The sequence below is a fragment of the Streptomyces griseus subsp. griseus genome (assembly GCF_000720255.1).
GTDB classification, from domain to species: domain Bacteria; phylum Actinomycetota; class Actinomycetes; order Streptomycetales; family Streptomycetaceae; genus Streptomyces; species Streptomyces griseus_I.
Map to the genome: position 1 here is coordinate 1 of NZ_JOJE01000047.1, position 57,671 is coordinate 57,671.

Sequence of the window (57,671 nt, forward strand, 5' to 3'; positions counted from 1 at the left end):
GACCGCGGCAAGGGCGTTTATCAGATGCGGGTACGCGGAGATCGGCGTCCCGGTGATGGGGAAGTTCTCCGTGGCGCGCAGGGTGTGGACACCCCAGTAGGCGTCGACGGGCACATCCCGGTCGCCGAGCAGATCGTGCTCACTGCGGGTGACGGCAGTCATGGGCCTGGGGCTCTCTCTCGGGAGGCATGGTGGGTGGCCTTCCGCGCCGCTGCGTGGAAGGCCCCCGCGGTGTCACCGGTGTCGGTACCTGCTCAGAGCAGGCGATCCTTCGCCTTGTAGTAGGCGCCGCCGAAGGGCAGGAACCAGGCGGTGCCGTTGTAGAAGGGGATGGGCACCTTCGGGAAGCCGAAGCCGCGCATCGGGTTGGCCTCGGGCTTGCCGTCCATCATCTCGGCGACCGCGCGGCCCATGTAGGTGGCCATCTGGACGCCGTGTCCGCAGTAGCCCATGGAGTAGTACAGGCCGTCGACCTCGCCCGCGTGCGGGATGCGGTCCCATGAGAAGCCGACCATGCCGCCCCACACGTAGTCGATGCGCACCCCCGCGAGCTGCGGGAAGATCTCGGTCATCTCCCGCTTGAGGATGTCACCGCTCTTGATGTCCGAGGCAGGGTTGGAGGGGGCGAAGCGGGCCCGGCCGCCGAAGGCGAGGCGGTTGTCCGGGGTGAGGCGGACATAGTGGCCGACGTTCTTGTGGGCGACCAGCAGGCGGCCGTTCGGGATGAGCTCCTTGGCGCGCGCCTCGCCCAGCGGCTCGGTGACGATGATGAAGCTGCCGACGTTGATCAGCCGCTTCCGGAACCAGGGCAGCGACTTGTCGGTGTAGGCGTCGGTGGCCGCCATGACCTGCTTGGCGCGGATGGTGCCGTGCAGGGTCTCCACCAGGAAGCCGCCGCCGGGGAGACGGGTGAGGCCGGTCGCGGCGTTGCGCTCGTGGATGTCGGCACCGGCACGCTCGGCGGCGTCCGCCAGACCGCCGACGAACTTGCCCACGTGCAGGCCCGCGCTGAGCGGATCGAGCAGGGCGCCGTGGTAGTAGTCCGAGTCGAGCTCGGCCCGCAGTTCGCTCCTGCTCAGGACGATCGTCTCGTGACCGAAGTTCTCGGCCAGGTCGCGCTGCTTGGCGCGCAGGCCCTCGAAATGCTGGGGTTTGCAGACCAGTCCGAGGCGCCCGGAGCGGTTGAAGTCGCAGTCGATCTGTTCCTTCTGCGTGAGGTCCTCGACGACGTCGACGGCATCGCGGAAGGCGTTGTACAGCTCGAGTGCGCGCTCCTGGCCGTAGCGCTTGCGCGCCTCGGCGGGGCTGATGGTGATGCCCTGGGTGCACATGCTGCCGTTGCGCCCGGAGGCGCCCGAGCCGACCTTGTCCTTCTCGACGAGGACGGTACGGGCGCCCTTGCGGGCGGTGTGGTAGGCGGTGGACAGCCCGGTGAGGCCGCCGCCGATCACCACCACGTCCGCCTCGTCGGGCAGGTCTTTGCCGGAACGGTCGGGCAGGGCGGGAGCTGTGTCCAGCCAGTAGGGGATCTGCTTCATGGCGTGCGTCCTCTGTCTTTCTCAGTCCTGTGTCGCCGGTGCGCCGTTGGTCAGCAGCCGAGGAGCTTCGGCAGGCCCGACAGGTCGGGCAGCTCGTCGTACGGCTGGTAGTCGGCGCTGCCCTTGCGGCCGTAGCGGTTGATCCACACCCGGCGCTTCAGGCCCAGGTCGCGGGTCGGGATGTGGTCGTACTCCCAGCCCTGAGCGACATGGATGACCTGCGACGACTCGACGCCCATGGTCCGGAAGGCGTGCTTGAACGTCTGGCGGTCCGGCTTGTAGGCGCCGGCCTGCTGGGCGGTGATGACGTAGTCGAACTCGACGCCGATGTTCTCGACGTTCCGCGCGATCAGGTTGTCGTCGGTGTTGGAGATGATGGCGATCTCGTACCTGGTCTTCAGCGCGCGCAGGGCCTCCGGCACCTCCGGGAAGGGTCCGAAGGTGGGGACGGCGTCCACGAGGGCCTCGCCGTCGGACTCGCGGTACTCCAGACCGTGCAGGCGCATGGCGTTGCGCAGGCTGGAGTGCAGGATCTCGTGGTAGGGACGGTAGTCCTCCAGGACGGCCTGGAAGCGCATGACGCGGAAGTCGTCGAGGAACTCGTCGACATCCAGGTTGTCCAGACCCAGTCGGTCCTCGATGACCTTCAGGGTCGTGGGGCCGAGCTCGAAGTTGATCAGAGTCGCATAGGCGTCGAAGGTGACGATCTCTCGCATGGTGTTCAGCCTCAGTCTCGCGGGTTTTCAGAGGGTTGGGGGCTTCAGACGACGCGTTCGCCAGGGGCGACGATCGCGTCGAGCACGGCCAGGTCGGCCGGGCTCGGTATCCAGTCGGCCGCTGCCGCGTTGGCGGTGACCTGCCCGGGAGTCATGGCGCCGCAGATGACGGATCCGACGGCGGGCAGGGCGGCCAGTGCGCCGACCGCGACCTGGAGGAGGGTCAGGCCGCGTTCGGCGCCGTATGCGGTGAGCGCCTCGACCCTGTCGAGGGCCGCGTCGGTGAGCCAGCCGTGGCGCCAGGACAGGCGGCTGCCTGGTGGGGGCTCCTCGCCGCGGCGGTACTTCCCGCTGAGCAGGCCGTTGGCCAGCGGGTAGTACGGCAGCAGGCCGAGGCCGTGGTGCAGGCAGGTCGGGATCAGGTCTTGCTCCGCACTGCGGTCGAGCAGGTGGTAGCGCGCCTGGGTGGACACGAAGGCGTCCGTGACCTGCTCGGCCGGTAGGTTGGAGCAGCCGATGTACCGGATCTTGCCCTCGTCGACCAGCTCCTGGAGCGCGGCGACCGTCTCCTCCAACGGCGTGACGCCGTCCGGTTCGTGGTACTGGTACAGGTCGATACGGTCGGTGCCGAGTCGGCTGAGCGATGCCTCGACCGCGTACCGGATGTAGGCGCGGGATCCGCGCGGACCGTACAGGTCGGCGACCCGGCCCATCTCCATGCCGAACTTGGTGGCCAGCACCACGTCGTCGCGGCGGCCCTTGAGCGCGGCGCCGAGGAGCCGTTCACCGTCGCCTCGGAGGCCGCCCCGTTCCCCGGACCCGCCGTACATGTCCGCGGTGTCGAACAGGGTGATCCCCGCGTCGAGGGCGGCGTGGACGACGGCCTTCGTGCCGTCCTCGTCGAGGCGGGCGCCGAAGTTGTTGCCGCCCACGCCGACCACCGAGACGGTCGGGCCGCGCTCTCCGAGCGTGCGGTATCTCATGACCGGTTCCCGAATCCGATGCAGACGTTCTTGGTCTGCAGGTAACTGGCCAGGCCTTCGAGGCCCTTCTCCCTGCCCCAGCCGCTGTGCTTGTAGCCGCCGAACGGCAGCTCGACGCCGGTACCGACGCCGGTGGCGTTGACGTAGACCTGGCCGGCCCGGATGCCCTCGGCCATGCGCATCGCCTTGTCGATGTCGCGGGTCCACACGTACGAGGCGAGGCCGTACGGGCTGTCGTTGGCGATCTCCAGGGCCTCGGCCGCGTCGTCGAACTCGATGACCGTGACGACGGGGCCGAAGATCTCCTCGCGGGCGCACCGGGCTTGGTTGTCCAGTCCGGTGAGGACGGTTGGCCGGACGTAGTAGCCGTCGGCCAGTTCGGGGTCGGCGGGGGCGTCTCCGCCGGCCCGTGCCACGGCGCCTTCCTCCCGGGCCAGTTCCAGGTAGCCGAGGACCCGGTCACGCTGCCGGGCGGCGACCAGCGGACCGACGTCCGGGTCGCTGAGGCCCGGGCCGACGCGCAGCGACGCGGCGTGCGCGACGAGCTTGTCGAGGAACTCCTCGGCGCCGCGCTGGAGCAGCAGCCGGGTGCCGGCCGAGCAGGTCTGGCCGGCGTTGCCGAAGGCCGAGGCCGCGACGGCGGTCAGCGCCAGGTCGAAGTCGGCGTCGGCGAAGACGACGACCGGCGACTTGCCGCCCAGTTCCGTGACGGAGGGCACCACGTTGGCGGCTGCGGCCTGGGCGACCTTGATGCCGGTCGGCACGGAGCCGGTGAAGGTGACCTGGTTGATGTCCGGGTGGCCGGCGAGGGCCGCGCCGGTCTCGCCGTCACCAGGGACGACGTTCAGGACGCCCGGTGGAAGGCCGCATTCCAGGGCGATCCTGCCGATCTCCAGCGGGGTGAGCGGCGCCTCGGGCGATGGCTTGAGCACCACCGTGCAACCCGCGGCCAGCGCCGGGGCGGAGCCCCTCGCGGTGTTCTGGAGCGGGTAGTTGAACGGGATGATCTGACCTGAGACACCGATCGGCTCACGCACCGTGTAGTCGATCAGGCCGGGCCCGAGGGGGATCGTCGAACCGCCGAGCTTGTCGGCGACGCCCGCGTAGAACTCGAAATAGCGGGCCGCCGCCTCGACATCGGCCTTCGCCTGGCGGAGCGGCTTGCCGACGTCCTGGCTCTCCAGGCGGGCCAGCCTTTCGCCCTGGTAGCGGATGGCCTCCGCGATCCGATACAGGATGCGCCCCCGGTCGGCGGCACGCATCCCGGCCCACTCGGGAGCGGTGAAGGCCGCGCGCGCGGCAGCCACCGCCTGGTCCACGTCCGCCTCGCCGGCCAGCGCCACCTGGGCGACGGCCGTGCCGTTCGACGGGTCGAGGACGGTGAAGGAGCGGCCGTCGGCGGCCGGGACCTGCTTGCCGTCGATCAGCAGCTCGGTCAGCTGCAGTTCACCGCTCATGGCCGGATCTCCCCCAGTACCTCGCCGAAGATGACGACCTCGTCGCCCGGGCGGACCGTGCGGATCCGGCGGACCCAGAGCACGATGCCGTCCTGCGGCGCGCTGACCTCTTCCAGCGTGTTGCCGTAGTGGTCGGTGATGGTGGCGATCAGGTCGCCTTCCTTGCATGTCTCCCCCGGCTCGGCGCGGGCGACGAAGAAGCCGCCGGAGGCGGAGCGGGCGAAGGTGCCGGAGACGGTCGTGTAGGTGTCCCGCAGCTCTGCCTCGCCGTCGGTCATGCCGAGGCTGCGCAGGATGTTGCGGATCGAGTTCATGTGGTGCTCGACGTTGGTCTCGCGGTACGTGGCACCGCCGCACTCGATGGTGATGGCGGGCTTGCCGGCTTCGAGGACGGGGTGGCGGACCGTGCCGCCCCACTTGCCGCCCTTCCAGACCAGCTCGTGCCCGGCGGCGAGGGCCAGGTCCGTCGCCAGGTTCTCGTAGCCGCCCTGGAGGATGACGAGGGGGGCGATCTCGCCGTAGGCGCCGCCGGTGTGCAGGTCGACCACGGCGTCGACGGCCGGCACGACCTGCTCGACGAAGGTGGCGGCCAGGCGCTGCGAGTACGAGCCCTCGGCGTCACCCGGGAAGATCCGGTTGAGGTTGAGGTGGTCGATGCCGCTCGCCCGGGCCGCCGCCTCGAATGCCGGGGTGTTCAGGCAGGGGATGCCCACGACCGTGCCGCGCAGGGTGGCCGGGTCGAGCTCGGCGAGGACGCGCCGGATGGCCTCCTGGCCGTCGTACTCGTCGCCGTGCACGCCCGCGTCCACGCACAGGACCGGGCCGTCCTGGGCGCCGTTGACGACGATCAGCGGAATGCCGAGTTCCATGCCGTAGGTGCTGGTGCCGACCGGGATCAGGCCCTGGGCGCGCTCGCCGGGGGCGACGGTCAGCGGACCGATGGAGTACATGTGGTTCCTTCCCAAACGTGGATCAGATGCGGGACGACGCCTCGGCGAGGGTGCCGGCGATGATCGCGGCGATACGATCGAGGAGGGCGCGGTCGCTGATCAGCGGGGGCGCGATCTGCACCAGTGGCGCGGAGCGGTTGTAGACGCGGGCGAGCAGGCCGGCCTCGCGCAGTCGGCGCGGGATCAGGTCGCCGATCAACTCGGTTCGGGCCTTGGCGCTGAAAGCGCCGTCGTCGAGGTCGCCGACGAGTTCGCAGGAGTAGAAGAACCCGGTGCCGCGGACGTCGCCGACGATCGGCAGGTCCTTGAGCGCCGCCATGCGTGCGGCCAGGTCGCCCTGGAGACCACGGACGTTGTCCAGGATCCGGTCCCGCTCCATGATCTCCAGGTTGCGCAGGGCGATGGCCGCGCTCAGCGGGTGCCCGGCGAACGTGTAGCCGTGGTTGAGGACCGCGCCGGGCCGGTTGATGACCTCCGTGACCTTGGCGCCGACCAGGGTCGCGCCCAGGGGGGCGTATCCCGCGGTGATGCCCTTGGCGACGGTGACCATGTCCGGGCGGGCCCCGTAGAGGTCCCCGCCGAACCACTCCCCGACCCGGCCGAAGGCCGTGATCACCTCGTCGGCGACCAGCAGGAAGCCGTACCGGTCGGCCAGTGCCCGCAACCCCTGCCAATAACCCTTGGGCGGGGTGATGCAGCCGCCCCGGTTCTGTACCGGCTCGGCGATGAGCATGGCGACGGTTTCCGGACCCTCGGCCAGGATCGCGGCCTCCAGCTCCGCGAGCAACCACCCCGTGTACACCTCGTCGTCCGCGAACTCCGGCGCCAGGCCGAAGCGGTTGGTGTTCGACACGAACCGGGTGTCGATCACCGGCGGGCCGTAGGGCTGCGTCAGACCGGGGTCGTCGGTGAACGACAGGGTGCCGATGGTCAGCCCGTGGTAGGCGCTGAGCCGGGCGAACGCCTTCACCCGCCCCGGCTCCCCGCGCAGGGCGTGGTACTGGCGGGCGATCTTCCAGGCGGTCTCGACCGCTTCGGCGCCACCGCTCGAGAAGAAGGTGTGCTCGATGTCGACGGGGGCGATCCGGGACAGGCGCTCGGCGAGTTCGATCGCCGTGGGGTGCGCGGAGCCGGTCCACAGCGGGCTGTAGCACAGCTCGCGCAGTTGCCGTTCGGCGGCCTCGGCGAACTCGGGGCCGTAGGAGTAGCCGAGCTGGCAGCAGTACAGCCCCGACAGGCCGTCGATGTAGCGCCTGCCGTCCGTGTCGTCGACGTACGGGCCCTCCCCTCGCTGGACGACGAGGAGGTCTTGGCCCTCGTCGCCGAGCGATCCGTTGGCGGTCATGTGCAGCAGCAAGTGCCGCTGAGCGGTGGCCGCGGTCAGCTGAGCGGCGGCGGTGGTCATACGGCTTCACCGCCGGGGGTGGCGACTCCTACCGTGTTCTCGACGGAGAGCAGGGGGTCTTGTCGTCCGGTGCCGAGCCAGCGCACGAGGGCGACGAGGCCGAGGGCGAGGATGGCGAAGGCGATGAGGATGGCGCTGACGGCGGTGACGCTGGGGTCGATCTCGAAGGTGAGGGAGTTGTAGACCTGCACGGGCAGGGTGACGGTGTCGACGGAGGAGAGGAACTGGGAGATGTAGAACTCGTCGAAGCTGGTGATGAAGGAGAAGACGGCTGCGGCGATCATGCCGGGTGCGGCGAGGGGGAAGGTGATGCGGCGGGCGATGGTGAGGCGGCCGGCGCCCATGCTGGCGGCGGCGTCTTCGAGGCGTTCGTCGATGCCGCGCAGGGTGGCGATCAGGATGAGGACCGCGATGGGTGAGGCGAGCACGGTGTGGCCGAGGGCGATGGCGAGGGGGCTGCCCAGCATCGCGGCGGGCTCGAAGAGCAGGAACAGCCCGAGGGCGGTGACGATCTGGGGGATGACCAGCGGTCCGAGGACCAGGGCGTAGACCGCCGAGCGCAGCGGGAGTTCACTGCGGGTCAGGGCGGTCGCCGCGGTGACGCCGATGATGAGGGAGAACACGGTGCTCAGGGCGGCGACCAGGGCGCTCAGGGAGAGCGCGGCGGGCCATTTGCTGCCGTCGGCGAAGAGGGCCTTGTACCAGTTCAGCGTCCACGTCTGGGGCGGGAACTGTGCGAAGGCGTTGTTGCTGAAGGAGGTGACGACGATGACGACGATCGGCAGCGCCAAAAACAGCAGGATCACGGTGGCGATGGCGGTCAGCACGATCCGCCCGGTCAGGGTTTTGCGCAGCTCGATCATGACGCGCTCCTCTTCTTGCGGCTGGCGCCGAGGGAGCTTGCGAGCTTGACCAGGAGCAGTCCGGCCAGGGTGAGCAGCAGCAGGATGACGCCCTGTGCGGCGGCCCCGTTCCACTGGTTGTCCTTGGTGACCTGCTGGTTGATGAGGGTGGCGATCATCGTCTGCTTGGGTCCGCCCATCAGGGCCGGGGTGATGTAGTAGCCCAGCGAGAGGATGAAGCTGAGCAGTCCGGCACTGGCCAGGCCGGGCGCGACCAGCGGCAGGTAGATGCGACGAAATATGGTCACCCGGCCTGCGCCCATGCTGGATGCGGCCGCGAGCAGGCGGCGGTCCACGCCGCGCATCACTCCGTACAGCAGCAGCACCGTGTAGGGGAGCATCATCGAGGTGGTGCCGATGACCACACCGATCTCGTTGTAGAGCAGCTGGAACGGCGCCCCGGGAACCCGCAGGTCGACCATGGCCTGGTTCACCAGGCCCTTGTCGCCGAGCAGGATGATCCAGCCGTAGGTGCGTACCAGGGCGCTGATGAAGTGCGGGACGACCACGACCAGCATGGCAAGGCCGGCCAGCATGGGCTTGAGCCGGGTGATCGCCTGGGCCAGGAGGAAACCGAAGACCAGGCTGAGCACGGCTGTTTCGGCGGAGATCCGCAGTGTGGTGAACAGGACGGAGAGGTTGACGCCGGTCAGGGCGTCGGCGTACCAGTGCAGGGTGAACGATCCGTCGGCGTTCTTCAGGCTGAGCAGCAGCGTGGAGAAGATCGGGTAGACGAACAGCACCAGCAGGTAGACCACGACGGGCAGCGCGTACAGGATCCCGACACGGGTCCTGCGCGAGGCCAGGAGCTTGCGCGGCCGGGCAGGACCAGCGGTGAGGGTGGCGGCCATGGCTCACCCTCCCTGTTCGGTGGTGGGGAAGAGGTTGACGTCGTCCGGGTCGACGCTGATCCCGACCCGCTCACCGGCGACCGGGCCGCGGCCGGCCGGGACCTCCAGGCGCAGCAGCGGCGCGTCGCCGCCGTCGATGCGCACACCCGCGCGGACCAGAGTGCCCACGTAGGTGGCGGTCTCGACCGTGCCGGTACAGAAGCCGTCATCCGGTGCGCAGGCGCGCAGCCGGCCCGGCTGCACCGCGACCTTCACAGAGGTACCGGAGCCCAGCTGGTGGCGGCGCGCCTTGACCAGACCGCCGGACTGGTCGAGACGGACCAGGGTGTGCTCGCCGTCATGCTTCTCGACGCGGCCGGGCAGGAAGTTGGCCGCGCCCAGGAAGTCCGCCACGAACGCGGTCTTGGGCCGCTCGAACAGCTCCCTCGGGGTGTCGAACTGCTCGATCAGGCCGTTGCGCATCACCGCGATACGGTCCGACATGACCAGCGCTTCTTCCTGATCATGCGTCACATAGATGACGGTCAGGCCCAGTTCCTGCTGGATGGCCTTGATCTCGACCTGGAGCTGGTCGCGCAGCTTCTTGTCCAGCGCGCCCAGCGGCTCGTCCATCAAGATGACCGGCGGACGGTAGACCAGCGCCCGGCACAGCGCGACACGCTGCTGCTGACCGCCCGACAGCTCACGCGGCTTACGGCCGCCGAACCCCGACAGGCCCGCGATCTCCAGCGTCTCCCCCACCCGGCGGCGGATCTCGTCCTTGCCCACCCCGCGCAGCGTGAGCGGGAAAGCGACGTTCTCACTCACCGTCATGTGCGGGAAGAGCAAGTACTGCTGGAAGACGAAGCCCAGACCCCGCTTCTGCGGGGCGAGCCGTGTCACGTCACGGCCTCCGACGGTGATGGTGCCGGAGTCGGGTTCGCAGAACCCGGCGATCATCATCAACGTCGTGGTCTTGCCCGACCCCGAGGCGCCCAGGAAGGTGACGAACTCCCCGGCCGCGATCTCCATGGACGCCTCGTCGACAGCGACGACGTCCCCGTACGTCTTGCGCAATGCCACTACCGACAGCGCTTTGCCACTCGCGGTGGCCGGCGTGTTGCCGGCCACCGTGAGGGACGGTGTTGCAACACCGAATTCAGCCACGAGCCCACTCCAGCCAGCGCTTGGTGACGGCGTCCTCGTTCTTCATCCACCAGTCGATGTCCGCGTCAAAACCCTTGTCGTAGTACTGCGGCGCACCGGCGAGGGCGTTGCGCTCGTCCTCGGTGAGCTTGGCGTAGGCCCCCGGGGAGGACGGGTTCGACGGGAAGGCCTTGGCCAGGTTGGCCTGGCTCTCCGCCCGCAGCGAGAAGTCCATGAGCTGGTAGGCGGCGTCTATGTTGGCCGCGCCCTTGGCGATGGCGTAGCCCTGGAACTGACGCCGCATACCGTTGAGCTGCCGCTCCACCGGGACGCCCTGCTTCTGCAGGTCGGCGATACGGCCGTCCCACACGGTGGACATCGTCACTTCCTGGCGGCTGAGCAGCACACCGGGCAGCGGGCCGCTGTCCCAGAACTTCTTGATGTCCGAGCGCAGCCGGGTCATCACCTTGAAGGCACGGTCCACATCCAGCGGGTACAGCTTGTCCATCGGCACGCCGTCGGCCAGCAGCGCGAACTCCAGCTCGGGCAGGTCACCGTCCGGGTGGACCATCGCACGGCCGCCCTTGAACGCCTTGGTGTCCCAGAAGTCCGCCCACGACTCCGGCTTACGGCCCCCGAACGCATCCGTGCGGTAGGCCATACACGCGCCGTAGAAGCTGCTGCCGATGGCATGGTCGGTGACCTGGGCCTCGGGGATCTTCGCGCTCTTCACGCTCTTGACCCGGTCGGGGTCCAGCGTCTCCAGGGCCCCCTGCTGGACGTACTTGTTGTGCGACATCATCGAGTTGTTGATGAGGTCGCACTGCGGCCGGCCCTGCTTGATCTGCGCCAGCAGCGGAGCGTCGTCCAGGTTCAGCACCTTGACGGTGATGCCGGTCTCCTGCGTGAACGGCGTGTAGATCGCCTTCTGCAGGGCCGCACCGTAGGAACCGCCACTGTCACGGACGACCACCGTCTTGCCGCCGCCCTTGCCACCGCTGCCGGCGACGGACCGGCTGGTACCGGTACCGCAGGCGGAGAGGGTGGTCGCGGCGGCGACACCCGCGGTGACCCCGCCTATTCCTCGCAGGAACAGTCTGCGGTCTATTCGGGCATCTTTCATCGTGTGCCTCCTGGGTGGTGCTGGCCGTGAGAAGTGGAGCGGCTGGGGATGTGGAAAGGGGGGCGGGTGGAAATGGGGGTCTAGGGGCGGGGATCCGCCTCGTCGGAGCCGGCACCCAAACCGGGGGCCCGGAAGGTGTCGGCCCGCGCGGCCGTGTCGGGGTCCCACGGGACGGCGAGGGCGGCGAGTTCGGCACCGGTGGCGACGGTGAGACCGTGCATGCCGTAGAAGATCCGTCCGTCGGCCGGGGCGTGGACGGTGTGCTCTGTGCCGTCGGTCGGGTCGACGATGCGGCCGAGGATGTCGCCCTCGGCGACTTCGCCGATGACGTCGGCGCCGAAGGAGAACTCCGGGTACCACAGGCCGGTGGCCTCGGCGGTGACGCCGGCGGACCAGACCCACTCGCGGATCGTTGCCGGAGCGGAACCGTCCTGGTCGAGGACGCCCAGATGGCGAAGTGCCTTCAGCAGGCCGTCGACACGGCGGAGGGCGGTGGCCTCGTCCCGCCGGCCGAGCTGGCCCACCTCGACGAGGACCGCCGAGACGCCCCGGCGGGCGGCGGCCGCGTGGCTGTTGCCGCCCTCGGGCGTCAGCCCGAGGATGACGTCCTCGATGCCGAAGGAGCCTGCCAGTTCGGCCGTCGCCTTGTCCAGGTCCGGGTCACCGGTGAGGCGGTAGCCGACGAAGTCCCGCAGGACCTGGTCGATGCCGCCGCAGTGCAGGTCGATGTAGACGTCGGCGCCGTCGACCAGGTTCGCGAAGAGCCAGGCGGCCAGCCGCTCGGTGGGGCCGCCGGCCGGGTCGCCGGGGAAGACACGGTTGAGGTTCACGCCGTCGACCGGGGAGACGTTGAGCCTGCCCTGGTACACGGCGGGAGGGTTGGCGACCGGACAGACGATCACCTGCCCGCTCACCTCACAGGGCTCCAGCAGGTCTGCCAGACGCACGGCGGCTTCGATGGGCGTGAACTCGCCGCCGTGCACACCGGCGGTGATGACGACCCGGGGACCCGGGCGGGTTCCGTTGACCAGGGTCACCGGGATGTCCGTGGTGAGGGTGCCGAGAGGGGCCTGGACGGTGCCGCGCGCCTTGGTGCCGGGCCGGGCCTCCAGGGAACCGACGGAGAGGGTGCTGTCCTGCATGGTCATGCCTCCGTACGGCCGACGGTGGAGAGGAAGTCGATGGGCTGGGGCGAGGCGCCGTCCAGCGCGAGGTCCGCGGCTATGTCACCGAAGGCGGGTGAGAGCTTGAAGCCGTGACCGGAGAAGCCGGCGAGCAGGATCACGTTCTCGGCACCGGGCAGCGGGCCGACCAGTGGGCGGCTGCTCTCGGTGTAGCCCTCCATGTAGACGGACAGGCGCGTCGGGTCCGGGTGCAGGTCGGGCAGGTATCGCCGGATCAGCTCGGAGAAGATCTTCAGTTCGTCCGGCCGCACGGTGCGGTCCAGTTGGTTGGGGTCGTCGGCGAGCCGGTGCAGCGCGCGGGACAGTCCGAGCTTGACCGAGATGCCGTCCGGGGAGGGCAGGCCGTAGCAGTGGGTGGGTGCCGTGCGGATGAACGCCGGGCGCTCCTCGCCGAACCACGCGTCGGGGGCGGTGGGCACGTACCAGGCGCTGACGAGGCGGCGGACTTCGACCTCCCACGGCAGGTCGGGCAGCAGGTCGTTGACCCAGGGGCCGGGCGTGACGACGGCGGTGTCGAAGCGCTCGCTGCCGGAGTCGGTGCGGATCTCCACGCCGCCCGCGACGGGGACGATCTCCCGGACCGTGCTGTAGCGGTGGATCACGGCGCCCAGTTGCTCGGCGCGGCGGGCGGCGGTCTGGATCGTCAGCTCCGGGCGGATGAAGCCGGCACGGCGGTCGAGCACGGCCGCGTCGCCGTCCTCGATGCGGTACTGAGGGAAGCGCTTGGCGAGCGTCTCGGCGTCCAGCACCTCGTGGTCGAGATCGTGCAGGGCGATGGACTCGAGGACGGTGGCCATCTGCTGGTGCTCGGTCGGCCCCATGAGCAGGCATCCGGTCAGTCGGCGCAGCTCGCGGCCGGTCTCCTGCTGGAGCTGCTCCCAGAGGGCATCGGCGTGCTTGAGAAGCGGGACGTACCGGGAGTCCTCGAAGTGCGCGCTGCGGAAGATCCGGGACTCGCCGCCGGCGGCGCTGCGGTCGTGGCCGGGTGCGTAGCGGTCGTATCCGACGACCTCGGCGCCACGGGCCGCCAGCCGCCAGACGGCCTGGCTGCCCATCGTTCCGACGCCGACCACCGCGACGCGCTTCCTGGCAGCTGACACAGGACTTTCCTTTCGTATCGCCGAGGCGCATGCTGAGCCTTCGACGTGAGGCTGTTCGATTCGAGATGGTTTGGGCGGGAGCCAGGTCCTCCTCGTGGACCTGCGGCCGACAACCGCCGCATCTCGCAGTCCGGCTCACTTCCGGGAGATCTCCCCGAGGGCCGTACCACTATGTGGAATGCTGTGCTAGAATCTGGCACAGAGAATGACAGTGGCTTCAGAGGGGAGTCAAGAGGGTGTCCAGCAGAAATTTCGAGGATTAACAGGGGGAAACCGGATGGAAATGAAGAGCGTCACCAGGTCGCTGCGCGTCCTGGAGGCGGTCGCCCAGCATCAGCCCGTGACCGTAGGGGAGTTGACGAAGATCTTCGGGCTGCCGAAGTCCACCCTGCAGCGCACCTTGGTCACGCTGGCGGAGGCCGGCTGGCTGCGCGCCAGCCGCAAGGACACCACCCGCTGGGAGATCGGCGCCCGCGTGCTGGCCGTACGACCGGCCGCCCTGCAGGGCTCCAGCCTGTTCGCCGCCGCACGCGAACCCATGATCCGGCTCCGCGACACGGTGAACGAGACCATCCACCTCTCGGTACCGGACGCCCTGCAGTGCATGGTCGTGGTGGACCGCGTCGACTGCGATCAGGCGGTACGCACCTTCCACACGATCGGCGACACCTCACCCCTGCACGCCACCGCCGTCGGGCGCGCCATCCTCGCCCACCTTCCGAGGCGGGACGTCGAAGACCTCATCGCGGCAGGACTGGAGCGGTTCAGCGACACGACCCCCGTCGAGCCCGACGAGCTGCGCGCCGAGCTGGACCGGATCCGAACCGACGGCTACGCGGTCAACCGCAACCAGTACCGGCCGGGCGTCTGCGCCGTCGCTGCCGCCGTGCTCGACGAGGACGGCACCCCGCTGGCCGCCGTGGCCGTCTCCATGCCCGAGGCACGGTACGACGGCGCACGGACGCCCAAGTGGGGCCGCCTCGTCGCCGACACGGCCGCGGAGATCTCGCAGCGCCGCCTGGGCGCCTGAAGGGCAGACGACGGCCCGCAAGCCGTCGACCGAGGGCCGGCTCGCACGCGTCAGCTCGCGAGCCGGCCCTCAGCCTTGCGCCACGGCAGCCACCGCCCTGTCGCCCGGCGAAGGCCGGTCCTGTGGTCGGCCGAATTCCAGTAACATGCCGCATTGTGGAATGCTATGCTGGAATCCGGCACGGATCATGACCGTGACTTCATGCTGAAGTCACGAGCGAGAACCAGGAATCCACAGGTCCGAGGGGGCATCGAATGGAAATGAAGAGCGTCACCAGGTCGCTGCGGGTTCTGGAGGCGGTCGCCCGCCATCAACCCGTGACTGTCGGGGAGTTGACGAGGATTTTCGGGCTGCCGAAGTCCACCCTGCAGCGCACCCTGGTCACACTCAACGAGGCGGGCTGGCTACGGGCGAACCGCAAGGACACCACTCGCTGGGAGATCGGCGCCCGCGTCCTGGCCGTACGGCCCGCCGCCCTCCAGGGCTCCAGCCTGTTCGCCGCCGCACGTGAACCGATGCTCCGGCTCCGCGACGCGCTGAACGAGACCATCCACCTGTCCGTGCCGGACGCCCTGCACGGCATGGTCGTCGTCGACCGCGTCGACTGCGACCACGCCGTACGCACCTTCCACGCCATCGGCGACACCTCGCCCCTGCACGCCACCGCCGCCGGGAACGCCGTCCTCGCCCATCTGGGGAAGTCCGAGATAGACGAGGTCACCGCGGGGACGCTGGAGGGTTACGGCGAAGAGACCATCACCGACCCGGAGCAACTGCGGGCGGAGCTCCACCGCGTGAAAGAGCGTGGCTACGCCGTCAACCACAACCAGTACCTGCAGGGTGTCTGCGCGATCGCGGCACCCGTGCTCGACGGTGAGGGCACACCGCTGGCCGCCGTGGCCGTCTCCCTGCCCGACTCCCGCTTCGAGCCCGGCCGACTGCCCGAGCTGGGTCGGCTGGTCGCCGAGACGGCGGCGGAGATCACCGCCAGGCACCCGGCCTGACGACGGTCCCGGTTCCTGTCCTCCCCCGGCTGACGGCCGGGTCGCGCGTAGGCATCACTTCACGATCACGTAGATCTTGCGCACGGTTTCGATGGTCTTCCAGACACCGACGAAGCCCGGCTTCATGACAAAGCTGTCGCCTGCCTTGTAGACCGCCGGCTCGCCACCGTCCGGCGTGAGTTCGACGATGCCGGCGAGGATGTGGCAGAACTCGAAGGTCTCGCCCTTGATCGAGCGCGTCTCGCCGGGCGTCGCTTCCCAGACTCCCGTATGGATCATCTCCCCGCGGGCGATGTCCTGGGGCCAGGTCCTGAACGCGGGGTCGCCGGAAACGAGACGTTCCGGGGGCGGGCCGGACTCGTGCGGCGCGAAGGAGGGATTGGTGTCGACGGTCTTCAGAAACGACATGCTTTCCTTTCTTTGTTCAGGGCCTGACCACGTTCAGGGCCTGACCACGTTCAGGGCCTGACCACGTTCAGGGGCTGACCACGTTCAGGGCCTGACCACCTTCATCGCACGGGCACCGCGAGGTACTGGTACTCCAGGAACTCGTCGATCCCGACCCGGCCGCCCTCGCGGCCCAGCCCCGACTGCTTGACGCCGCCGAAGGGGGCGGCCGGGTTGGACACGAGACCCGTGTTCAGCCCCACCATGCCCACCTCCAGCCGCTCGCTCACCCGCAGGGCACGGTCGAGGCCTTCGGTGAAGACGTAGCCGACCAGGCCCCAGGGGGTGTCGTTGGCCCGGCGGATCACCTCGTCCTCGTCGTCGAAGGTGAGGATCGCGGCGACGGGGCCGAAGATCTCCGTGTCCATCAGGCGGCTGCCGGGATCGACGTCGGCCAGCACGGTCGGCGGGTAGAAGCAGCCGGGGCCTTCGGGTGCATGGCCCCCGACGAGCACCTGCGCCCCGCGTTCCACCGCGTCGGCGACCAGCTCCTCCACCTTGGCGCGCCCCCTCTTGTCGATCAGCGGGCCGACGTCGACCCCGTCCCGGGTGCCCGGACCGACGACCAGCGCGCCCATCCGCTCGGCCAGCCGCCGCCCGAACTCCGCCGCCACCGACCGGTGCACGAAGAAGCGGTTGGCCGCCGTGCACGCCTCGCCCATGTTGCGCATCTTGGCGACCATCGCGCCGTCCACGGCCTTGTCCAGGTCGGCGTCCTCGAAGACGACGAACGGCGCGTTGCCGCCCAGTTCCATCGACGTCCGGACCACCGCCTGAGCGCTCTGGGCGAGGAGCAGCTGCCCGACGGCCGTGGAGCCGGTGAAGGAGAGCTTGCGAATCCGCCCGCCGCGCAGGAGCGGTTCGCACACCTCCCCCGCACGGGAGGTGGTGACGACGTTCAGCACGCCGTCCGGCAGCCCGGCCTCCTTCAGGATCGCGGCGAGAGCCAGGCTGGACAGAGGGGTCTGCGGGGCGGGCTTGAGCACCATCGTGCAGCCGGCGGCGACCGCCGGGCCGATCTTGCGGGTGCCCATCGCCAGCGGGAAGTTCCACGGGGTGATCAGCAGGCAGGGGCCGACCGGGCGACGGGAGAGCAGCATGCGGTTGCGGCCGTCCGGCAATGTGGCGAGGCCACCGTCGATACGCACGGCCTCCTCGGAGAACCAGCGGAAGAACTCCGCCGCGTACGCCACCTCTCCCCTGGCCTCGGCGAGCGGCTTGCCCATCTCGGAGGTCATCAGGTGGGCGAGTTCGTCGGTGCGCTCGATGATGATCTCGTAGGCGCGGCGCAGGATCTCGCTGCGCGCCCGGGGCGCCGTACGGGCCCACTCCTCCTGCGCCCGCACGGCCGCTTCCTCGGCGAGCTTGGCGTCCTTGGGGCCGGCGTCGGCGACATGGCAGAGGATCTCGCCGGTGGCGGGGTCGTCGACGGGCATGGTGGCGCCGTCCGCGGCGTCCACCCAGGCGCCACCGATGAACAACTGCGTGGGCGTGTCGGTCATGAGTTCTCTCCTGGTTGTCCGGGTCGGTCGGCGGCGGGGTCGAGCAGTTCCGCGAGGTGCAGGGCGCGGATGCCCCGGTCCCCGGCGAGGTGGTCGATCTGGGTGGCGCAGCTGAAGCCGTCGGCGACGACGACGGCCGGTGTACGCGGGTCCATGTCGTCGAGGCGTGGCCTCAGGGCGAGGTCGGCGACGGCCATCGAGGTGTCGTAGTGCTGTTCCTCGAAGCCGAAGTTGCCGGCGAGCCCGCAGCAGCCCTCGGCCTCGTCGACCTTGCGTACGCCGAGGCGGCCGAGCAGGTCGCGGGGATGACGGCCCTTGAAGGTGGCGTACTCGTGGCAGTGCGTCTGGAGAACGACGTTGTCCGGCATCGCCGGTGGCTCCCAGCCGGGTGTGGCGAGGTCGGTCAGGGCTCCGGTGAGGGTGTGGACGCGGGACGCGACGCGCCGGGCGGCGTCGGTGCCGAGGAGTTCGGGCACGTCACGCTTGAGCGCTGCGGCGCAGCTGGGCTCGGCCACGACGATGGGCCGTTCGTCGCCGTTGTCCAGGCGGGCGACGGTGCGGGCCATGATGCGGCGCGCGAGCGACAGTTGGCCGGTGCTCACCCAGGTCAGGCCACAGCACAGGTCGTCCTGTGCCGTGCAGGGAATGCCGGCGTCGGCGAGTACGCGGCTCGCGGCCCCGGCCACCTCGGGGCGGAAGGCGCGGGTGAAGCTGTCGACGAAGAGCAGGGCCTTCGCCGGCTCGCCGGTCCTCGCCGTGCGCAGGGCCTTGCGCAGCGCGCGGCGGGAGGCGAAGGCGGGGATCCGGCGTTTCGTGGTCACGCCGCCGAGGCGCGCGAGCAGCTTCCCGAGGGGTCCACGCAGCAGCGCGTTGACCGGGCGGGCCGCGTATCCGACGAGCTTGGACGTCAGGGGCAGCCAGCCCAGGGAGTAGTGGGAGCGAGGCCGGAGCCTGCCCTTGTAGTGCTGGTGCAGGAACTCCGCCTTGTAGGTGGCCATGTCGACGCCGACCGGACAGTCGCTGGAGCAGGCCTTGCAGGACAGGCACAGGTCGAGGGCGTCACGTACCTCCGTGGAGCGCCAGCCGTCCTGGACGGTTCCGCCCCGCACCATCTCCTGGAGCAGGCGGGCCCGGCCCCGCGTCGAGGCGTTCTCCTCGCCCGTGGCCCGGTAGCTGGGACACATCACGCCGCCGGCGTCGCTGCGGCAGCGGCCGACACCGACACAGCGGCGTACCGCTCCCGCGAATCCGTCCTTGTCGTGGGGAAAGGTGAACGTCGTATCCACGAGCGGGAGTTCACGCAGAGCGAGGTCGGCGTCGAGCGGCGCCGGGGCGACGATCACGCCGGGGTTGAGCAGCCCCTCCGGGTCGAAGATCTCCTTGAAGGCGGCGAACGCCCGGATCATCCGGTGGCTGTACATGACCTCCAGCAGCTCGCCCCGGGCCCGCCCGTCGCCGTGCTCGCCCGACAGGCTTCCGCCGTGCTCCACGACCAGGGCGGCTGCTTCCGACAGGAACCGGCGGGTGGCGGCCCGCCCCGCGTCCGTGGCGAGGTCGAAGTCGATGCGCACATGGACGCATCCCGCGCCGAAGTGCCCGTACAGCACGCCGGTCAGGCCGTGCGCGGCCAGCAGCTTGCGGAAGTCACGCAGGTAGGCGGCCAGGTCCTCGGGCGCGACGGCCGCGTCCTCCCAGCCGGGCCAGGACTCCGAGCCGTCGACGAGCCGGGCTGCGAGCCCTGCCCCGTCCTCGCGGACCCGCCACAGCGAGCGCCGCTCGGCCGGGCTGTGCACGACCCGCCCACCGGTCATCCGGCCCTGTGCCCTGAGCACGTCCAGCAGTTCGTCGGCGCGGGCGTCGACGGCCGCCTGGTCGTCGCCGTCGAGCTCGACGTACAGCCAGGCACGCCCCTCGGGGAGGCCGGTGACGGAGTCCGGACCGCGCCGGGCGCGCATGGTGGCGACGATCGCCTCGTCCATGCCCTCCACGGCGGTGGGGTTCCAGCGCAGGATCTCGGGGACGTCCTCGGCGGCGTCGACCACGTCGTCGTAGCCGAGGGTGAGCAGGGTGGAAGCCTGTGCGGTCGCCACCAGGCGGACCGTCGCCGCGGTGACGACCGCACAGGAGCCCTCGGTGCCCACCAGTGCGCGGGCCATGTCGAAGCCGTGCTCGGGCAGCAGGTGGTGCAGCTGGTAGCCGGAGACCTGGCGCGGGACCCGGCCCAGCTCGGTGCGGATCGACGCCAGGTTGCCGTCGATCAGGCGGCGCACGTCCGCTTCCAGACCGGCGACACGATGGACGGCGTCGGTGTCGACCGGGCCGGCGGCCCGCAGTCCGGTGCGGTCGGCGACGGCCCGCACGCCGTCGGCCGTCACGATCTCCAGCGCCTCGATGTGACCGCTGGTACGCCCGTGCCGCACGGATCGGTTGCCGCACGCGTCGTTGCCGATCATGCCGCCGATGGTGCAGCGGCTGTGCGAGGACGGGTCGGGCCCGAACGTGAGCCCGTGCAGGGCGGCCGCGGACCGCAGCGCGTCCAGGATCACCCCGGCCTCGACGCGCGCGGTGCCGGCCACCGGGTCGATGTCCAGGATCCGGTTCATGTACCGGGAGAAGTCCAGCACGACGCCGGGTCCGACGGCGTTGCCCGCCATGCTGGTGCCACCGCCGCGCGCGGTGACCGGGATGCCTGTCTCACGGCAGGCCCGCAGCACCGCGACGACGTCGTCGGCGCAGCGGGGAAACACCACGGCCCGCGGCGGGACCCGGTAGTTGGAGGCGTCGTAGGCGTAGGGACCGGTGGAGCCGGGGCCGGTCTCCACCCACAGGCCGGGAGCGGTCTCGGCGAGCCGCGCGACCAGCGGCTCCAGGGCCGTGGTGGTGTCCGTCATGGCCGTGCCGCGCCCGATGTGCCGGCCTCGACCGCGCTCGCCCACGCCTGGAGGCCCTCGTCCACCGCCGTCTCGTCGATGACGAGCGCCGGAATCATCCGGACGACCTGGTTCCAGGCGCCGCACAGCAACAGGAGCAGGCCCTCGTCGACGGCGGCGCGCTGGACGCGGGCGGCGGTCTCGGGGTCGGGGCTGCCGTCCTCGGTGACGAACTCGGTGGCCAGCATCAGGCCGAGGCCCCGCACGTCCCCGATGCCGGGCGTCCGGTCGGCCACCGCCTCCAGCCCGTGGCGCAGCCGCTCGCCCATCGCCTCGGCGTTCTCGACGAGCTTCTCGTCGCGTACGACGTCGAGGGTGGCGCAGGCCGCGGCGCAGGCGACGGCGTTCGCGCCGTACGTACCGCCCTGCGAGCCGGGCCACGCCTTGGTCATCAGCTCCTCGGAGGCGGCGATGCCCGACAGCGGGAAGCCGCTGGCCAGGCCCTTGGCGGTGACGAGGATGTCGGGCGTGACGCCGAAGTGGTCGTGACCCCAGAAGCGGCCGGTGCGGCCGACGCCGGTCTGCACCTCGTCGAGGATGAGGAGGAAGCCGTGGCGGTCCGCGCGCTCGCGCAGGCCTTCCATGAAGGCGCGGGTGGCGGGCACGTACCCGCCCTCGCCGAGCACCGGCTCGACGATGATCGCCGCCGTGTCGGCGGGCGAGGAGATCGTCTGGAGCGTGTAGTCGAGCTCCTTCAGGGCGAAGCGGGTGGCGGTCTCCTCGTCCCAGCCGTACCGGTGGGCGGACGGGAAGGGCGTGACGACCACGCCGCTCATCAGCGGGGAGAACCCGGAGCGGAAACGAGTGCCGGAGGTCGTCATGGAGGCGGCGGCGACGGTACGGCCGTGGAAGCCGCCGTGGCAGACGATGACGTTGGGGCGGCCGGTGGCCTGGCGGGCCAGCCGCAGCGCGGCCTCCACCGCCTCGCTTCCGGAGTTGGTGAAGAACAGGCTGTCCAGGCCGGCCGGCAGCACCTCGCCGAGCTTGTCGACCAGACGGCGCAGCGGCTCGTGCATGACCGTCGTGTACTGGCCGTGGATCAGCGAGCCCACCTGCTCCTGGGCCGCCGCCACGACCTTGGGGTGGCAGTGCCCGGTGCTGGTGACGCCGATGCCGGCTGTGAAGTCGAGGTAGCGGCGGCCGTCCTGGTCGAAGAGGTGGACGCCCTCGCCCCGGGTCGCCACCACAGGCGTGGCCTGGCGAAGGTGCGGCGACAGTGCGGTCATGTTCGTCTCCCGGCCTCGGTGTTCGGTCTGCTGCGGTCCACCGAGCATCCCCGCGGGCGAGGGGTGCGCCAACGCGCGATCTGTCCGGCCGGGACGCGACATCCGGACGTTGTGTCAGCCTCCTCGGGGGCACGCCGGGTACCGATCACGCACGGACCGCTCTTGCGCAGGTCAGAGACGCTTGTCAGAGTGGCCGGGCACTCCCCGGGCTCCATGCCGAGTTCGGGCAGGAACCCTTGGAGAGACCGTGAACGACAACCACCCGGCCGGCCAGGGGTCCACCCGTCCGCTCACGGTGGCCGATGTCCTCGCGCTTCCCGTCCTGGCCGCCGGACGACCCCAGGTCGTCACCGGCGTGCCGCACCTGGACCGTCCGGTCCGGTGGGTCCACATCACCGAGCTGACCGACCCCGCATCGTTCCTCAAGGGCGGAGAACTCGTCCTCACCACCGGAATGCCCCTGCCGCAGGACGCGGCCGGCGTGCGCCGGTACGTCGACGAACTCGCCGACATCGGGGCGGCGGCCCTGGTCATCGAACTCGTACGCCGCTACCACCGCCCGCCGGACCCGCTCGTCGACGCCTGCCGCCGTCGCGGCCTGCCCCTCGTCACCCTGGCCAAGGACGTCAACTTCCTGGAGGTCACACAGGTCGTGCACGCGCTCCTGCTGGGCAACCAGACGGACGCCATGCGCCGCACCCAGCGCATCCACGAGGCGTTCACCGCTCTCACCCTGCGCGGAGCCGGGCCGGAGGACGTGGTGCGCGCGGCGGCGGAGATGAGCGGCCGTACGGTCGTCCTGGAGAACCTGGTACATCAGGCCCTCATCTGCGAGCCGTCCGGGCTCACCGTCGAGGAGGCACTCGCCGACTGGGAACAGCGCTCCAGGGCGGCCGTGCCCGGCGACAACGCAGCGAGACGCGGCCCGGAGGGCTGGCTCACCGCACCCGTCGAGTACCAGGGCGAGCGCTGGGGTCGCGTGGCCATGCTCCCGGCGCGCACCGAAGGACCGGCGTTCGGGCCGGAGGACATCACCCTGCTGGAGAGGACCGCGATGGCACTGACCGTCGCGCGCCTCATCCACCCCACCCCATGGGAACGCACAGCGCACCGGAACGCCCTGCTCGACCTCGTGGAACAGCGCCACCGCTCGGCGGAGGACGCCCGCGCCCGCTGCTCCGCACTGGGCCTGCCGACCGATCGAAGCTACTTCATCGCCGCCCTGGTGGACCTGCGCGCAGGGAAGGGGGGAGCCGAGATCGAGTCCCGTCTGTTGCAGGAGTTGAGAACGGCGGGCGTGCCGGCCCTCGTCGGCGAACTGGCCTCCGATCGCATCGGCATCCTGCTGGCTCTGCGTACCGCCCAGCCATGGCGTCCCGTCGTCGAGCGCCTGTCCGGCACGGTACTGAGCCCGGCGCCGGGCGCGGTCGTGAGTGTCGGCTCCGAGGCAACGGACCTCACGGACACCGCCCGCTCCTTCCGCGAGGCCGCCCGCGTCGCCGAGGCCACCCCGCCCGGCCAGCCCCTCCCCCCGGACCGCTCCTTCCACGAGCTGTCCGACATCGGCCTGCGCCGCCTGCTGTACGCCCTGCGTGAGGACACCCGTGTCCAGGAGTACACCGAACGGCAGCTCCGGCGCCTCATCGACCACGACATCCAGCACGGCACCGACCTGCTGACGACCCTGCGCCACTACCTCGACGCGGCCGGCAACAAGACGACCGCCGCCCGCCGGGGCGGCCTCTCCCGCGAGACCATGTACCAACGCCTGCGCACCATCGAGCGTCTCCTCGACCGTGACCTCGAATCGGGCGGCCAGCGCACCGAGCTCCACGTGGCACTTGCGGCACTCGATGTGTTGCGAGCCGACTGACGCGGAATCCCGGTGCGGCTCGTCCCGGTGCTGTCCGGCGCCGCGAGGGCGCACCAACGGCGCCAGACAGCGGATGAAAGCTGCGCCGCGATAGTTATGTCATGTACATGACATCTCTTGGATCATTCGAAATTTCGATTCGCTTTCGGATCGCTGATCTCACGGATGCTAGAGGGATTCCCGAGGCTGTCAACACGCTCGTCGAATCATCCGCCCGATTGACCGGATATCAACCATCCACGATCGCGCCCTCGGCGTCGAAATATTTCGCTAACCCAAGCGAATCCTTCGAGACATATTGACGGGAGCTCTCCGACTCCTATCATCCAGGATGCCCACCCATCGATGAGCGTTCGAATTCTCGAACCCAGAGAGGCCGACCATGCATATGTCATGTCCTCAACAACACATGGGCCGCCGTCGGGCGTACACCGACCGGGTGGGTGTCGACGTCATCCGCTTCGGCTGCACCTTCAACAGGAACACGACCGGCACCGGCACCGAGGCCGCGAGCACGTCCGCCTCCGGCGGTGCGATCCGGCTGCACGCGAACGCGGCCATCCGCCCCGGCGCCGCACGCCCCCCGCCTTCTCCTACAGCACCGACGGCACCACCTTGACCCGCCTCGGACCCGCTTTCTCCCTGGGCGACGACTGACGGTTCTTCAGGGGCTACCGATCGCCCACGTCCTGCGGAGGTCCACCGACCGCACCACGCAACCCCCCACCAACCGTACGAGGAGAACCATGAACCCGCTGAAGCGGCTCGACCGTCGTCGAGCCTCGGTGTTGTCCCTGGTGGCCGCGACCGTCCTGGTGACACCCGGGACCGCGATCGGCGCGCCCGACGCCGTGAAGGCCTCCACCCTGGGCGCCCAGGCGGCCCAGTCCGGACGGTACTTCGGAACCGCCGTGGCCGCGGGCAGGCTCGGCGACGGCACGTACACCGGCATCCTGAACCGCGAGTTCAACTCGGTCACACCCGAGAACGAGATGAAGTGGGACACGACCGAGCCGTCCCGCGGCTCGTTCAACTTCGGCCCCGCGGACCAGATCGCCAACCGCGCACAGGCCCGCGGTCAGCGCCTGCGCGGCCACACCCTGGTCTGGCACTCCCAACTGCCCAACTGGGTCCGCTCCATCAGGGACGCGAACACACTGCGCGGCGTGATGAACAACCACATCACCACCTTGATGAACCGCTACAAGGGCCGGATCCACTCCTGGGACGTGGTCAACGAGGCCTTCGCGGACGGCGGCAGCGGCCAGCACCGTTCCTCGGTGTTCCAGAACCTGCTGGGCGACGGCTTCATCGAGCAGGCCTTCCGCACCGCACGGTCGGCCGACCCGTCGGCCAAGCTCTGCTACAACGACTACAGCATCGAGAACTGGAGCGACGCCAAGACCCAGGGCGTGTACCGCATGGTCCGCGACTTCAAGGCGCGCGGCGTGCCCATCGACTGCGTCGGCCTCCAGTCCCACTTCGGCGCCGGCGGCCCGCCCGCCAGTTTCCAGACCACCCTGTCGAACTTCGCCGCCCTCGGTGTGGATGTCCAGATCACCGAACTGGACATCGCGCAGGCGTCGCCGACCGCGTACGCGAACACGGTCAGGGCCTGCATGAACGTGGCCCGCTGCACCGGCATCACGGTCTGGGGCATCCGGGACAGCGACTCGTGGCGCAGCGGTGAGAACCCGCTGCTGTTCGACCGCAACGGCAACAAGAAGTCCGCGTACAACGCGGTGCTGACGACGCTGGGCGGAACGCCCGCCGCTCCGCGCGGCACTACCGACGCCGCCGCTGAACTTCAGTGACTGGTCCCAGGCCGGCTCGGCCACGCACCACCACCTGGGCCGCGGCGCCATCGGTCGCGCGTACCGAGCCGCACCGCGGGTCTTCCACTACGCGCCACAGCGGCTGTGACACCTCGTGTACCAGACCGGCAACGCTCGTACTCCACCGGCGCAGGGCTCCAACCGGTACGCGCTGTTCGAAGCGAGCAACATGTTCAAGATCCAGGGCAGCAGCGAGTACCTGCTCCTCGTCGAGGCCATCGGCTCGGACGGCCGGCGCTACTTCTGCTCGTGAACCACGAGCAGCCTCGCCGGCTCGTGGTCGCCCCTGGCCGCGTCCGAGGGCAACCCGTTCGCTCGGGCCGGCGGTGACTCCAACCTCCTCCCGTGGCGGCTGCGCCTCCTGACCCAGACCAACCAGACCTGCTGACCGGCTGTGCCGTGGGGAGCGCTTCCGTCGGGAGCGCTCCCCACGCTCACCGCCGACCTTCGGAACGCACCCCTGTCAGAAAGCCGAGGTACTGTCATGCGCCGCAGACTTCTCGCCCTGGTGGCAGCACTCTCCTCGCTGCCGCTGGCGCTCGCCGCCGCCCCGTCCGCCCACGCGGCCGACCCGACGACCATGACCAGCGGGTTCTACGTGGACCCCGACTCCAGCGCGAAGCGGTGGGTCGCGGCCAACCCCGGTGACGGCCGGACGCCCGCGATCAACGCTTCCATCGCCAACACACCGACGGCCCGCTGGTTCGGCTCCTGGAGCGGCACCATCGGCACCGCCACCGGCGCGTACGTGGGCGCCGCGGACGCCCGGGACAAGCTGCCCCTCCTCGTCGCCTACAACATCTACAACCGCGACTACTGCGGCGGACACTCCGCGGGCGGAGCCTCCTCCCCCTCCGCCTACGCCAACTGGATCGCCCAGTTCGCGGGCGGAATCGCCGGCCGCCCGGCCGTTGTCGTCCTCGAACCGGACTCCCTCGGGGACTACGGCTGCATGACCCAGGCCCAGATCGACGAACGCGAGAGCATGCTGACCGGAGCCCTCGCCGAATTCAACCGTCAGGCCCCCAACACCTGGGTCTACCTCGACGCCGGCAACCCGGCCTGGGCGAGCGCGACGACCATGGCCCGGCGCCTTCACGAAGCGGGGCTCCGGCAGGCCCACGGTTTCTCGCTCAATGTCTCCAACTACCTGACGACAGCCGAGAACACCGCGTACGGCAACGCCGTCAACAGGGAACTCGGCGCCCGGTACGGCTACACCAAGCCGTTCGTCGTGGACACCAGCCGCAACGGCAAGGGCTCCAACGGCCAGTGGTGCAACCCTTCGGGCCGCCGCATCGGCACCCCCTCCCAGCTGGGCGGAGGCGCCGAGATGCTCTTGTGGATCAAGGTCCCGGGCGAGTCCGACGGCAACTGCGGCGTGGGAACCGGCTCCTCGGCCGGACAGTTCCTCCCGGAGGTCGCCTACAAGATGATCTACGGCTACTGATCCGCGGCCGCTCGCGTGCCGATCCGCGGGCCGAGGTCGACCGCGCCTGAGAAGGACGTGGACCGGCCTCGGCCCCGACGTGCGGTCGGCCTCCGACTCCTGAACCTCCTGGCCCCCCAGGAGGGCGACCGTGAAGTCCCACGGCGAGCACCTCCCGGCGGGGTCGACGCGGCCTCGGCCCGCCGGCATCGGGCTCCGGTGGAGTGCCGCCGAGACCCTCTTGACTCCCCGCCGCGCCGCTGTCATCGTCTATTCCATATTGTGGGATAGCATTCCACTTTGTGGCACGTGAACATCTCTGCGGCACCCTCGCTTGCCGTGGGGCTTGCAACCTCGACCGATTCCCGAAGGAGACGGTCCACTGTGGACGCCACCGACGAGAAGATCATCGCCGAGCTGACCCGCAACGCCCGCGTCTCGCACTCCGAGCTGGCCGGCAAGGTACTGCTCTCCCGCAACGCGGTGCGCCAGCGCATCGAACGGCTGGAGCGCCAGGGCCACATCGCCGGCTACACCATCGTCCGCGCGGGCGACAACACCGGCCACGCCGTCTCGGCCCTCGTCCTCGTCCACCGCCAGGACCGCATGCGCGGAGGCGACGTCCTGGCCGCACTCAAACGCATCCCCGAGGTCGTCATCTGCGAGATCCTCAGCGGCGACTTCGACATCATGGTGCGCCTGGAGGCGGCCTCACTGGAACGCATACGCAACATCTGGGAGAACATCGCCCAGATGCCCGGCGTACGGGACACGGTCACCGCGCTCACCCTGTCCAGCATCGTCAACCACCCGCGAGGGGAGCGGAGTTCAACGGCACCGGAGTGAGCAGCGCCACCGCCTCTTCCCTGGACGGCAGCCAGCCCTGACCGCGAGCTCCACCACGTCGTGCTCGGCACAGAAGTCCGTCATTGGACCACGTCAGTGATGTGGTTGACGCAGACGACCTTGGGCTGGGTCATCTCCTCGAAGGCGAAGCGCACGCCTTCGCGGCCCATGCTGCCGTATTTGAAGCCGCCGAACGGCATGGCGTCGAAACGGTAGTCGGACGAGTCGTTGATCATGACTCCGCCGGCTTCCAGCAGCCGGGCCGCGCTCAGGGCGTGGTCCAGGCGCGAGGTGAAGATGCCCGCGTGGAGGCTGTAGTCGATGGCGTTGGCCTGCTCGATGGCATCCTCGAAGGACGTGAACGGCTGCAGTACGACAACGGGGGCGAACACCTCCTCCTGCCAGATCGAGCAGGCCTGCGGGACGTCTGCCAGGACGGTCGGCGCGTACAGGGAGCCGGTGGCGTGGTTGCCGCACAGCAGCACCGCGCCCTGGGCCAGCGCCGTGTCGACCTTGGCCCGGGTGGCGGCCGCGGCCTCCTGAGTGATCATGGGGCCGACGTCGGTGCGCTCGTCGAGGGGGTCACCGACGCGCAGGAGTCTGGTGCTTGCGACGAAGGCGTCGCGGAAGCGCTCGTAGATTTCACGGGCGATGAGGATCCGCTGGGTGCCGATGCAGTTCTGGCCCGCGGCCCAGAACGCGCCGGAGACACAGCAGGCGACTGCCTCGTCGAGGTCGGCGTCGTCCATGACGATGACCGGGGCGTTGCCGCCCAGATCCATGGCGAGCTTTTTCAGACCGGCCGTGCGGGAGATGGCCTCGCCGGTGGCGAAACCGCCGGTGAAGGACACCATGCGCACGTCGGGGGCGGCGACGATCGCGGCGGCGATGCCGGCGTCGCCGTTGACGACGGTGACGACCTCCTCGGGCAGGCCGGACTCGATGAGGGTGTCGACCAGCCGCAGGGCGGACAGCGGCGTCAGCGCGGACGGTTTGAGGATGACCGCGTTGCCGCCGGCGATGGCCGGGCCGAGCTTGTGGGCGACCAGGTTGAGGGGGTCGTTGAACGGGGTGATCGCGGCGATGACGCCCAGCGGTTCGCGGGTGAACCAGCCCTGCCGTTTCTCGGAGCCCTCATAGGAGTCGAAGGGGATGACCTCGCCGGCGTTGCGCCGTGCCTCGGCTCCGGACAGGGACAGGGTGTTGACCGCGCGGGCCACTTCCTTGCGGGCCTGGGTGATGGTCTTGCCTGCCTCGCTGACGATCAGCTGGGCGAAGGACTCGGCACGCCGCTCGATCAGGTGGGCGGCGCGCTCCAGGACCGCGGCCCTGGCGGCGCGGGACAGCGCGGCGGCGGTGCGGCGCCCGCACCTGGCCTGCTGCAGGATGCCGCCGATGGCGCCTGCGTCGACGGTGGGCACGGAGGCGATGATCTCGCCGGTGTAGGGGTTGTGCACGGGCGCCGTGTCGGTGCCGAGTTCGATGGCCGAGGGCACGGCGGTGTCAGACACGGTGCGTCTCCTGGAGAACGGGGCGGAAGGGGGCGGTGTCGTCGTCGGCGTGGCGCTGGTGGATGGCGGTGATGTCCGACAGCAGGGCGTAGGCGGTCTCGATACGGCCGGCGCCCGGCCCGCACACCGTGACGGTGCCGAGGAGGTCGGTGTGGAAGGCGACCGCGTTGAGGGGGCCGGAGATCCCCGCCAGCGGGTGGTGGGCGGGCAGGGCGAGCGGGGCGACGCGGGCATCGACGGTGCCGTCCTCGTGGCGGGTGGCGGAGCCGACCAGCTTCCAGCGCAGCCCCTTGGCGGCGGCGTCCCGCACCTCGTCCGGCGTGATCGCGGAGATGCCCTCGCAGAAGACGTCCTCGCGGCGCAGGTCGGCGCCGAGGACCTCGTTGGCCAGGATCATGACTTTGAGCTGGACGTCGTGGCCCTCGATGTCGGCGGTGGGGTCGGCTTCGGCGTATCCGAGGTCCTGTGCTTCCCTGATGGCCGCCGAAAGCTCGATGCCCTCTTCGAGGCGGCCCAGGATGTGGTTCGAGGTGCCGTTCATGATGCCCTGGACGCCGGTGATCTCCAGACCGCCGAACATGCGCTGGGCGGTGCGCAGGATGGGAGTGCCGCTGAGTACCGAGCCCTCGAACTCGAAGCTGACACCACGCTCGGCAGCCAGCCGCTTCAGGGCTCGGCCGGCGAGGGCGACCGGGCCCTTGTTGGTGGTGCACACGTGCTTGCCCGATTCCAGGGCCCAGCGCACATGAGAGAGGGCAGGCTCGCCGTCGGTGGGGTTGGTGAACGTCGCCTCCACGACAATGTCGGCCGGGACCTCGCGGATCACCCACTCGTTGCGCGGATCAGCGCTGCCGGCTGCGAGGTGCGCGAAGCTCAGCTCCCCGGGCTCGGCCGCCAGCAGCGGCGCCAGATCGATGCCGTCGGTGTCCACCAGGGAACCGGCCCGCAGATCGGTGATCGCCACGACGCGCAGGGCGAAACCCAGCTCCTTCGCCAGGCGCTCCCCGCTCTGGGATATCAGCTCGGCAAGCGCGCGATTGACGCCGCCGAAGCCGATGAGGGCGAGATCGTATCGGCCCATGAGATCGCTCCTTCACAGTCCGCCGCCTTCACGGTGCGGCTGCTGAAGAGCCTCGCTTCTCCGCCTGTCACCTGCTCCATGCCGCAACGACCACACGCCATGCCGATCTGCACCGTTGTGATGACGATTCGCTCACCCGTGTCCGGCGACACGGGTTCACTGGCCCAGCACCGGACGGGACGCCAAGCAACGAAGGTCGGACATGCCCAGCGGTCACACCGTTGCGGAATCTTCTTCGAGCCGGCTCGTCTTGGCCCGCAGCCATGCCGTCAGTCGGCGAACGCGTCCGTCCCGCTCGGGTGATTGGCGGCTGAGGAGGTGGTAGCTGGTGCCGTCGGGGACGAACCCGAAGGGTGCGACGAGTTGCCCTCGCTCCAGGTCGTCGCGGACGACGGCATACGGGGCGATGGCGACTCCGACGCCGGCCGCGGCAGCCTGGAGGGTCAGGTAGAAGTGCTCCAGGGTCTGCTCGGAGGCGGGCTCTGCTTTCATTCCGGTGATACGTCGCCAGTCGTCCCACGCCTGCGGTCGTGTGTCGGTGTGCAGAAGGGCTACCTGCGATATACCGGCGGCGCCGGTCAGGCCGGTCGCGAGATCGGGCCGACAGACAGGTCCGATCCGCTCTGCGAACAAGCGGATCCGGCTCGCCTCTTCAGGGAACGGGAAGTCGTCTCGGCGGATCGCGAGATCGATGTTGTCCCGCTCGAAGAAGACAGGGCCGCCGCCTGCGGACAGGTGGACGGCTACGTCCGGCACGTTCACGGCCAGATCAGGGAGCCGGGGAATGAGCCATCGCATCAGGAGTGTGGGCTCACACGAGAGGGTGAGCGGTCCAGCGGGTGTGCGGTGTGAGATCTGCCGGGCTGCCGCATCGATCTGATCGAGCGCGTCCCGGACGACGGCCGCCAGTTGGCGCGCCTGCGGGGTCGGGCGCAGGGCGCGGGTCTGTCGTTCGAACAGCGATATTCCAAGGGACCGTTCCAGGTTCTGCACCTGTCGGCTCACCGCGCCATGTGTGACATGCAGTTCCTGCGCCGCCGCGGTCATGCTCGCGTGCCGGACGGTCGCCTCGAAGGGCAGCAGCGTATTCAGGGGAGGAAGGGCCGACCATCGCATGCGTGAATTCTACTCACAGGTCTTGTGAGGATGAATCGTTTGTCCTGCCCTTTCATCTGAACGACCATTGATCTCGTCACAGACAAGGGTGGCAAACGGAGAGGTGGGGCATGACATTCCGCAACGAGGCGCGGCAGGGTATCGCCATCCTGGCGGATGACCTCACCAGCGCGGGGGACGGTGCCGCGCCGTTCCGCCAGACAGGTCACGACGCCCGGATCCTGCTCACCACCACAGCAGGCGTGCCGCGGCACGTCGTGGGCGTGAACGCGGTTGACCTCGGGAGCCGGGTGCTGGACGAGGAGGCCGCCGCTTCGCGTACGGGGCGGGCGGCCCGCCTGTGCGCCGGCTCCGAATTGCTCTTCAAAACGGTGGATTCCACCCTGCGCGGTCATGTCGCGGCAGAGGTCCGGGCCGCATGGGCCGGATCGCGGAGGCGGGCCGTCGTCATCGCTCCGGCCTTCCCCGCGGAGGGCAGAGTGACGGTGGCGGGGGTCCAGTACGTGCGGGGCGTGCCGGTCCACGAGAGCGACTACGCCCGCGACCCGGTACACCCCGTGCGGTGCTCGGACCTCGCCACGCTGTTCCCGGAGGCCGTTCTCGCGCAGCGGGACCGGGCAGCCGAGCTGCCCGAACTGATCGGGAACGGTGACCTGATCGTCTATTCCGCCGCCGAGGACGGCGACCTCGACCGTCTGGTGGCAGCGGTGCCGCGGCTCGACGAAGTGTTGTGGGTCGGCTCCCCAGGTCTGGCGGCCGCCCTGGCCCGAGCGTGTCCACGTGCTACGGGCAGCGCTGCACCACTGCCCGCCCCGGCCCGACGCCCACTGATCGTGGTCGGCAGCACCAACCCGGCGACCCGACGGCAGCTGGTCGAGCTGCACACCAGGGAGGACGTCCAGGGTGTCACCGTCGGCGTCGATCCGGCCCCGGCCGTGGAGACGCTGCGAGGCCTGACGGCCCCCGTCCTCACCCTGCGGACACCCGATGAACGCCACACCCCACAGACCGCACAAGCACTCGCCCGCTCTCAGGCGGCAGTCGTCCAGGCGCTGACCGAAGACCACACGGTCGACGCGCTCGTCATCACCGGAGGAGAAACGGCCACCACCGTGCTCCAGCCCCTCGGCGCCACCGGCATCGACCTGCTCGACGAACCTGAACCCGGCGTCGTCCGCGGATCTCTGATCGGCCGACTCCCCCTTCCCGTGCTGATCAAAGCAGGCGGCTTCGGCGACGACGCCATGCTCCTGCGCCTGTGCCACCTCATCCGACATCCCCTCGCCCCAGGAGAGCACGCATGAGCCCGATCGCCATCACCATGGGCGACCCCTGCGGAATCGGCCCCGAGATCACCCTCAAAGCGTGCGCCGATTCCCGGCGCACCGCGCCCGTCGTCGTCATCGGCGACATGGACGTCCTAGCCCGCGCCGACAAGATCGCCGACACTCACCTCGCACTCCGCCCCATCTCCTCGGTGGATGAGGCGAAGTTCGCACCCGGCACGGTGGACGTCCTTGCCGAGGACGGCCTTCCGGCCGACCTGCCCTGCGGCAGACTCGACGCCCGAGCCGGAGCGGCGTCCTTCCAGTACGTCCGCCGCGGTATCCAGCTCGCGATGGCCCACGAGATACGGGCTCTGGTGACCGCGCCGATCAACAAGGAAGCACTCCGCCTGTCCGGCGTCCCCTACCCCGGGCACACCGAGATCCTCGCCGACCTGTCCGGCACCAGGGACTACGCGATGATGATGGCCACCGACGAACTGCGGATCGTCCTGGTCACCGTGCACCAGTCACTCCGCACCGCGATCGACGCGATCACCACAGCCCGCGTACTGGACACCGTCCGCCTCACCCACCGCACACTCCAGCGCAGCGGCCTGCCCTCCCCCCGTATCGCCGTCGCCGGCCTCAACCCGCACGCAGGGGAGAACGGCCTCTTCGGTCGCGAGGACCAGGACATCATCACCCCTGCCATCCAGACCGCGCAGAGCGAAGGCATCCGGGCCAGCGGACCCTGGCCCGCCGACACCGTCTTCATGCGAGCCCGCGCCGGAGCCTTCGACGCCGTGGTCGCCCAGTACCACGACCAGGGCCTCATCCCCGTCAAGTACCTCGGGATCGAACACGGCGTCAACATCACCATCGGCCTGCCCTTCGTCCGCACCAGCGTCGACCACGGCACCGCCTTCGACATCGCCGGTCTCGGCACGGCCGACCACACCAGCCTGCTCGCCGCCCTGACCCACGCCGACCGCCTGTCCTCAGGGGCACCGGACCGCCCCTGACCCACCGGCTCACATCAGCCCCGGCACAGAAAACGGTAAGGAAACCATGGACTTCATCTTCATGCTCACCCGCGACGACCGCACTGTCACCGACTGCCTCGAGGTCCTCGACACCATCGGGGACCTCGGCATCACCCACATCGGGTTCAAGGACATCGGCGTTGACCCCGACACCCTCGCCCAGCTCCACACCCGTCTCAGAAACATGGGCGCCACCACGTACCTCGAAGTCGTCAGCACCCACCGGGACCAGGCACTCGCCTCAGTACGGACGGCCACCGAACTCGGCGTCGACTGGCTGATGGGCGGCACCTGGATCGAGGAGACCCTCACCTTCCTGCGCGGCACGTCCATCGGGTACCTGCCCTTCGCGGGAGAACCCCTGGGCCACCCCACCCGCCTCGCCGGCGGCCCGGACCGCATCGCCGATGACTGCCGACGAGCGGAGGCCGCCGGCTGTGCCGGGGTCGACCTCCTCGCGTACCGCGCCACCGATGCCGACCCTCTCGATCTGGTCCGCGCCGCCCGCGCCGCCACCACCGGCCGCCTGGTCGTCGCCGGCTCCATCACCAGCACCGACCAGATACAGGCGCTCGCATCAGCCGGAGCCGACGCCTTCACCATCGGATCCGCCGCTTTCGACGGCACCCTGCGGCCGCACGCCGGCACCCTCCGATCCCAACTGGCCCCCGTGGTGGGTCTGTAGCGAGAGCCACCCCCGGGAACCCAAAAGGAAGACGGCGCGGAACGTCCCGTGCGAGCGGGAGCGGTCACCGCTTCGCCGGCCGGGATGAAGCGGCATTCGCCGGTGCACGAGGACCGGGCAAGGTCACGGGCGCGGTGAGCTCGAGTCACATGGCCATCCGCTGGACCTCTTGACTCTCCACTGAGCCACTGCCACCCTCTGTGCCAGATACCAGCATTACATACCACAATGTGGCACATGGGGGGGGATCCGAGGACCGGGGTGGATCCCCGAACCTGGGACGAATGCGAGCGTCGGGCCCCAAGGGCCCGCTCCCCTCCACGTTGCCTCCAAGCATCCTCACGCACGGGGCCCGGCTTGCGGCCCGGCCATGAAAGGAAATTCCTGTGTCAGCTGCGAGGAAGCGCGTCGCCGTGGTCGGCTTGGGAACAATGGGCAGTCAGGCCGCCTGGCGGCTGGCGGCCCGGGGGGCCGAGGTCGTCGGCTACGACCGCTACGCACCCGGCCACGACCGCAGCGCCGCAGGCGGCGAGACCCGGGTCTTCCGCAGCGTGCAGACCCACGACAGCCGCTATGTGCCGCTCGTCCGGCACGCCGACGCCCTCTGGAAGCAGTTGCAGGCGGAGACCGGGCGGGAACTGCGCCGCCTGACCGGAGCCCTGGTCATGGGGCCGGCCGACGACCCCGAGATGCGTACCGTCATGGACGGCATCGCCGAGCACGGCCTCGACCACGAGGTGATCGACGCCGAGGCGATGGCCAAGCGTTTCCCGCAGTTCCGCGTCGACGACGGCGATCTGGTGGTCCGCGACTCCCACGCGGGCTTCATCCGCCCCGAGCTGACGGTCCAGACCGCGGCCCGGCGCGCCGAGCAGCTGGGCGCCCGGATCCGCCGCTATACCCCGGTGCGGGACGTCACTCCCCTCGCCGGGGGAGGCGTGGAGATCCGCACCGACACCGACACGGAGCGCTTCGACGCGGCGGTCGTCACGCCCGGCCCGTGGGTGGGCGACCTGCTGCCCGACCTGCCGTGGGAGGTGAGCGTCTACCGCGCGATCAGCGCCTGGTTCCTGCCCTACGAGGACCACCCGGCAGACGCCGAACGTCCCGCCTTCATCCGCTGCGGCGACATCCCCTTCTATGGCATCCCGTCCCCGGACGGCCTGGCCGTCAAGCTCGGCCTGCCCCAGGCCCACCACAAGCCCGTGGACGATCCGAACCGGCTGAACCGGACCGTCGCACCGGAAGAACTGGAGACCTTCACCACGGCGGTGCGGCGCCACCTGCCCGGCCTGAGCCCCGATCCAGTGCGCGTGTCCGTCTTCATGGAGGGCTACACGGACAGCACCCGGCCGTTGGTCGGCCCTTTGCCGGGCTGCGACGACATCGTCCTGCTGGCCGGCTTCTCCGGCCAGGGCTTCAAGATCTCGCCCGCCATGGGCGACATCGCCGCGGACCTCGCCCTGGAGGGCCGCACCTCCCAGCCGATCGACTTCATCACCACAGACGGCCGCGCCACGGCCTGAGTCCGAACGAGGTAAGCCATGACCCTGACCATCGGTTCGCTGCGGGCCGAGCGCGGCCAGAAGACCCGCGGGAGCCTGCCCGCCGACCTCGGCACCACGACGGTGGAGGTGCCCCTGATCCTCGTCAACGGATCCCGTCCCGGCCCCAGGGTCGTGATCACCAGTGGGGTCCACGGGGGTGAGTTCATCGGCGTCGACGCCACCACCCGCCTGGCCGGGGCGCTGGAACCGGATGAGGTCGCCGGCCAGGTGGTGATCTGCCCGGTGGCCAATCCGCCGGCCGTCTACGGGGGCAGGCTCAACATCTCCCCACTGGACGGCGTCAACATCAATCGCGTCTTCCCCGGCGACAAGGACGGCGGCCCCACCGACCGGATGGCGGCCTGGCTGTTCGAGCACCTCATCGACGGCGCCGACGCCTACGTGGACCTGCACAGCGGCGGTATCGACCAGCATCTGCTCGATTTCGTCGGCTACCGCCTGACCTCCGACGCCGAGCTGGACGCGAAGAACAAGGCGATGGCCCACGCGGTCGGATACGAGCGGGTCATTTACGGCACCAGCGCGGCCGACGGCAACAGCCACGCCGCGGCGAACCGGCAGGGTGTCCCCGCGATCCTCGTCGAGACCGGGCAACTCGGCGACCGCGCCCCCGCCACCGTCCGCAGGCTGCTCGACGCCCTGTACCGGCTGCTGCACCACCTCGGTGTCATCGAGGCGTCGCAGCACGTCAAGCCGCCGACCGTGCCGCCGCGCGAGTGGATCTGGACGGGCGAGGTCGAGTCTCCCGTCGCAGGCCTTTGGTACCCGGACGCGGTCACCGGCGACGAGGTGACCGAGGGGCAGGGCATCGGACGCGTCATCGACCCGGTCGACGGCGCGGAGCACAAGGTCGCCGCCGTCTCCACCGGCACGATCATCTACAGCATGAATGGACTCTCCGTCCGCCCCGGCACGCACCTCGCCGCCATCGCCGCCCCGCATCACTGACGGGCCGCAGGTCCGCCCGCGATGTCCGACAGAGGTCGGGTGGTGGCCTGACGGAGAGCGCGGACAACCCGCGGGGCATGGGGGTCTTGATGACGCGATACGAGGGGCTCGCGATCTGTCGACCAGGAGCTCCTGGCACGCCGCTGGGCCATCTATCCGTCCTCGTCACACTCACCCTGACCTGGCCCGCCGTAACGGCCGGGGCGGTTCTTGTTGCGCTGGAGGGAGACGGCGCTGCGGCCCGGCCGCCGTCCATGACGGCGGCCGGGCGGGCTGGACCTCGCCAGGCTGCGTGCCACCGTTCGCGGACGAGCCGGCCCCGTACTTCGAGACCCGCCGATCCCAACAAGTGCCCCCGGGAGGTACGGCACGGAGGCTGGCCCACATGGGCGGACGCGGCGGACGGACGGCGGCTGATGTCGCGGGCCCCGGTCGCTCCGGCACCTGGCACCTGGCGCCCCGAACGCACCCAGCCGGAGCGCCGTGGAACGGGGGCCGACCTAGGCTGGAAACAGCCGCTGGAAACCAGCCCTGACGGGACGGCTGTCCGGACGGAGGCGTGGTGCGTGGAGATGGCCGACAAGCAGGATGCCCCCACTGCTGCTGTCGTGGTGGACCCGGACGGCATGGTGAGCGGCTGGAGCGAGGGGGGCCGGCTGCTGCTGGGCTGGACGGCGGAGGACACCGTCGGACGCCCGGTGACCGACCTGCTGGTCGGTCCCCCGCCACCCCGCTTCCCCGAGGGCTACGGGGCCGGCTCCACGGGGTTCATCCCCCTGCGGCACCGGGACGGTTCGACGGTGGACGCCGTGGTGACGGCTCACCCGCTGCTCGGCCCCGACGGGCGGGCACTCGGTCACGCGATGACCGTCCAGCGCTGGGGAAGCCGCCCGGTGATTGCCGACCGGGCCTTCGAGCAGTCCCCCTTCGCTCTGGGCGTCTACGACCCTGAGCTGAGGTTCCTGTGGATCAACGCCTCCTCGGGCCGGGTGATTGCGCACTCCGAGGAGCAAGTGCTCGGTAGGAAGTACCGCGAGGTGCTTCCCGAATTCGACCGCTCGCTGTTTCCCGAAAGGGACGACAAGCCTTACACCGACAAGCTCGCGGAAGTGGCGAGGACGGGCGAGCCCGCGCGTCTCATCACCGTCTTCCGCCCTCGCGGCAGTAACTACGCCAATGCCTGGGCCACCAGCATATGGCCCGTCCGAGATGCCGAGGGCAGGGTCCGCGCGGTCGCCAACTGGGGATTCGACATGAGCGCCGAGTACTGGGCTCGACAACGCCTGCTCATCCTCAACAAGGCCAGCGGCGGCATCGGCCAGACACTCACCGTGATCGGCACCGCCCAGGAACTGGCCAGGACTCCGGTGCCGGGGTTCGTCGACCTCGTCAGCGTGGATCTCTTCGACGAGGTGCTGCGCGGAGAGGAACCGCCCTCCGTGTCCGCGTTCACCCCCGGCGAGACGATCGGGCTCAGTCGTGCCGCCCAGCACAGCGCGAAGGACGACACCGACCCGGCTCCGGGGCTCACGACACCGGTCGCGCACACTCCCGGTTCCGTCGCCGCCCGCTGCATGGCCACCGGCAGGTCCACCGTTGAGCTCGCCGCTGAGCCCGGCCAGGGCGGCGAATGGGCCTTCGGGCCCGGGCTCGCCGCCGACCCGGCCCACTGGCCACCGGGCAACCCGGTGATCGACGAATCCATCGCCGCGGACGGGCTGACCGGCCGGATCACCGTGCCGCTCCGGGCGCGCGGCGCGCTGCTCGGCGTCGTCGCCTTCTCCCGCCTCGACCGGCCCGAGGCGTTCACCGCCGACGACCTGATCCTCGCCGAAGAGCTGACCGCCAAGGCAGCCGTCGCCATCGACAACGCCCGCCGGTACTCGCGCGAGCGTACGACCGCGCTGACCCTGCAACGCAGCCTGCTGCCGCAGCGACTGCCGAACCATGAGGCGGTCGAGGTGGCATCGCGCTACCTGCCCGGCGGGACCGGCACGGAAGTGGGCGGTGACTGGTTCGACGTCATTCCGCTGTCCGGCGCCCGGGTCGCCCTGGTCGTCGGCGATGTCGTCGGCCACGGCCTGCACGCTTCGGCCAGCATGGGCCGACTGCGTACGGCGGTCCGCACCCTCGCCGACGTCGACCTGCCGCCGGACGAACTGCTGACCCACCTGGACGACCTGGTCCTCCACCTCGCCGGCGACCTCCAGCCCACCGGCCACTTCCAGCCGACCGGCGAGTCCGGGGCCACCTGCCTGTACACCGTCTACGACCCGGTCTCCCGACACTTCACCCTGGCGAGCGCCGGCCATCCCCTCCCGCTGATCATCTCGCCGGACGGCACGAGGCCCCCGGTACCCGTCCATCCGGGACCGCCGCTCGGCATCGGTGGTCTGCCCTTCGAGGCCACCGAGGTCGAACTGCCGGAGGGCAGCCTGCTCGCCCTCTACACCGACGGACTGGTGGAAAGCCGCGAGCGCGACGTCGACCAGCGGATCGCCGAACTGCAGCGAGCCCTGAACCACTCGGTCACCTCGCTGGAGGCCCTGTGCGACACGGTGATGGACGCCATGCTCCCCGAACGCCGCACCGACGACGCAGCCCTGCTGCTCGGTCGCACGCACGCGCTGGCTCGTCACCACGTCGCCGACTGGGACATCGAGCCCGACACCGCGCAGGTGCCGCGCGCCAGGAAGTTCGCCGTCGACCAGGTGGACGCCTGGGGCCTGGAGGAGGCGGCGTTCGTCACCGAGCTGGTCGTCAGCGAGCTGGTCACCAACGCCATCCGATACGGCGAGCCGCCGATCAGGCTGCGGCTGATTCGCGATACGTCCCTGATCTGCGAGGTCTCCGACGCCAGCAACACCGCTCCGCACCTGCGCCGGGCGCGCGCTTTCGACGAGGGCGGCCGGGGACTGTTGCTCGTCGCCCAGCTCACCCAAGGGTGGGGCACCCGGCACGCCACCAACGGCAAGACGATCTGGTGCGCGCAGACCCTCCCCCAGCCTGAGCCGCACTGAGATCCAGACGACTACGGGCACGAGCAGGGGCCCGCCTCCGCGCATACACGCCCCATCCGACCTCCAGCCGACGCGATCCGACGCGCCGAGCGTGAAGGCACCCAGGGGGCGGCCTTCTCCACCGTCGGGGTGAGCCGCGCGGTTTCAGGCGTCGGATGTCGCTGGCCGGAGCCGTGATGCTCTTGGTCGGTCGGTGCCTCAGCGACGGCATGGCGTCGGCTTCCAGTTCTGGCACTGGCGCCCCGGGCGACGAACATGTCGAACACCGAGGGGTCGAGGCCGAAGGCCTGGGTGACGCGGTCGCCCGGCGCGACTGGTACGGCACTGTCTGCGCCGTCCGTCTCCGGGTCACCGCCGCTCGACGAGCAGGCCGCCAGTGGGGTCACCGCTCTCGCCGATGTCCTCCGCCCGACTCAGCCTGAGCAGGGACTCGTCGTGGCTGGAGGACCGCAGAGCGATCTCGTGCACGGGTAAGTGCTCGTAGACGCAGACCGCGGTGCCCGGCCGCAGGCGGCGGACGGAACGCCGACGCATTCGGCTGTCCTCTTCCTCGGCCAGAATGCGGCCCACCATGTCCATGGTCTGCGGATCGCGGTTGCCTGGCAGCACCATCAGGGCGGAGTGGTTGGTCATGATGCTGCGTGCGCGGTACTCCCCGTATGTGGCGGTGAGCTGCGCCATGTCGTGGAAGACGGAGACCAGTTGGATGCCCGTGCCGGCAGCGGTGGTCGCGATCGTGTCCAGATTCTCCACGGGTGCGATATTGCCTGCCTCATCAAGTAGGAGGAGTAGGTTTGAATGCTGTCCCTGCCTCCGGTAGGCCTCAGTGATGACACTGCGGACCAGCGCAGTGAAGACGGGCGACAGCCGCTCCTGTTCCTCGGGCGGAGCACACAGATACAGCGTGTGGGAGCCTGAGAAGAGGTCAGACACGCGGAAGCCGCCTGACTCCGATGCTCGTCGGACGGCTTCCGACTCATAGACGCGCAGAACGCTTCGCGCGGTGGCGTAGACGCCTGACCGAGTGACGTCGGCCAGGACGCTGAACGAGCGGAAGATGTCAGCCGCCTCCGTGGCAGGCGCGTGCAACAACCTCGCTTGGACTTCGGCGCGGGCCTCGGTGCGGATCCAACGGCTGACGTCCCGCATGGTCAACCGGGAATGGGCCGCCGCGTGCAGCAGCGCCTGGATCAGCAGGCTGGCCTGCTCGTACCAGAACCTGTCCACCTGATTGCGTCCGCTTCCGCCACGGGCGGCCTCGGTCAGCCCGTGCGCCATGGCCACGGCTCGCTCGAAGTCCTCGCATCCCTCGACCGGATTCCAGGTGGTGATCGCCGAGCCGCTCTCGAACAGCTCGCCGGTAGGTTCGAATATCCAGGTCTGTCCGAACCGGCTGCGGTGGGCGATGGTGGCCATCGCCACATCGCTTCGCACCGAAGTCACCAGTGCCGGGCCATCCCATTCGAGCAGTGTGGGGATGACGAACCCCGTTGTCTTCCGGCTGCGTTGCGGCCCAAGAACCAGGATCGGCCGGAACGCCCGGGCAGCCACCTCCCTGCCGTGCTGGCGGCCGAGCGTGACCCGGTGAGGTCCGGGGACAAGATCACTCAACGTGTCCGGCGGCACCGAGTCGTCCGAGGCTCCGTCCGATTCCTCACCGGTCTCCAACCGTCGTAACAAATCACGAAGTACGGTCAAGTCGTCCCGGTCCTGCGGCGTCTCGTGGTCCAGCCTGAGTTCGTCGATCGTCTGTCTCAGGAGGGAAATGGCACCCTCGGTTTCGCCCACGCTCCGGCGTCCGGACGCCACGTAGAAGCGAGCCTGGGCGAGAAGCCTGCGATGGCTGTCGATGGGTTCGCGTTCGACCAGCGACTGCGCGTCGTCGAGCGCGAGGACCGCTTCGTCCAGCGCCTCCTGGTCGCGGTCGAGCCGGTCCAGTGCCTCACTCCGCATCAGCCGACAGACGACCAGCAACACACTGGTGGATGTGTCCTCGCTGCGTTCTCTCAGCCTGATGCCGGCCGCCACGAGGCGTTCGGCTGCCGACAGTGCGTGAGCAGGGCGTTCGACGGCCAGTTCCACTTCGACGAGCGTGTGCAGCAGCAACAGGTGTGCCATGGGGGCGTGTCCGACCGCCGCTGGGTCGAGCCGGTAGAACCGGGCGCAGGCCCGTTCCAGTTCGGCGGCGGCGGCGTCCCCGTCACCGTCGATGCAGTACACCTGCGCCAGAGCGGTCACTGCAACCAGCATCGCCTGGAGGTAGAGCCCAGGGCGGTCGGCGAATCCGTACTCGGCCGCATCGAGAGCTCGCTTCGCCGCCTCGTAGGCCTCGTCCATGCGACCGGTCCCCACGAGCATGCCCGCGAACTGAGCCTCGCACAACGCGTAGTGCGGGCCGTACAGGTCACGGGAGCGTTTGTAGAGCGCGTACATGGCCTCGGCGCCTTGCCGGGAAAGCGCCTCGGCCTCGTCGAGATCCTCCGCCAGCTCGGCGGCGTTGGCCCCGACGACGTTCATCGCGACGACGAGTCTGGCCACCGACTCCTGATGGGGATCATCCAGTTGAGCGGCCACTTCCCTGGCACGTCGAAGCGCCGACCGTGCGTCGGCCAGGTTCGTCGAGGTGATCAACACTTCGGCCTGAAGTACGAGCAACTGCGCTACCTCGACGCAGGGGCCATGGTCGGACTGGAGCTGTGTGATGCCCTCCCCCACGACGTGGGCGGCACGGCTGGGATCCTCGACCATCAACACCATCGCATACGCGCACCAAAGTTGAACGCGGAGCTTCACGTCTGCCGCGCCGGACTCCGCGCAGGCAAGTCGCAGGATCTCCTTCGCCTCCCGGAACCGGCCCACGGTGCTGTATGCCGTGGCGAGAGCGTAACGGCTCTCGAGCAGGAGAGTGCCGGAGTCGTCCTGGGACGACGCGGAGAGTTCGGCGGCCTCCAGCGCGCGCTCGGCGTCGTCGACCGCAACGGCGGCACGGCTCAGACCGAGGTTGACGGCGGACCCGGCGTTCAGAATTCTCGCCAAGGCCTGGTTGGCCGCCTGCGGCGGCATCCGTGAGGCCATCGAGAGGTAGGTGTACGCCTGCGCCAGTGGGCTCTCGGCCGCTTCCAGAAGGCCGGCCGTCGCCAGTTCCGTGACCGCCTTCGTCTCCATCTCCGCAGCCCGTGCGAAGTCACCGGCCGCTGCCGCCTCGCGGGACACTGCACGGTGCAGTGCGGCGGCCAGGGGCTGGAACAGCGTGCCTCGCGGCAGCTTGGCCAGCATCCGTGCGGCCTCGGGTTCCTCGAGACGGTGCTCGGTGAGATCGAGAGCGGCAGCGAGCCGCGACGGCAGGTAAAATTCCTCCGGCGCCGAGACGGCCTGTGTGAGGAGCACCTCGGCACGTTCACCGAGCAGGGTGTGGAGGGTCAGTCTCGTCTCGTGCGCCACCGAGCCGACCGGAGAAGCGCACATCCGCAGCAGCACCTCCAGCATGCGCGAGCGCTGGCCGGGCGCACCGGCCCCGTCCAGCACCTCTCTGAGCAGCCCGTCCGCAAGTGCCTCAGGTCCGGTCAGGGCAATCGCGATCAGTTGCTCGCCCAGGAGGTCGGGTTCGACGAGCGGCAGCGGTCGTCCTCCGAATCGCTCCCCGAGCCTGTCGAGCAGGTCGCGGAGTTCGAACCGCCGCCAATTACTCAGGGGCTCCGCGCCGGACAGGGCGGCGACGGCCTGCCCCTCGTCGTCGGCCTGCACCAGGGTGGAGACGGCGAATACCATCCGCCGAGCGCGCGGCGAGGGCAGCAGGTCCTCCAGCCCTGCCCTCCAGAACCGCTCGTCCTCGCGCTCCACCAGGGCGATCAACAACTCCTCATCGGCGGCCGCCGGACGGAGTTGTTCTTCCCTCCCGGTGCCAACCGGGGGCCCCACTTCCCCGTCCCCCCGTTCGGGGGACGGCTGAACCTCGCCGAGGAGGTCCAGCAGAGCCCGGGCATGAATGAGCAATGGGGTGCCAAGTCCGCCGAGGTGCCCCGGGGCGCTCTGCTCGCCGGTCTCGCCGGTCTCGCCGGTCTCGCCGGTCTCGCCGGGGCCCGGCGCCGCCCGTTCCGCGAGTTCCGGCGGATCGCGTCGGAGAGCGGCGGCGAAGTGCCTTGCAGCGGTGTCGTAGTGCAGACGCCGCTCGTCGGGCGGCAGCCCCGACCTGGGGAGTTGCAGGACTCGATCCGCCGCGTCGTCCGACCTGCCGAGTTCGGCGCTGAGCCGACGGGAGAAAGCCTCGCCGTCCCTTACCACGGCCAGAATGCGGACCTTGCGGCTTCCCGCCATCGCTTCACCGGTGAGCAGCCGAGCCATAACCGCCTGCTGGTGGTCCGCGTAGTCCAGCACGACGAGCAAGGGCTTGCCAAGAGCCGACGCCAAGACATCGCCGGAGGCGCCGTGCCGGTCGGGCAGCAGGTCGGCGGTTCCGGTGACCCAGCCTTCGCGGGCCAGCGATTCACACAGATCGGCTGCGATCCGACTCTTACCGGTGCCGCCCCCGCCGGCCAGCACCGCATAGCTCACCGGCATTTCTTCCGCACACCACGCGCGCAGTCTGTCTTGCTCCTCCCTGCGTGGAATGAACGGCACAACCTGCGCGCGGGAAGACAGCAGTGCCACCGGGGACAGGAAGGCGGCTGCGTCCGAGGAACGGGACTGGTGCGGCGAGCGCAGGCGAAGCCTGTCTCGTTCACCCATCCGGATGGTCACGTGGTGGGCGACGCGCAGGGGCTCCCGATTCTGCCAGGCCTCGGGCAGCAGAGGACTGAGCTTCTCGTCGGCGAGTAGGTCGGTCAGCGCGAGTGCCTGTAATCGACCGCCCTCGAACCGCGTATTCTCCGCGAGGACCACCCCGAGGAGCAGGTCGTCCGGGCCGAACAAGGCAGCGCCGGACAGTCCCGCCCAGCCGCTTTGCAGACGACCGTCTGCACCCTGCGGACGGGCGGACGGCCGCGAGGTGGTGACGTCGAGCAGCAGACGACCGTCCCGGGTGCTCAGCCGGGCCGTCCCTTCGACGGTCTCCGCTCCGCGCAACGCGTCAGCCGCGTTTTCGCCACTTCGCCCGCCGACGTACGGAAAACCGCACGTGTGAAACGGGACCGGTGCGGCAATGTCCATCGCCCCCGGCTTCTCGTCAGGGACCTCCCCCCAGTCGGTCTCAAGTTCCAACACCGCCGCATCGAGGCGGACCGAGTCCGCCGGAACGACACTCGCTGTCCGTACCCAGCCGGCTTCATCGGCACGCGAGGCCTGCCGCACCTCGACGTCCTGCGGCCGGTCGAACGCGGTCGCCACCACGTGGCGGGCCGTGAGCACGGTGCTGCGTGCGACCAGATACCCGGTTCCATGACGCCACGTCCGGCCGCCAGTCCGGCAGCGGATCTCGACCACTCGGTCGAAGTCCGGGGCGCCCGTCTCGACCACGGTCACTGCTCCCCCTCCCCCGACAGGACGCTTCGCTCTGATTCCCGTTCCTCAGGCGCAGGCAACTGGGCGGCCTGCTCGTCCCTGTACCTTCGGTACCAGAGGTTTCCCGTTGTGTCCTGGTACCACAAGGTGACGTCGTCGAGCACCAGTGGTGCGTCGTCCGGGCCGAGCATGATGCTCAGTGTCACGGATTCGCCGGGGCCGAGCACCTGGGCCACGGCACTTGCCGGCAACCCGAAGGACGACGCCCGTAGTTGAAGCCGGAAGACCGCGCTGGACCCGACGTTCCGTATGGAAAACAAACCGATCCCCAGCTCGTCGCTCCCCGGCCGCGCGCTGTAGATCTCGTGCTCTGCGAAGGCGACCGCTGCCGCCGCGGCGCGGGCCGACTTGGAGTCGCCATCGTCCCGGCTGCCGGCCTGGATCTCGACAAGGCTGTTCAGCGCCGCCGCCACCTCTGCCGCTGTCCGGTCCAGTTTCGCAAGTCTTTTGTCCAGGTGTCCGACAGCCGCCAAGAAGACGACGGCCGCCAAGGCAACGAGCACCGCCGGGGACTGCAGGGACAGCTTGATGTCAACGGGATGGAGAAACACCTGGCGCTCCCCCTGCCCGCGGCAACCAACAGCGCGATCCGAAAAAGCGCGCTCGACACAGCACGACGCTCACGAGCCCCCCGTTTGGCTGGAATTACATCCGCACAAATCATGCTACAAGAGCATCTATAACCGCGTATATAACTCGTCAGCTACGGCATGGAAGCGCGGCACACAGGTGATGCGCCCGCATCGGGTGCACCGCGTCCTGGAGAACCTCGACGATGTCCCGGTACGAGCCCGGCAGCACGGCCATCCCCAGCCCGGGCGTCCACTGCGGCACCAGCCGCACTCCGACCGGCGATCCCGCCGAGGACGTACTCCTCGTCCTTCGCCCGGCCGGCGTCCGCTTCCGCACCGCTCGTCCGCGAGCCGGCTGCCACCGCTGCCCCTTGTGCGGGTGCCGGTGGCGGTGATGTCACCGACGCCTCGAGGCCGAGGCATACCGGGCCAACGCCCTGTTCGACGCTCATCGCGGCAATCCCGAGTTCGGTCGCCGGTTCCTCCTCTACGAGGCCCGCGCCGCCGGTGAGCCGATGGCTGAGCGGACCGCCACTCGACGCCGGCCTCCTCTGTCGTGCAGTCCGCAGTTGCTGGATAAGCGTTGCCACGGCGGGTCGCACCGCCTGGTGCCGTGGATGCGCCAGCATGTCGTCGGGGTCGTAGTAGTCAGCGTCGAACAGACTCGACCGTCGCCGTGTCTGGAGGGCAGATCGCAACCGTCACGCGTCTCGCACGACCCAGGCACCCCGACACGCCTTCAGAGGAAGACGCGCGCCAACTCCAGCCACTTCTGGGCGTCCTCGCCGGTCGCCGTCATGTTGGTCTCGGACCAGGGGCGACGCCGGGTGACACACAGGCAGAAGTCGAAAGCGCCGCCCTGTACCCGTTGCGCGGCAGCCTCGGGGCCCCACACCCAGGTCCGTCCGTCAGGTGCTGTCAGCTCGACGCGGAAGGGGTCCGCCGGCTCAGACAGTCCGACGGCGGCGAAGGACAGCGCCCGTCCCAACACCCCCAGCGACGCCACGTGCTGCAGTCGATCCGTCGGGCGGTGTGCCACGCCCACAGCATCGAAGACGTCCTGCCCGTGTGCCCAGGTTTCCATCAAACGAAGGGGCGCCATCAGGGCCGGGGTCACCTTCGACATGTACCAGGGGAACGCGTGGTCCCATGGCGTGTCGCGCAGTGCCGCCGCCAGTTCCGCTCGACCGGCCCGCCAGTCGTCCAGAAGTACCGACCGCGGTTTGGCCGCTCCCGCAGCGGCGGCCTTGTCTGCGTACCCGCTGCCTTCGGCTTCCGCCCGCCCGAGCTCGGCGCCGAACGCGTCCGGAGTGCGTAAGGCGCTGAGTGCGTTCGCGTCCGCCCACGCGAGGTGGGCTATCTGGTGGGCGACCGTCCAGCCCGGTGCCGGTGTCGGTATGGACCAGTCGTCCACTGCCCTGACCAGGACGTCGAGCTCGTCACCCTCAGCCACCAGCGCGGACAGGACACCGGCGTCATCTACATCGGGGACGGCGAGGTTGTAGTTCAACATGCGCGCCATGGTGCCACTCCTTCCTGACCAACGGCGGAGACGAAGTGTGCGGGCAACTCCGATGCGGACGGGGCCTGCCGGGCCGAAGACCGCTTCGCGCCCGAGTCACCGATCCGGCAGTGGACCGGATACCCGGCCAACGCTGCGTGAAATGCTCCGAGCTGACGCGCCGGTGGGCAAGGGCGGTAGGACCGACGGCGCCGGGGCGGTAGCGGTTGTACGGTGATCCCGCGCACGCGGGGGCACTGCAGGCTGAGACCGGTGCAGAGGGAAGCGCACGGGGTCGCGGAACCCTGACGGCGCGCGGGCGAGAACTCGCGCGTGGATGGCGGTCCGGCCACGGATCGCGAACACGTTCACACACGTGATCAGGCGCTCCGACTCAGCGGACGTACCCGGCAGTGATCCCACCCCGTGTCTGGTCGCGTGGGCAGAACTGCGGCCCACAGCCCGTCCATCCATTTCCGGCACTCGTGGCAGAGCTGGTCTCCACGCAGGTGCACTCCACGCGACGGATCGAGCTACTTGGTGCGTCTGTTTCACCGTTTCGAGCGGTTTGGCGATGAGGCTGTGGGCCTGGCCGTGTCCGTGTCATCAAATTTCCAGATGACATGGCGTCAGTACTTACTGGATGGGCTGGGGGCGGCGCGATGGAGGTAAGGGGGGTGCATCACACCTACCGTCGGCGGGTGGTCCTGCGGGGTGTCGATTTTGACCTCGGGTCCCATGTGCTGGCCGGGATCGTCGGCGAGAACGGCGCGGGCAAGACGACCCTCTTAAAGATCCTCGCCGGTGAACTGCGGGCGGATTGTGGCGCGGTGCGTCACCGGGGGCGTTTTGGCTACTGCCCGCAGGAGGTGGTCCTCAACGACGCCCTGACCGTCCGGCAGCACCTGGAGTTCTTCCAGACGGCCTTCGCGCTTGACGACCTGCGTCATGCCGAGAGGGTCATGGAGGCTTTGCAATTCTCTGAGTACGCCGATGTGCGGGCCGGGGTGCTCAGCGGCGGGACCCGGCAGAAGCTGAACCTCACGCTCGCGCTCATGCACGATCCGCAGGTTCTGCTGCTGGACGAGCCGTACCAGGGTTTCGACTGGGACACCTACCAGCGGTTCTGGGAACTGGCCGCCCAGCTGCGCGACGCCGGCCGCTCTGTCCTGGTGGTCTCCCACCTGGCCTACGACACCGAACGCCGGGATGAGCTGTGGCGTCTGGAGGCGGGCACGCTGCGCCTGGAGACGGCGGCAGCGGCATGAGGAGACACCTGAGCCTGTTCACCACGGCGACCCGGTATGACCTGATCGAGCACGCCCGTAACCGGTTCGCCATGCTGCTGGTCGTCTTCTTCATCCCCACTTGGGTCGGCCTGGTCTACCTCACCATCCCCGACAGAGCGGCCCCGTTCCGCCTGGCCTCCACCGGAGAGAGGCTGGCGCCGGCCGGCCATGAGCTGACCCAGATCACCGGGGCCCTCAACGCCGTCACCCTGGTGACCGGGTTCATGATGTTCGCCTCCACTTTCTCCGGCGGGCGCTTCGACCGACGCCTGGCCATGGCGGGCTACCCCCGCACCCATCTCGTCCTGGCCAAGGCCGCCTCCTTGGTCCTGGCCTCCGCGCTCCTCGCCGCCTACGCCACCGCAGCCATGTGCATCGCCTGGACACCGAAGCAGCCCTACCTGCTGGCCGCCGCGCTGTTCTGCGCCGCGCTGACCTACGGCGCCATCGGCGTGGTCCTGGGATCCCTGCTGCGCCGCGAGGTCGAGGGCATGTTCGCCCTGGTGATGACCAGCGTCATCGACATCGCCCTGCAAAACCCCATCGTCAGCGCCGGCGCCGACAACCCGCTGACACACCTGCTGCCCACCTACGGATCCGTCCAAGCCGCCACCGCGGCCGGCTTCTCCACCACCTCCGCACCGGCATACCTCGCTCTGCAACTGCTGTGGTTCGCCGTCGCCGCACTCCTGGGCCTCCTGGCCTTCCACCACCGCACCCGCAACGCCCTGCCCCGACCCAACCGTCACCACCGGCCCACAACGGCGGAACCACGCGACGCTGCGCCCCTCGAAGCCGAACGGGCACCGGCTTCCAGCCTGGACCCCTCACCGGGCCCTCGTAACTGACGATGCCGCCGCATTCGCACGATCGGGCGGCATCAACTATCTCCTCCGGCTATCTCCTCCGGCCGACCGCAGACACAGATTGCGGCCCTCACAGGACTCAGCACCGATGAAGGAGCATGCATGAGCAGCACATCAGATGTGGACCGGGCGGCGATTCCCGCTCAGCGGGGAGGCGCGCCGCGCTTCCATTACCCCTTGCCGATGCCGGAGATTTCCCACATCCCTACGGGCGTCGCGGCCCAGGTCACCGCGTGGAAGGAGTCGTACGGGTTCCGCGAACAGAGTCCGGCGTCGCACTCTCCCGGCACGATCCTGGCCTGGTGCCTTGGAAGGTTCTCCACCCCGGAGACCAGCGAGGCAGTGCTTCGCGGTATCGGCTGCGTGATGGAGTGGGCGCTCGTGATCGACGACGATGTGCTCGATCACCCCCAAGCCCGCAGCCAGCCCAGCGAACTCATCCGTCAGATGTGCCAGATCCTCCGTGTTCTGGAGTCTCCGGGATTCCGCGTGACGGAGCAGGACAGCTCCTACGTCGCGGCGGCTCACGACGCGATGGAACAACTGCGGGCAGTGTGCACGCCGACGCAGATGAACCGCCTGGCCACCGGGTTCAGGCGCGGGCTCACCAGTGGCGTGCACAAGCTGCACTTCGACGTGCCCAGCGAAGACGAATACATCGCCATGCGTTTTCTGGACTTCGGCGGCCCCCTCTACGCAGTCCTCATCGACATGTGCGGCCCCTCGCCCGTTCCCGACGGAGAATGGCACACACCCGCAGTCCAGGCCATCATCGAATGCTCATCCTTGATTTGCGCCCTGGAGAACGATGTCTTCTCGTTCCACAAGGAGAGAGCGGAAGGTCAGCCCTCCACCAATTTCCTGGAGGTCCTGAGGGCAACCCGGGGACTCTCCTTCGACCAAGCCGTCGCCACGGCCATCGAGACCCGCGACCGCCTGATGCTTCTCTTCCTCCGCCTGCGTGAGCGCCTGATGGCCTCCGCCGAGCCGCCACTGCGCAACCTCGTCGGGCAACTTGGCACCTTCGTCATCGCCAACACCGAAGTCACCCTGTGCGCGTCGCGCTACAACCCGTCACCCGAACAACGCATGGCCCTGGAAGACGTCATCAAGACACCCGCCTGCTGGGCACCCTCACTGTCGACCACCGACACCAGCCCCCTGCCCTACCCGAGCATCTCCTGGTGGTGGGACCACTGCTGAAGAACCGCTGACCCAGTCGGCCATGACGTTCGAGCATCAAGCCACGAACTCCGAAAGGGCCGTGCCTGGGGCTGAGCAGGCGCACAGGAACAAGCCCGTCCGGCACTTCCGGGCGGGCTCGTGCATTGATCGCCCTCGGGTACGCCGCTCCATTTCGGGCCCAGCGCGTCGAACACCCTCACCTTGAAGGCCGATTGACACAACGACGTAATCCTCGCCGACCTGCATCAACGAGGTGATGTCGCCTGCTGTCGGGCCCTGGGCGAACATCAGGACCACGATCGCTCGCCGCAACCGCACCGGTCCCTCGACGTGCGACTGATCCGCTGAAGCTTGCGGCCCTCTTCCATGCTGACCGCCGGACAAACACCCTCGGTCGACGCCCCACACCCACCTCCAAGTCCTGGAGACAGCCTGCTGAGGCCAGGCTGCACGTCGATTACCCGGCCAGCGATGCGAGACAAGCCACTAGCCCCGACCACCACGACGTACGCCGCCGAGCCCGGCGACACCGTCGTACTGCCCGTCCGCGAGCCACTCCAGGCCCTTCCCCCTCCAGGACGAGGATCGCACTCTGGCCCATGACGCTGCCGTGCCGGGTCAGCTCTTGACGAACCGCCCGACGAACGCGAGCGCCTTGTCGGCGATCTCACGCCAGCCGCTGTCTATGGTCAGGGCGTGCCCCCGGCCGGGGATCTTCTCGATCTCGGTCAGGCCCTGGTTGTCTTGCTGCTGCTTGTAGGAGGCGTTGACGATCGCCCACGGGACGGTGTTGTCCCGCTCGCCGGAGATGAAGAGCAGCGGTCCGCGGTCGGGGTTGTTGATGTCGACCTTGGCCTCGGTCCAGGGATTGAGGTTGGTCGCGGCCGCCTGGAAGAGCGGCTTGCCCGGGGTCGGCACGGCGTAGGTGTCGTAGAGCTGTTTGGCCTCGTCCTCGGTGACGGCGTTGGCGAAGGCGTAGCGGAACTGTTCGTAGGTCAGCGGCACCGCGCGGTTGCGGTTTGGCCGGGTTGCCGAGCACCGGGAAGCTCGACTTGAGGGTCGAGATCGGCAAGGGCAGCACCCCGCGGAAGGGGGCCGGGTCGATCGCCACAGACACCGCGGCCAGGCCCCGCCCCGCCAGGATCTGGGTCAATAGCCCGCCAGTGGAGTGGCCGATGATCGCCGGCTTGTGGTTCAGCCCGCGGATGATGGTTTCGAAGTGGTCGGCGATCTGGCCGATCGACTTGCCGGCGAACACGTCCGGGTGTTCGGCGGCCTCCTCGACCGTCTCGGGGTCGTCCGGCCGGCCGGGGGTCAGGGCTACACAGCCGTTGTCCTCGAACAGCTGCGCCCAGCGATCCCAGCTGCTGGGCAGCAGCCACAGACCGTGGACGAAGGCCACCGGCTGGCGGCCGGTCTGGTTCGCGTGCTGGCACTGCTCCAGCTCGTGTTCGGTGATCGTCTTGCTGTCGGGCGGGGCACTTGACCGTTCTTCTGGTTGAGCCGCTTCGTCGGCGGGTGCCTCAGCCTGTTCCAAGCACGGCGCGCAGGAAAGCGGTGGCCTGGCCGATGGCGGCTCGCGTGGCTCGGGTCTCGCTGAGTGCATTGAGCAGCATGAAGTCGTGGATAGTGCCGTCGTAACGCACGGCTGTCACGGGGACGCCCGCTGAGCGGAGCTTGGCGGCGTAGGCTTCGCCCTCGTCGCGCAGCACATCGGCCTCGTCCACGCACACGTAGGCGGGCGGCAGCCCAGTCACCTGCTCGGTGCTGGCCTGATTCGGCGATGCCGTGATCTCGGCGCGCTGTGCCGGATCGGTGGTATAGGCGTCCCAGAACCACTCCATCGCCCTGCGGGTGAGGTAGTAGCCGGTGGCGAACTGCTCGTATGACGCGGTGTTCATCGCCGCGTCGGTGACTGGGTAGTACATCGACTGCTGGACGAAGGTGACGTCGCCGCGTTCCTTGGCCATCAGCGCCAGCGCAGCCGCCATATTGCCGCCCACCGATTCGCCGGCCACCGCCATGCGGTTGGCGTCCCAAGCCCCTGGATGCCCCCTCTTGGGTGATCCACTGAGCGGTGGCGTAGCCCTGTTCGATCGCGGTCGGGTAGTGGGCCTCCGGCGCGTTCGGGTACTCCACGAACGCGAGCGCCGCGCCGGCGCCGACAGCGAGTTCGCGCACGAGCCGGTCGTGGGTCTCGGCGTTTCCTAGGATCCAGCCTCCACCGTGCATGTACACAATGACCGGCAGCATGCCGGTAGCGCCCTGCGGCCGGATGATGCGTACCCGGACGTCCCCCGCTTGGGAGGGGACCGTGATCCACTCTTCGTCAACCGGGAGCTTGCTGACCGGGGCAGACTGCGCGTCTGTGAGGATCTGCCGGGCATCGGCTGGCGCCATCTCGTACAAGAACGGCGGTCTCGAGAACGCCTCAGCAACGTCCTGTGCCGCAGGCTCAAGGACGACCGGGCTGGCAGCAGGCATGACAGTACTCCCCATGCGAATGCTCAAACATGGAATTAGCCAGAGCGCGCAGCGTCGTCGACGCCAGCTCCTCACGCACCGGATCTTCCCGTTGAACAGGCCATCGCGACCTGGTGGCTGCCCGCCGTTGCGGCACGCCTCCACGTTCGGCACACTATCTATCTAACACCCGCAAATGGGGCAGTTCCAATCCAGGATGATCGTGTAGTCAGTTGCGCGGCCCGCGTAATGCCCCACAGCGGTGGCCCTGTCGCAGGCTTGCTCGACTTTCGCACTGCTGGGTGTGAGTCCGGGTGGTCTGGGAGGTGCAGGAGGTGCGGTTGCGATGGCGCATGCCGCCCGGATACGCGCCCCATGCGGCGACTACTCCCTATTTGACATGGTTCGGACCGGCGGCGTGGCATGGTGGTAGGTGGGGGTGAGAGTTGGGAGGTTCGGCGTGGCATCCGGTTCGACATGGCCTTTCGTAGCGCGGCAACTGCCGCTCAGGCTCACCGTCGGTGCGTTCTTCCTCAACTCCGGACTGTCGAAAGGCGACGCGGACCAGGCCACCGCTCAGCGACTCCTCCAGTTCGCGAGCGGCACCTACCCCTTCCTGGGGAAGCTCGACGCCCAGAAATTCACCCGCCTGCTCTCTACCGGGGAAACGGCCGTTGCCACCGCCCTGCTCCTGCCGGTCATCCCTGCCACTGTCGCCGGGGCTGCGCTCACCGCGTTCTCCTGCGGCAGTCTCGCGCTTTACCTGCGTACGCCGGGCATGCGTCAGGAAGGCAGTCTGCGCCCCACTGAGCAGGGAACCGCACTCGCCAAGGACGTCTGGTTGCTGGGCGTCGGCATTTCCCTCATCGCCGAGGGCATGACCGGACACCGGGGGCGCGTGACCACTACCCTCAGCCCTTGGCGCCGCATGCTGCGACGCTGACCAGGCCACCTGCCCAGGGTGAGCTCGCCCGGCTCACCGGGACGATGCAGCGATGCGTGCGATCGCGCCGAGCGGCTGCGCAAGGAACTCGCCGAGATCGATGCCGAGGTGGCCCGGCTGGAGGCCGCAGAGGTGATGATCGGGCAGTTCATCGAGGCCGAACGCGTGGGTGAGGCCGACGACCCGGCCATGGCCACCGAGTTGGAGCGGGTCACGACCGCTCCGGGTGCGGGCGGGATGCTGCTGGTCCCGCACCGCGAGCTGGGCATGGCCGAGAGCGTACTGCCCGCCGACTGTCAGGCGATCATGAAGATCGTGTCCGCAGCTTCGGATCCAGTCCCGGCCAGGGACATCAGCGTCCAACTCGGCAAGGGCACCGCTCCTGGGCAGGTGGAGCCGGTGCGCGACAAGCTGAGGCGGCCCGCGCTCCGCGCCTGGACCGCGCCCTGAAGGCAATCACCCGGAAGGGTGGTGTCGTTGTGCTGCTCGACGGCACCCTCGTGCGCACCCGCCGACGCACCGGGGACGAGCACCGGCCGAACTATTCGGGCAAACACAAAGCCCACGGCCTGTTGTTCCTCGTTTTGACCGACGAGCGCGGCAACCTGATGTGGATCTCGGCGGCGAAGCCGCGACGCTCCAGCGAGATCACCACCGCCCGCCACAACAAGATCACCACTCGCCTGCGGGAAGCCGGCCTCGGCGCCCTGGCCGACCTCGGCTTCATCGGCCTGGACGACGACCCCGACGACCCAGTGATCATCACCGGCCGACGGGCTGCCTTCGGCCATCCACTCACCGCCGCTCAGAAGCAGGCGAACCGGCTGATCAGCCGCGAGCGCGCGGCGAACGAGCACGGCTTCGCCGACCTGAAGAACTGGCAGATCCTCACCAAAGCCCCCATGAAAGCCCGCACGCCCTCACACTCCTGCGCGCCCTGCTCGTGCTGACGAACGCGGAAGTCAGCCGCTGACGGACGATCACCTGCCGACGATCACGTCCCTGACCGGCACGAGCAGCCCATCCACAACCCACGCCAGCCCCGCGACCTGCAACTTCAGGTTGAAAAACCCTCAGTGACGAATGCTCCCGCGTGACCTGATGCCCTGGGGCGCGGCGCACCGCTGGTTCACCAAGTGGCGCCGGAAGGACATCCGGGACCACATCCACGATGAACTAGGCCGCCGGCTCGGGATCGAGGTCGGACGCGACCCTGAGTCGTCGGCGTCGGCCGCCGTGATCGACGCCCAGTCGATCACGACCAGCGAGGGCGGCGAGGCGCGGACGCAGTTGGTCCACCATCGTGTCCCGGTTCGATAGCCGTGCTCGAGATGCTGCTTTGGCGCTGGTGCGTTGTGATGGTTCCGCTCCCGGGGCGGGGCCCGGGCCGCACTGGGCGCCATGGGCGTGAGCGTGCCGGTGTCATGTTCGCTCACCCTTGACGCCGCCGCTGTGCATAGCCGACTCCTCAGGGCTCTGGGCGAACTCGCTGGTCTGGGCGCTGACTTCGCCGGCTGACTGTTCTGATGGGTGTGCCGCAGCTCACCGCGTCCAGGCAGCGGGCCGGGAACACCGTGGGGCGGTTGACGGTTCATCTTTATGTGGCTGCGGAGGGGACAGTGTCCCCGGGCCTCACCAATAGCCCATGGGGACGATCGTCCGGCTGAAGCCCCATGGAGCCTTCCGCCGCGAGGCGACCGCCCTCCGCACGCCACCGTTCACGGCCCCGGCTGGTCTCCCCCGTCCAGCCGGGGCTTTGCCCGCCGACCGGCACGCATCCGTCGGCATCCCGGCGTCGGGGCTTTGCTCTGCAACCGCTTCTTCAGCCGAGGTGAAGGACGGTCAGGGCAGTGGTCCAGTCGGTGACGATGGCCTGCTGCGCGGCGGCGAGCGACACCTGTCCCTTGCAGACCGCGGTGTGCAGTTTCGTCTCCACCGGGTCCTTCTTGTTGTTCACCCCGGCGCCCTTCTTGTGGCCCGGGTCGGCCGGCTCCACCCATAGGTTGCGCGGGTCGTTGGGGTCGCCGCCGAGCTGGAGGCTGATCAGGTGGTCGTACTCTGCATCCGCCATGCTGCCGATGTAGCCGTAGGAGGCCGCGTTGAGCTTCTTCTCCTTGCCGGTCACGTACGCAGAGGGGCGTACGTCGGAGGTGTAGCCGCCCTTGCGGCAGATCGTCGACTTCAGGTTCGCCTGCGTCACCGCCGGGGAGATCGCGCCCGGCGTGCACGCCGGGTCCTCGAGGGGCTCGCCGTGCTCGTAGCGGTAGTGGCACGAGCCGACGGTCGGCTGCTGCCGCACCGTGTAGTGCTTTTGCGGCCCCTCCCCCACCGCGATCGGTCCCGACTCGTTCGGCACCGCCGTGTCCGACGCTCCCGCCGCCGGGCTCCGGCTTTCGGACGACGTCGACGTGCCGAGAGAGACGGATCTACAGCCTGCCAGCAGCAGGCAGGCGAGTATCACGGTGGAAGCGGCGCGGCTGGTGGAACGCATGATGACCCCTCACGTCAGGCGACGGCTGAGCAGATGCTGCCCTACCGGACCGGTGCGACATCGAGCGGGGTGCCGAGTGAGCGCGGCACGCACCGCGCCCTGGTGGTGGTCTGTCCCAGGCGCACGCGACCGGGCTGCGGCAGGAGAGGGAAATCCGTGCGTGGATGCAAGCCGACGCCGCCGTCCGACGCCTGGGGATCCCGACAGCGCACCGCCGCGATCCAAGCCGCCCAGCGGGAGAAGGCCTCGCAGGAGGCGTCCCGTGCCTCCCATGTCCGGCACGACTCGTTGAGATTCCAGTTCTCGCAGCTGAACCGCTACCACGGACGGGGCCTGCTGTAGCCGAACCCGTCGGATCCGCAACAAGGTCGAAGCGTGCCGGGGAGTTCGTCGTGAGCGACGTCACGGCCGAGTGCGACGGGCCGCTCCCGGCCGACGCCTCAGTGCCGGAAGACCACGGTCGCCACAGGGACGGCCAGCAGCAGGCTGAGCCCGATGAGGGCGAAGCGGTCCAGCCACAGAACGGCGGCAAACTCGCGCAGGGTCGCGGAGAGCCAGTAGGTGGGGGAGGTCGGCGCGCCCACGACGCGGACGGTGATGCCGACGCGGCGGGCCAGCAGCATTGTGCGGTAGACGTGGAAGCCGCTGGTGACCACCGCGGCACGGTGACCGGGGGCGGTGCGGCCCATGAGGGCTGCGCTGAAGCGGAGGTTCTGCCCGGTGTTGACGGAGCGGTCCTCCTGCACGATCCGGTCGGCAGCCACTCCGCGTCCGCGCAGATAGTCGGCCATGGCCTCCGCCTCGGAGCAGACCTCGTCGTCGCCCTGGCCGCCCGAGACGACGAACATCACGCGCCGCGCGCCCGGTGCCTCGGCGGCGTCGATCGCGAGGGCGCGCTCCAGCCTGCGGGTCAGCAGCGGGCCGGGCCGGTTGCCGTCGAGCCCGGCCCCCAGGACGACGACGTGGCTGGTCCCCGGGAGCGGGGCGCAGCGGCCCAGGACGAACACGTAGCCCGTGAAGGCGAGGAAGAGCACGCTCAGGTATCCCGCGGCCGCGTCCACCGCGACCACGAGGCCCCGGAACACCTCCCCACCGACCGCACGGTAGACCGCGTCGAGGGCGAGGACCGCCAGCAGCGCGCAGCCGACGGCACCGGTGGCCAGCAGGGC

45 protein-coding genes and 3 pseudogenes (1 of these 48 running past the window's edge) are annotated in these 57,671 nt (G+C 69.5%); 21 read left to right on the forward strand and 27 right to left on the reverse strand.

The window, feature by feature from the left end; translation table 11 throughout:
- The 13 genes and pseudogenes from aspA to solA (IG99_RS37480) form a co-directional block, all read right to left on the reverse strand.
- Positions 1 to 162: pseudogene (aspA, locus tag IG99_RS48185) on the reverse strand (aspartate ammonia-lyase); the annotation flags it as partial.
- A gap of 92 nt (positions 163 to 254) precedes the next feature.
- On the reverse strand, positions 255 to 1,538 hold the full coding sequence (locus IG99_RS37425) for an NAD(P)/FAD-dependent oxidoreductase (RefSeq protein WP_037682335.1): 1,284 nt from the start codon (positions 1,536 to 1,538) through the stop codon (positions 255 to 257).
- A gap of 50 nt (positions 1,539 to 1,588) precedes the next feature.
- Entirely contained in the window at positions 1,589 to 2,254 is a 666-nt protein-coding gene (locus tag IG99_RS37430; protein ID WP_037682336.1) for a haloacid dehalogenase type II, read from the reverse strand.
- 44 nt (positions 2,255 to 2,298) lie between these two features.
- A complete protein-coding gene (locus tag IG99_RS37435) occupies positions 2,299 to 3,237 on the reverse strand; it encodes an aldo/keto reductase (protein ID WP_037682337.1) in 939 nt (312 codons plus the stop codon).
- On the reverse strand, positions 3,234 to 4,694 hold the full coding sequence (locus tag IG99_RS37440) for an aldehyde dehydrogenase family protein (protein WP_037682338.1): 1,461 nt from the start codon (positions 4,692 to 4,694) through the stop codon (positions 3,234 to 3,236). Before IG99_RS37440 ends, IG99_RS37435 begins: the two co-directional genes overlap by 4 nt.
- Positions 4,691 to 5,644, reverse strand: a complete 954-nt coding sequence (locus tag IG99_RS37445; RefSeq protein WP_037682340.1) for a succinylglutamate desuccinylase/aspartoacylase family protein — start codon at positions 5,642 to 5,644, stop codon at positions 4,691 to 4,693. Before IG99_RS37445 ends, IG99_RS37440 begins: the two co-directional genes overlap by 4 nt.
- Before the next feature lie 22 nt (positions 5,645 to 5,666).
- Positions 5,667 to 7,049 carry an aminotransferase class III-fold pyridoxal phosphate-dependent enzyme gene (locus IG99_RS37450; RefSeq protein WP_037682341.1) on the reverse strand — a complete coding sequence of 461 codons (1,383 nt, stop codon included), beginning with the start codon at positions 7,047 to 7,049 and terminating at the stop codon, positions 5,667 to 5,669.
- A complete protein-coding gene (locus IG99_RS37455; RefSeq protein ID WP_037682342.1) occupies positions 7,046 to 7,912 on the reverse strand; it encodes an ABC transporter permease in 867 nt (288 codons plus the stop codon). Before IG99_RS37455 ends, IG99_RS37450 begins: the two co-directional genes overlap by 4 nt.
- Positions 7,909 to 8,802 carry an ABC transporter permease gene (locus IG99_RS37460; protein WP_037682343.1) on the reverse strand — a complete coding sequence of 298 codons (894 nt, stop codon included), beginning with the start codon at positions 8,800 to 8,802 and terminating at the stop codon, positions 7,909 to 7,911. Before IG99_RS37460 ends, IG99_RS37455 begins: the two co-directional genes overlap by 4 nt.
- 3 nt (positions 8,803 to 8,805) lie before the next feature.
- The gene (locus tag IG99_RS37465; RefSeq protein ID WP_037682345.1) at positions 8,806 to 9,948 is read right to left on the reverse strand and encodes an ABC transporter ATP-binding protein; all 1,143 of its coding nucleotides are present in this window, start codon (positions 9,946 to 9,948) and stop codon (positions 8,806 to 8,808) included.
- Positions 9,941 to 11,050, reverse strand: coding sequence for an ABC transporter substrate-binding protein (locus tag IG99_RS37470; RefSeq protein WP_037682347.1), 1,110 nt, complete (start codon positions 11,048 to 11,050; stop codon positions 9,941 to 9,943). The genes IG99_RS37465 and IG99_RS37470 overlap by 8 nt, the downstream gene beginning before the upstream one ends.
- 80 nt (positions 11,051 to 11,130) lie before the next feature.
- Positions 11,131 to 12,192, reverse strand: coding sequence for a succinylglutamate desuccinylase/aspartoacylase family protein (locus tag IG99_RS37475; protein ID WP_234312087.1), 1,062 nt, complete (start codon positions 12,190 to 12,192; stop codon positions 11,131 to 11,133).
- 2 nt (positions 12,193 to 12,194) lie between these two features.
- Positions 12,195 to 13,334 carry an N-methyl-L-tryptophan oxidase gene (gene solA, locus IG99_RS37480; protein ID WP_037682349.1) on the reverse strand — a complete coding sequence of 380 codons (1,140 nt, stop codon included), beginning with the start codon at positions 13,332 to 13,334 and terminating at the stop codon, positions 12,195 to 12,197.
- Between the two features lie 283 nt (positions 13,335 to 13,617).
- On the opposite strand from solA (IG99_RS37480), the gene IG99_RS37485 reads away from it, so the two are divergent.
- Both IG99_RS37485 and IG99_RS37490 read left to right on the forward strand, forming a co-directional pair.
- Complete coding sequence (locus IG99_RS37485) at positions 13,618 to 14,364, forward strand: IclR family transcriptional regulator (protein ID WP_037682351.1); 747 nt, start codon at positions 13,618 to 13,620, stop codon at positions 14,362 to 14,364.
- Between the two features lie 260 nt (positions 14,365 to 14,624).
- Positions 14,625 to 15,368, forward strand: coding sequence for an IclR family transcriptional regulator (locus IG99_RS37490; RefSeq protein ID WP_037682352.1), 744 nt, complete (start codon positions 14,625 to 14,627; stop codon positions 15,366 to 15,368).
- 54 nt (positions 15,369 to 15,422) lie between these two features.
- Here IG99_RS37490 and IG99_RS37495 read toward each other — a convergent pair whose 3' ends face one another.
- From IG99_RS37495 to IG99_RS37510, 4 genes are all read right to left on the reverse strand, one after another.
- On the reverse strand, positions 15,423 to 15,776 hold the full coding sequence (locus tag IG99_RS37495) for a cupin domain-containing protein (RefSeq protein ID WP_037682354.1): 354 nt from the start codon (positions 15,774 to 15,776) through the stop codon (positions 15,423 to 15,425).
- 101 nt (positions 15,777 to 15,877) lie between these two features.
- The gene (locus IG99_RS37500) at positions 15,878 to 17,317 is read right to left on the reverse strand and encodes an NAD-dependent succinate-semialdehyde dehydrogenase (protein WP_037682355.1); all 1,440 of its coding nucleotides are present in this window, start codon (positions 17,315 to 17,317) and stop codon (positions 15,878 to 15,880) included.
- A complete protein-coding gene (locus IG99_RS37505) occupies positions 17,314 to 20,208 on the reverse strand; it encodes an FAD-binding and (Fe-S)-binding domain-containing protein (RefSeq protein WP_037682384.1) in 2,895 nt (964 codons plus the stop codon). Before IG99_RS37505 ends, IG99_RS37500 begins: the two co-directional genes overlap by 4 nt.
- Positions 20,205 to 21,473, reverse strand: coding sequence for an aspartate aminotransferase family protein (locus IG99_RS37510; RefSeq protein WP_037682386.1), 1,269 nt, complete (start codon positions 21,471 to 21,473; stop codon positions 20,205 to 20,207). Before IG99_RS37510 ends, IG99_RS37505 begins: the two co-directional genes overlap by 4 nt.
- Before the next feature lie 247 nt (positions 21,474 to 21,720).
- Here IG99_RS37510 and IG99_RS37515 point away from each other — a divergent pair, with 247 nt between their 5' ends.
- The 5 genes and pseudogenes from IG99_RS37515 (at position 21,721) to IG99_RS37530 (ending at position 27,456) form a co-directional block, all read left to right on the forward strand.
- Positions 21,721 to 23,346, forward strand: a complete 1,626-nt coding sequence (locus IG99_RS37515; RefSeq protein WP_037682356.1) for a PucR family transcriptional regulator — start codon at positions 21,721 to 21,723, stop codon at positions 23,344 to 23,346.
- A 409-nt stretch (positions 23,347 to 23,755) separates the two neighbouring features.
- A complete protein-coding gene (locus IG99_RS48190; RefSeq protein WP_394298065.1) occupies positions 23,756 to 23,965 on the forward strand; it encodes a hypothetical protein in 210 nt (69 codons plus the stop codon).
- A gap of 127 nt (positions 23,966 to 24,092) precedes the next feature.
- A pseudogene (locus tag IG99_RS37520) lies at positions 24,093 to 25,569 on the forward strand (non-reducing end alpha-L-arabinofuranosidase family hydrolase).
- A 96-nt stretch (positions 25,570 to 25,665) separates the two neighbouring features.
- On the forward strand, positions 25,666 to 26,631 hold the full coding sequence (locus tag IG99_RS37525) for a glycoside hydrolase family 6 protein (RefSeq protein ID WP_037682358.1): 966 nt from the start codon (positions 25,666 to 25,668) through the stop codon (positions 26,629 to 26,631).
- A 363-nt stretch (positions 26,632 to 26,994) separates the two neighbouring features.
- Positions 26,995 to 27,456 (forward strand): Lrp/AsnC family transcriptional regulator, encoded by a 462-nt coding sequence (locus IG99_RS37530; RefSeq protein WP_037682360.1) that lies wholly within the window; start codon positions 26,995 to 26,997, stop codon positions 27,454 to 27,456.
- Positions 27,457 to 27,536: 80 nt separating this feature from the next.
- Here the strand turns inward: IG99_RS37530 and IG99_RS37535 are convergent, their stop codons facing one another.
- The 3 genes from IG99_RS37535 to IG99_RS37545 all read right to left on the reverse strand — a co-directional run bounded on the left by IG99_RS37535 (position 27,537) and on the right by IG99_RS37545 (position 31,164).
- Complete coding sequence (locus IG99_RS37535) at positions 27,537 to 28,967, reverse strand: aldehyde dehydrogenase family protein (RefSeq protein WP_051866375.1); 1,431 nt, start codon at positions 28,965 to 28,967, stop codon at positions 27,537 to 27,539.
- Positions 28,960 to 30,048 (reverse strand): homoserine dehydrogenase, encoded by a 1,089-nt coding sequence (locus IG99_RS37540; RefSeq protein WP_037682361.1) that lies wholly within the window; start codon positions 30,046 to 30,048, stop codon positions 28,960 to 28,962. The genes IG99_RS37535 and IG99_RS37540 overlap by 8 nt, the downstream gene beginning before the upstream one ends.
- 213 nt (positions 30,049 to 30,261) lie before the next feature.
- Positions 30,262 to 31,164: a LysR substrate-binding domain-containing protein gene (locus IG99_RS37545; protein ID WP_051866377.1), complete on the reverse strand. Its 903-nt coding sequence runs from the start codon at positions 31,162 to 31,164 to the stop codon at positions 30,262 to 30,264.
- A gap of 110 nt (positions 31,165 to 31,274) precedes the next feature.
- Here IG99_RS37545 and IG99_RS37550 point away from each other — a divergent pair, with 110 nt between their 5' ends.
- The 6 genes from IG99_RS37550 to IG99_RS37575 all read left to right on the forward strand — a co-directional run bounded on the left by IG99_RS37550 (position 31,275) and on the right by IG99_RS37575 (position 39,696).
- A complete protein-coding gene (locus tag IG99_RS37550) occupies positions 31,275 to 32,468 on the forward strand; it encodes a four-carbon acid sugar kinase family protein (RefSeq protein WP_051866379.1) in 1,194 nt (397 codons plus the stop codon).
- Positions 32,465 to 33,454: a 4-hydroxythreonine-4-phosphate dehydrogenase PdxA gene (pdxA, locus tag IG99_RS37555; protein ID WP_037682362.1), complete on the forward strand. Its 990-nt coding sequence runs from the start codon at positions 32,465 to 32,467 to the stop codon at positions 33,452 to 33,454. Before IG99_RS37550 ends, pdxA begins: the two co-directional genes overlap by 4 nt.
- A gap of 46 nt (positions 33,455 to 33,500) precedes the next feature.
- Positions 33,501 to 34,160 carry a HisA/HisF-related TIM barrel protein gene (locus IG99_RS37560; RefSeq protein ID WP_037682364.1) on the forward strand — a complete coding sequence of 220 codons (660 nt, stop codon included), beginning with the start codon at positions 33,501 to 33,503 and terminating at the stop codon, positions 34,158 to 34,160.
- 386 nt (positions 34,161 to 34,546) lie between these two features.
- Positions 34,547 to 35,686: an N-methyl-L-tryptophan oxidase gene (solA, locus tag IG99_RS37565; RefSeq protein ID WP_037682366.1), complete on the forward strand. Its 1,140-nt coding sequence runs from the start codon at positions 34,547 to 34,549 to the stop codon at positions 35,684 to 35,686.
- An 18-nt stretch (positions 35,687 to 35,704) separates the two neighbouring features.
- A complete protein-coding gene (locus IG99_RS37570; RefSeq protein ID WP_037682367.1) occupies positions 35,705 to 36,676 on the forward strand; it encodes a succinylglutamate desuccinylase/aspartoacylase family protein in 972 nt (323 codons plus the stop codon).
- A gap of 572 nt (positions 36,677 to 37,248) precedes the next feature.
- Positions 37,249 to 39,696 (forward strand): SpoIIE family protein phosphatase, encoded by a 2,448-nt coding sequence (locus tag IG99_RS37575; RefSeq protein ID WP_037682394.1) that lies wholly within the window; start codon positions 37,249 to 37,251, stop codon positions 39,694 to 39,696.
- A gap of 348 nt (positions 39,697 to 40,044) precedes the next feature.
- On the opposite strand, the gene IG99_RS37580 is transcribed toward IG99_RS37575, so the two are convergent.
- From IG99_RS37580 to IG99_RS37590, 3 genes are all read right to left on the reverse strand, one after another.
- Positions 40,045 to 45,153 carry a type IV secretory system conjugative DNA transfer family protein gene (locus tag IG99_RS37580; RefSeq protein ID WP_037682369.1) on the reverse strand — a complete coding sequence of 1,703 codons (5,109 nt, stop codon included), beginning with the start codon at positions 45,151 to 45,153 and terminating at the stop codon, positions 40,045 to 40,047.
- Positions 45,150 to 45,743: a hypothetical protein gene (locus IG99_RS37585; RefSeq protein ID WP_037682370.1), complete on the reverse strand. Its 594-nt coding sequence runs from the start codon at positions 45,741 to 45,743 to the stop codon at positions 45,150 to 45,152. The genes IG99_RS37580 and IG99_RS37585 overlap by 4 nt, the downstream gene beginning before the upstream one ends.
- A 760-nt stretch (positions 45,744 to 46,503) precedes the next feature.
- A complete protein-coding gene (locus tag IG99_RS37590) occupies positions 46,504 to 47,286 on the reverse strand; it encodes a TIGR03084 family metal-binding protein (protein ID WP_078948147.1) in 783 nt (260 codons plus the stop codon).
- Between the two features lie 641 nt (positions 47,287 to 47,927).
- Here IG99_RS37590 and IG99_RS37595 point away from each other — a divergent pair.
- The 3 genes from IG99_RS37595 (at position 47,928) to IG99_RS37605 (ending at position 50,623) form a co-directional block, all read left to right on the forward strand.
- Positions 47,928 to 48,533 carry an ATP-binding cassette domain-containing protein gene (locus tag IG99_RS37595; protein WP_037682371.1) on the forward strand — a complete coding sequence of 202 codons (606 nt, stop codon included), beginning with the start codon at positions 47,928 to 47,930 and terminating at the stop codon, positions 48,531 to 48,533.
- Positions 48,530 to 49,402 (forward strand): hypothetical protein, encoded by an 873-nt coding sequence (locus tag IG99_RS37600; RefSeq protein WP_051866381.1) that lies wholly within the window; start codon positions 48,530 to 48,532, stop codon positions 49,400 to 49,402. The genes IG99_RS37595 and IG99_RS37600 overlap by 4 nt, the downstream gene beginning before the upstream one ends.
- A 120-nt stretch (positions 49,403 to 49,522) precedes the next feature.
- Positions 49,523 to 50,623, forward strand: a complete 1,101-nt coding sequence (locus IG99_RS37605) for a terpene synthase family protein (protein WP_158973318.1) — start codon at positions 49,523 to 49,525, stop codon at positions 50,621 to 50,623.
- 649 nt (positions 50,624 to 51,272) lie between these two features.
- Here the strand turns inward: IG99_RS37605 and IG99_RS52165 are convergent.
- Both IG99_RS52165 and IG99_RS37615 read right to left on the reverse strand, forming a co-directional pair.
- A complete protein-coding gene (locus IG99_RS52165; RefSeq protein WP_394298066.1) occupies positions 51,273 to 52,211 on the reverse strand; it encodes an esterase/lipase family protein in 939 nt (312 codons plus the stop codon).
- Positions 52,129 to 53,089, reverse strand: a pseudogene (locus tag IG99_RS37615) (alpha/beta hydrolase). Before IG99_RS37615 ends, IG99_RS52165 begins: the two are co-directional and overlap by 83 nt.
- Before the next feature lie 439 nt (positions 53,090 to 53,528).
- Here IG99_RS37615 and IG99_RS37620 point away from each other — a divergent pair.
- The 4 genes from IG99_RS37620 (at position 53,529) to IG99_RS37635 (ending at position 55,331) form a co-directional block, all read left to right on the forward strand.
- On the forward strand, positions 53,529 to 54,011 hold the full coding sequence (locus IG99_RS37620) for a hypothetical protein (RefSeq protein WP_037682374.1): 483 nt from the start codon (positions 53,529 to 53,531) through the stop codon (positions 54,009 to 54,011).
- Between the two features lie 18 nt (positions 54,012 to 54,029).
- Positions 54,030 to 54,461 (forward strand): hypothetical protein, encoded by a 432-nt coding sequence (locus IG99_RS49210; protein WP_158973319.1) that lies wholly within the window; start codon positions 54,030 to 54,032, stop codon positions 54,459 to 54,461.
- Between the two features lie 29 nt (positions 54,462 to 54,490).
- Entirely contained in the window at positions 54,491 to 54,961 is a 471-nt protein-coding gene (locus IG99_RS37630) for a transposase family protein (protein ID WP_051866383.1), read from the forward strand.
- Positions 54,962 to 55,094: 133 nt separating this feature from the next.
- Positions 55,095 to 55,331 carry a hypothetical protein gene (locus tag IG99_RS37635; protein WP_037682378.1) on the forward strand — a complete coding sequence of 79 codons (237 nt, stop codon included), beginning with the start codon at positions 55,095 to 55,097 and terminating at the stop codon, positions 55,329 to 55,331.
- A 502-nt stretch (positions 55,332 to 55,833) separates the two neighbouring features.
- On the opposite strand, the gene IG99_RS37640 is transcribed toward IG99_RS37635, so the two are convergent.
- Positions 55,834 to 56,502 (reverse strand): hypothetical protein, encoded by a 669-nt coding sequence (locus IG99_RS37640; protein WP_037682380.1) that lies wholly within the window; start codon positions 56,500 to 56,502, stop codon positions 55,834 to 55,836.
- Positions 56,503 to 56,658: 156 nt separating this feature from the next.
- Between IG99_RS37640 and IG99_RS37645 the strand changes: the two genes are divergently transcribed.
- The gene (locus IG99_RS37645) at positions 56,659 to 56,844 is read left to right on the forward strand and encodes a hypothetical protein (protein WP_037682382.1); all 186 of its coding nucleotides are present in this window, start codon (positions 56,659 to 56,661) and stop codon (positions 56,842 to 56,844) included.
- A gap of 98 nt (positions 56,845 to 56,942) precedes the next feature.
- Here IG99_RS37645 and IG99_RS37650 read toward each other — a convergent pair whose 3' ends face one another.
- Positions 56,943 to 57,671, reverse strand: the 3' portion of a protein-coding gene (locus tag IG99_RS37650; RefSeq protein ID WP_051866385.1) for a YdcF family protein. Its footprint extends 270 nt past the window's final position; 729 of the gene's 999 nt are visible here — the last part of the coding sequence; the start codon falls outside the window, past its right edge — the gene reads right to left on this strand; its stop codon occupies positions 56,943 to 56,945.

Coding starts and splice junctions, on each gene's coding strand:
- IG99_RS37425 (WP_037682335.1), bottom strand. CDS start 1,538: ATGAAGCAGATCCCCTACTGGCTGGACACAGCTCCCGCCCTGCCCGAC.
- IG99_RS37430 (WP_037682336.1), bottom strand. CDS start 2,254: ATGCGAGAGATCGTCACCTTCGACGCCTATGCGACTCTGATCAACTTC.
- IG99_RS37435 (WP_037682337.1), bottom strand. CDS start 3,237: ATGAGATACCGCACGCTCGGAGAGCGCGGCCCGACCGTCTCGGTGGTC.
- IG99_RS37440 (WP_037682338.1), bottom strand. CDS start 4,694: ATGAGCGGTGAACTGCAGCTGACCGAGCTGCTGATCGACGGCAAGCAG.
- IG99_RS37445 (WP_037682340.1), bottom strand. CDS start 5,644: ATGTACTCCATCGGTCCGCTGACCGTCGCCCCCGGCGAGCGCGCCCAG.
- IG99_RS37450 (WP_037682341.1), bottom strand. CDS start 7,049: ATGACCACCGCCGCCGCTCAGCTGACCGCGGCCACCGCTCAGCGGCAC.
- IG99_RS37455 (WP_037682342.1), bottom strand. CDS start 7,912: ATGATCGAGCTGCGCAAAACCCTGACCGGGCGGATCGTGCTGACCGCC.
- IG99_RS37460 (WP_037682343.1), bottom strand. CDS start 8,802: ATGGCCGCCACCCTCACCGCTGGTCCTGCCCGGCCGCGCAAGCTCCTG.
- IG99_RS37470 (WP_037682347.1), bottom strand. CDS start 11,050: ATGAAAGATGCCCGAATAGACCGCAGACTGTTCCTGCGAGGAATAGGC.
- IG99_RS37475 (WP_234312087.1), bottom strand. CDS start 12,192: ATGCAGGACAGCACCCTCTCCGTCGGTTCCCTGGAGGCCCGGCCCGGC.
- IG99_RS37485 (WP_037682351.1), top strand. CDS start 13,618: ATGAAGAGCGTCACCAGGTCGCTGCGCGTCCTGGAGGCGGTCGCCCAG.
- IG99_RS37490 (WP_037682352.1), top strand. CDS start 14,625: ATGAAGAGCGTCACCAGGTCGCTGCGGGTTCTGGAGGCGGTCGCCCGC.
- IG99_RS37495 (WP_037682354.1), bottom strand. CDS start 15,776: ATGTCGTTTCTGAAGACCGTCGACACCAATCCCTCCTTCGCGCCGCAC.
- IG99_RS37500 (WP_037682355.1), bottom strand. CDS start 17,317: ATGACCGACACGCCCACGCAGTTGTTCATCGGTGGCGCCTGGGTGGAC.
- IG99_RS37505 (WP_037682384.1), bottom strand. CDS start 20,208: ATGACGGACACCACCACGGCCCTGGAGCCGCTGGTCGCGCGGCTCGCC.
- IG99_RS37510 (WP_037682386.1), bottom strand. CDS start 21,473: ATGACCGCACTGTCGCCGCACCTTCGCCAGGCCACGCCTGTGGTGGCG.
- IG99_RS48190 (WP_394298065.1), top strand. CDS start 23,756: ATGGGCCGCCGTCGGGCGTACACCGACCGGGTGGGTGTCGACGTCATC.
- IG99_RS37525 (WP_037682358.1), top strand. CDS start 25,666: ATGCGCCGCAGACTTCTCGCCCTGGTGGCAGCACTCTCCTCGCTGCCG.
- IG99_RS37540 (WP_037682361.1), bottom strand. CDS start 30,048: ATGGGCCGATACGATCTCGCCCTCATCGGCTTCGGCGGCGTCAATCGC.
- IG99_RS37545 (WP_051866377.1), bottom strand. CDS start 31,164: ATGCGATGGTCGGCCCTTCCTCCCCTGAATACGCTGCTGCCCTTCGAG.
- IG99_RS37550 (WP_051866379.1), top strand. CDS start 31,275: ATGACATTCCGCAACGAGGCGCGGCAGGGTATCGCCATCCTGGCGGAT.
- pdxA (WP_037682362.1), top strand. CDS start 32,465: ATGAGCCCGATCGCCATCACCATGGGCGACCCCTGCGGAATCGGCCCC.
- IG99_RS37560 (WP_037682364.1), top strand. CDS start 33,501: ATGGACTTCATCTTCATGCTCACCCGCGACGACCGCACTGTCACCGAC.
- IG99_RS37570 (WP_037682367.1), top strand. CDS start 35,705: ATGACCCTGACCATCGGTTCGCTGCGGGCCGAGCGCGGCCAGAAGACC.
- IG99_RS37575 (WP_037682394.1), top strand. CDS start 37,249: ATGGCCGACAAGCAGGATGCCCCCACTGCTGCTGTCGTGGTGGACCCG.
- IG99_RS37590 (WP_078948147.1), bottom strand. CDS start 47,286: ATGGCGCGCATGTTGAACTACAACCTCGCCGTCCCCGATGTAGATGAC.
- IG99_RS37595 (WP_037682371.1), top strand. CDS start 47,928: ATGGAGGTAAGGGGGGTGCATCACACCTACCGTCGGCGGGTGGTCCTG.
- IG99_RS37600 (WP_051866381.1), top strand. CDS start 48,530: ATGAGGAGACACCTGAGCCTGTTCACCACGGCGACCCGGTATGACCTG.
- IG99_RS37605 (WP_158973318.1), top strand. CDS start 49,523: ATGAGCAGCACATCAGATGTGGACCGGGCGGCGATTCCCGCTCAGCGG.
- IG99_RS52165 (WP_394298066.1), bottom strand. CDS start 52,211: ATGCACTCAGCGAGACCCGAGCCACGCGAGCCGCCATCGGCCAGGCCA.
- IG99_RS37635 (WP_037682378.1), top strand. CDS start 55,095: ATGCTCCCGCGTGACCTGATGCCCTGGGGCGCGGCGCACCGCTGGTTC.
- IG99_RS37640 (WP_037682380.1), bottom strand. CDS start 56,502: ATGCGTTCCACCAGCCGCGCCGCTTCCACCGTGATACTCGCCTGCCTG.